This window comes from Janthinobacterium sp. FW305-128 (assembly GCF_020858135.1).
GTDB lineage: Bacteria > Pseudomonadota > Gammaproteobacteria > Burkholderiales > Burkholderiaceae_D > Janthinobacterium.
Genome location: NZ_JACYMK010000005.1, coordinates 169,159 through 226,829 on the forward strand (window position 1 = coordinate 169,159; position 57,671 = coordinate 226,829).

The 57,671-nt window shown below is 65.4% G+C and carries 48 protein-coding genes (1 of these 48 running past the window's edge); 25 read left to right on the plus strand and 23 right to left on the minus strand.

Translation table 11 applies throughout. The features are described 5' to 3' along the window. Positions 1-77 precede the first annotated feature (77 nt). Positions 78-1,493 (plus strand): CHASE3 domain-containing protein, encoded by a 1,416-nt coding sequence (locus IGS60_RS12700; RefSeq protein WP_070289321.1) that lies wholly within the window; start codon positions 78-80, stop codon positions 1,491-1,493. A gap of 65 nt (positions 1,494-1,558) precedes the next feature. Here the strand turns inward: IGS60_RS12700 and IGS60_RS12705 are convergent, their stop codons facing one another. Both IGS60_RS12705 and IGS60_RS12710 read right to left on the minus strand, forming a co-directional pair. Next, positions 1,559-2,311: a Crp/Fnr family transcriptional regulator gene (locus IGS60_RS12705; RefSeq protein WP_162995832.1), complete on the minus strand. Its 753-nt coding sequence runs from the start codon at positions 2,309-2,311 to the stop codon at positions 1,559-1,561. 282 nt (positions 2,312-2,593) lie between these two features. Further along, positions 2,594-4,651 carry a methyl-accepting chemotaxis protein gene (locus IGS60_RS12710; protein WP_230504725.1) on the minus strand — a complete coding sequence of 686 codons (2,058 nt, stop codon included), beginning with the start codon at positions 4,649-4,651 and terminating at the stop codon, positions 2,594-2,596. 174 nt (positions 4,652-4,825) lie between these two features. On the opposite strand from IGS60_RS12710, the gene IGS60_RS12715 reads away from it, so the two are divergent. Next, complete coding sequence (locus IGS60_RS12715; RefSeq protein ID WP_070218005.1) at positions 4,826-6,502, plus strand: peptide chain release factor 3; 1,677 nt, start codon at positions 4,826-4,828, stop codon at positions 6,500-6,502. A gap of 127 nt (positions 6,503-6,629) precedes the next feature. On the opposite strand, the gene IGS60_RS12720 is transcribed toward IGS60_RS12715, so the two are convergent. Further along, a complete protein-coding gene (locus IGS60_RS12720) occupies positions 6,630-8,522 on the minus strand; it encodes an EAL domain-containing protein (protein WP_230504727.1) in 1,893 nt (630 codons plus the stop codon). 276 nt (positions 8,523-8,798) lie between these two features. Continuing rightward, on the minus strand, positions 8,799-8,927 hold the full coding sequence (locus IGS60_RS28340; RefSeq protein WP_256267358.1) for a hypothetical protein: 129 nt from the start codon (positions 8,925-8,927) through the stop codon (positions 8,799-8,801). A gap of 184 nt (positions 8,928-9,111) precedes the next feature. Here IGS60_RS28340 and rnk point away from each other — a divergent pair, with 184 nt between their 5' ends. Next, on the plus strand, positions 9,112-9,519 hold the full coding sequence (gene rnk / locus IGS60_RS12725) for a nucleoside diphosphate kinase regulator (RefSeq protein ID WP_162835757.1): 408 nt from the start codon (positions 9,112-9,114) through the stop codon (positions 9,517-9,519). Between the two features lie 56 nt (positions 9,520-9,575). Here the strand turns inward: rnk and IGS60_RS12730 are convergent, their stop codons facing one another. The 3 genes from IGS60_RS12730 to IGS60_RS12740 all read right to left on the minus strand — a co-directional run bounded on the left by IGS60_RS12730 (position 9,576) and on the right by IGS60_RS12740 (position 11,843). Continuing rightward, complete coding sequence (locus IGS60_RS12730; RefSeq protein WP_175444840.1) at positions 9,576-10,604, minus strand: transporter; 1,029 nt, start codon at positions 10,602-10,604, stop codon at positions 9,576-9,578. Positions 10,605-10,719: 115 nt separating this feature from the next. After that, a complete protein-coding gene (locus IGS60_RS12735; RefSeq protein WP_230504729.1) occupies positions 10,720-11,418 on the minus strand; it encodes a YXWGXW repeat-containing protein in 699 nt (232 codons plus the stop codon). A gap of 188 nt (positions 11,419-11,606) precedes the next feature. After that, positions 11,607-11,843 (minus strand): hypothetical protein, encoded by a 237-nt coding sequence (locus IGS60_RS12740; protein ID WP_070313469.1) that lies wholly within the window; start codon positions 11,841-11,843, stop codon positions 11,607-11,609. 300 nt (positions 11,844-12,143) lie between these two features. On the opposite strand from IGS60_RS12740, the gene IGS60_RS12745 reads away from it, so the two are divergent. From IGS60_RS12745 to IGS60_RS12760, 4 genes are all read left to right on the plus strand, one after another. After that, positions 12,144-14,471 (plus strand): hypothetical protein, encoded by a 2,328-nt coding sequence (locus IGS60_RS12745; protein WP_230504731.1) that lies wholly within the window; start codon positions 12,144-12,146, stop codon positions 14,469-14,471. 19 nt (positions 14,472-14,490) lie between these two features. After that, positions 14,491-16,803, plus strand: a complete 2,313-nt coding sequence (locus IGS60_RS12750; RefSeq protein WP_230504733.1) for an SUMF1/EgtB/PvdO family nonheme iron enzyme — start codon at positions 14,491-14,493, stop codon at positions 16,801-16,803. A 159-nt stretch (positions 16,804-16,962) separates the two neighbouring features. Then, positions 16,963-17,361, plus strand: a complete 399-nt coding sequence (locus IGS60_RS12755) for an OsmC family protein (RefSeq protein ID WP_099411573.1) — start codon at positions 16,963-16,965, stop codon at positions 17,359-17,361. Next, positions 17,358-18,245 carry a pirin family protein gene (locus IGS60_RS12760; RefSeq protein ID WP_230504735.1) on the plus strand — a complete coding sequence of 296 codons (888 nt, stop codon included), beginning with the start codon at positions 17,358-17,360 and terminating at the stop codon, positions 18,243-18,245. Before IGS60_RS12755 ends, IGS60_RS12760 begins: the two co-directional genes overlap by 4 nt. A gap of 6 nt (positions 18,246-18,251) precedes the next feature. On the opposite strand, the gene IGS60_RS12765 is transcribed toward IGS60_RS12760, so the two are convergent. The 6 genes from IGS60_RS12765 to IGS60_RS12790 form a co-directional block, all read right to left on the minus strand. Then, entirely contained in the window at positions 18,252-20,735 is a 2,484-nt protein-coding gene (locus IGS60_RS12765) for a TonB-dependent receptor (protein WP_230504737.1), read from the minus strand. Between the two features lie 114 nt (positions 20,736-20,849). Continuing rightward, positions 20,850-21,818 (minus strand): FecR domain-containing protein, encoded by a 969-nt coding sequence (locus tag IGS60_RS12770; RefSeq protein ID WP_070289645.1) that lies wholly within the window; start codon positions 21,816-21,818, stop codon positions 20,850-20,852. Continuing rightward, positions 21,818-22,336, minus strand: a complete 519-nt coding sequence (locus IGS60_RS12775) for a sigma-70 family RNA polymerase sigma factor (RefSeq protein WP_230504739.1) — start codon at positions 22,334-22,336, stop codon at positions 21,818-21,820. Before IGS60_RS12775 ends, IGS60_RS12770 begins: the two co-directional genes overlap by 1 nt. Before the next feature lie 115 nt (positions 22,337-22,451). Beyond that, the gene (locus IGS60_RS12780) at positions 22,452-23,045 is read right to left on the minus strand and encodes a metal-dependent hydrolase (RefSeq protein ID WP_230504740.1); all 594 of its coding nucleotides are present in this window, start codon (positions 23,043-23,045) and stop codon (positions 22,452-22,454) included. Between the two features lie 398 nt (positions 23,046-23,443). Continuing rightward, the gene (locus tag IGS60_RS12785; RefSeq protein WP_230504742.1) at positions 23,444-25,057 is read right to left on the minus strand and encodes an FHA domain-containing protein; all 1,614 of its coding nucleotides are present in this window, start codon (positions 25,055-25,057) and stop codon (positions 23,444-23,446) included. A 227-nt stretch (positions 25,058-25,284) separates the two neighbouring features. After that, a complete protein-coding gene (locus IGS60_RS12790; RefSeq protein ID WP_230504744.1) occupies positions 25,285-26,136 on the minus strand; it encodes a class I SAM-dependent methyltransferase in 852 nt (283 codons plus the stop codon). A gap of 163 nt (positions 26,137-26,299) precedes the next feature. Here IGS60_RS12790 and IGS60_RS12795 point away from each other — a divergent pair, with 163 nt between their 5' ends. Next, on the plus strand, positions 26,300-26,719 hold the full coding sequence (locus tag IGS60_RS12795; protein ID WP_070289674.1) for a DUF2177 family protein: 420 nt from the start codon (positions 26,300-26,302) through the stop codon (positions 26,717-26,719). On the opposite strand, the gene IGS60_RS12800 is transcribed toward IGS60_RS12795, so the two are convergent. The 3 genes from IGS60_RS12800 to IGS60_RS12810 all read right to left on the minus strand — a co-directional run bounded on the left by IGS60_RS12800 (position 26,700) and on the right by IGS60_RS12810 (position 28,891). Beyond that, complete coding sequence (locus tag IGS60_RS12800; protein ID WP_070313479.1) at positions 26,700-27,650, minus strand: PP2C family serine/threonine-protein phosphatase; 951 nt, start codon at positions 27,648-27,650, stop codon at positions 26,700-26,702. The genes IGS60_RS12795 and IGS60_RS12800 overlap by 20 nt on opposite strands. Before the next feature lie 143 nt (positions 27,651-27,793). Then, complete coding sequence (locus tag IGS60_RS12805) at positions 27,794-28,240, minus strand: glycine zipper domain-containing protein (RefSeq protein ID WP_070289651.1); 447 nt, start codon at positions 28,238-28,240, stop codon at positions 27,794-27,796. A gap of 120 nt (positions 28,241-28,360) precedes the next feature. Then, complete coding sequence (locus tag IGS60_RS12810; protein ID WP_070224661.1) at positions 28,361-28,891, minus strand: GNAT family N-acetyltransferase; 531 nt, start codon at positions 28,889-28,891, stop codon at positions 28,361-28,363. A gap of 175 nt (positions 28,892-29,066) precedes the next feature. Here IGS60_RS12810 and IGS60_RS12815 point away from each other — a divergent pair, with 175 nt between their 5' ends. Continuing rightward, positions 29,067-30,515 carry a M20/M25/M40 family metallo-hydrolase gene (locus IGS60_RS12815; RefSeq protein ID WP_230504746.1) on the plus strand — a complete coding sequence of 483 codons (1,449 nt, stop codon included), beginning with the start codon at positions 29,067-29,069 and terminating at the stop codon, positions 30,513-30,515. Between the two features lie 6 nt (positions 30,516-30,521). Continuing rightward, positions 30,522-31,427 carry a LysR family transcriptional regulator gene (locus IGS60_RS12820; protein ID WP_230504748.1) on the plus strand — a complete coding sequence of 302 codons (906 nt, stop codon included), beginning with the start codon at positions 30,522-30,524 and terminating at the stop codon, positions 31,425-31,427. Here the strand turns inward: IGS60_RS12820 and IGS60_RS12825 are convergent. The 5 genes from IGS60_RS12825 to IGS60_RS12850 all read right to left on the minus strand — a co-directional run bounded on the left by IGS60_RS12825 (position 31,414) and on the right by IGS60_RS12850 (position 40,697). Further along, positions 31,414-32,877, minus strand: a complete 1,464-nt coding sequence (locus IGS60_RS12825; protein WP_230504750.1) for an efflux transporter outer membrane subunit — start codon at positions 32,875-32,877, stop codon at positions 31,414-31,416. The two genes, IGS60_RS12820 and IGS60_RS12825, sit on opposite strands and share 14 nt — an antisense overlap. After that, positions 32,874-36,014 (minus strand): efflux RND transporter permease subunit, encoded by a 3,141-nt coding sequence (locus IGS60_RS12830; RefSeq protein ID WP_230504752.1) that lies wholly within the window; start codon positions 36,012-36,014, stop codon positions 32,874-32,876. Before IGS60_RS12830 ends, IGS60_RS12825 begins: the two co-directional genes overlap by 4 nt. Before the next feature lie 9 nt (positions 36,015-36,023). Beyond that, the gene (locus IGS60_RS12835; protein WP_230504754.1) at positions 36,024-37,160 is read right to left on the minus strand and encodes an efflux RND transporter periplasmic adaptor subunit; all 1,137 of its coding nucleotides are present in this window, start codon (positions 37,158-37,160) and stop codon (positions 36,024-36,026) included. After that, a complete protein-coding gene (gene epsC, locus IGS60_RS28455; RefSeq protein WP_306798483.1) occupies positions 37,157-39,376 on the minus strand; it encodes a serine O-acetyltransferase EpsC in 2,220 nt (739 codons plus the stop codon). Before epsC ends, IGS60_RS12835 begins: the two co-directional genes overlap by 4 nt. A 463-nt stretch (positions 39,377-39,839) precedes the next feature. After that, positions 39,840-40,697 (minus strand): MBL fold metallo-hydrolase, encoded by an 858-nt coding sequence (locus IGS60_RS12850; RefSeq protein WP_230504756.1) that lies wholly within the window; start codon positions 40,695-40,697, stop codon positions 39,840-39,842. Positions 40,698-40,875: 178 nt separating this feature from the next. Here IGS60_RS12850 and IGS60_RS12855 point away from each other — a divergent pair, with 178 nt between their 5' ends. Together IGS60_RS12855 and IGS60_RS12860 are read left to right on the plus strand one after the other, a co-directional pair. Beyond that, the gene (locus tag IGS60_RS12855) at positions 40,876-41,112 is read left to right on the plus strand and encodes a hypothetical protein (protein ID WP_070257673.1); all 237 of its coding nucleotides are present in this window, start codon (positions 40,876-40,878) and stop codon (positions 41,110-41,112) included. A 121-nt stretch (positions 41,113-41,233) separates the two neighbouring features. Continuing rightward, entirely contained in the window at positions 41,234-41,482 is a 249-nt protein-coding gene (locus IGS60_RS12860; protein ID WP_034751890.1) for a hypothetical protein, read from the plus strand. 102 nt (positions 41,483-41,584) lie between these two features. On the opposite strand, the gene IGS60_RS12865 is transcribed toward IGS60_RS12860, so the two are convergent. Continuing rightward, complete coding sequence (locus IGS60_RS12865) at positions 41,585-41,776, minus strand: hypothetical protein (RefSeq protein WP_230504758.1); 192 nt, start codon at positions 41,774-41,776, stop codon at positions 41,585-41,587. Between the two features lie 50 nt (positions 41,777-41,826). On the opposite strand from IGS60_RS12865, the gene prpB reads away from it, so the two are divergent. The 7 genes from prpB (at position 41,827) to IGS60_RS12900 (ending at position 52,742) form a co-directional block, all read left to right on the plus strand. Further along, positions 41,827-42,714: a methylisocitrate lyase gene (gene prpB / locus IGS60_RS12870; RefSeq protein WP_070220951.1), complete on the plus strand. Its 888-nt coding sequence runs from the start codon at positions 41,827-41,829 to the stop codon at positions 42,712-42,714. Between the two features lie 69 nt (positions 42,715-42,783). Continuing rightward, on the plus strand, positions 42,784-43,938 hold the full coding sequence (prpC, locus tag IGS60_RS12875) for a 2-methylcitrate synthase (protein WP_070220950.1): 1,155 nt from the start codon (positions 42,784-42,786) through the stop codon (positions 43,936-43,938). A 23-nt stretch (positions 43,939-43,961) separates the two neighbouring features. Next, complete coding sequence (acnD, locus tag IGS60_RS12880) at positions 43,962-46,556, plus strand: Fe/S-dependent 2-methylisocitrate dehydratase AcnD (protein ID WP_230504956.1); 2,595 nt, start codon at positions 43,962-43,964, stop codon at positions 46,554-46,556. 120 nt (positions 46,557-46,676) lie between these two features. Then, positions 46,677-47,876: a 2-methylaconitate cis-trans isomerase PrpF gene (gene prpF / locus IGS60_RS12885; RefSeq protein ID WP_230504760.1), complete on the plus strand. Its 1,200-nt coding sequence runs from the start codon at positions 46,677-46,679 to the stop codon at positions 47,874-47,876. Between the two features lie 144 nt (positions 47,877-48,020). Further along, complete coding sequence (locus tag IGS60_RS12890; protein ID WP_230504761.1) at positions 48,021-49,556, plus strand: MBOAT family protein; 1,536 nt, start codon at positions 48,021-48,023, stop codon at positions 49,554-49,556. Positions 49,557-49,568: 12 nt separating this feature from the next. Then, positions 49,569-50,795: a hypothetical protein gene (locus IGS60_RS12895; protein ID WP_230504763.1), complete on the plus strand. Its 1,227-nt coding sequence runs from the start codon at positions 49,569-49,571 to the stop codon at positions 50,793-50,795. A gap of 60 nt (positions 50,796-50,855) precedes the next feature. Next, positions 50,856-52,742 carry a propionate--CoA ligase gene (locus IGS60_RS12900; RefSeq protein WP_230504765.1) on the plus strand — a complete coding sequence of 629 codons (1,887 nt, stop codon included), beginning with the start codon at positions 50,856-50,858 and terminating at the stop codon, positions 52,740-52,742. A 44-nt stretch (positions 52,743-52,786) separates the two neighbouring features. Here the strand turns inward: IGS60_RS12900 and IGS60_RS12905 are convergent, their stop codons facing one another. After that, entirely contained in the window at positions 52,787-53,500 is a 714-nt protein-coding gene (locus IGS60_RS12905) for a S24 family peptidase (protein WP_070220944.1), read from the minus strand. 149 nt (positions 53,501-53,649) lie between these two features. Between IGS60_RS12905 and IGS60_RS12910 the strand changes: the two genes are divergently transcribed. The 6 genes from IGS60_RS12910 to IGS60_RS12935 form a co-directional block, all read left to right on the plus strand. Next, the gene (locus IGS60_RS12910) at positions 53,650-54,063 is read left to right on the plus strand and encodes a FeoC-like transcriptional regulator (RefSeq protein ID WP_230504767.1); all 414 of its coding nucleotides are present in this window, start codon (positions 53,650-53,652) and stop codon (positions 54,061-54,063) included. 25 nt (positions 54,064-54,088) lie between these two features. Further along, a complete protein-coding gene (locus IGS60_RS12915) occupies positions 54,089-54,631 on the plus strand; it encodes a zinc finger-like domain-containing protein (protein ID WP_034783962.1) in 543 nt (180 codons plus the stop codon). A gap of 322 nt (positions 54,632-54,953) precedes the next feature. Continuing rightward, positions 54,954-56,159 (plus strand): phage tail tube protein, encoded by a 1,206-nt coding sequence (locus IGS60_RS12920; protein ID WP_230504769.1) that lies wholly within the window; start codon positions 54,954-54,956, stop codon positions 56,157-56,159. A 75-nt stretch (positions 56,160-56,234) separates the two neighbouring features. Beyond that, entirely contained in the window at positions 56,235-56,687 is a 453-nt protein-coding gene (locus tag IGS60_RS12925; RefSeq protein ID WP_230504771.1) for a hypothetical protein, read from the plus strand. 8 nt (positions 56,688-56,695) lie between these two features. Further along, positions 56,696-57,031 (plus strand): hypothetical protein, encoded by a 336-nt coding sequence (locus tag IGS60_RS12930; protein ID WP_230504772.1) that lies wholly within the window; start codon positions 56,696-56,698, stop codon positions 57,029-57,031. A 116-nt stretch (positions 57,032-57,147) separates the two neighbouring features. Next, positions 57,148-57,671 carry the 5' portion of a tape measure protein gene (locus IGS60_RS12935; RefSeq protein ID WP_230504775.1) on the plus strand. The gene runs 4,027 nt beyond the window's last position, so only the first 524 of its 4,551 coding nucleotides appear in the window; the start codon lies at positions 57,148-57,150; the stop codon falls past the right edge of the window.

Below are 57,671 nucleotides of genomic sequence, written 5' to 3' on the forward strand. Positions count from 1 at the left end.
AGTTTGTGGCGAGGACTATAATTGGCCGGCGCCGGCGCTCTCTCCCGCGCCGAACCTTGCTAAGGATGCACACCAGGATGTATTTCACCGCTCAACCGGCCCCGAATCACCGCCTGCCCCTGTACAAGACGATCCTGTGCGTGACGTGCGCCTTGTTGCTTGTATTGAATGGTTTCAGTCTTTACCATAACCTGGAGTCGCTGAAGGGCACGAATGCCTTGCTCAGCCAGAGCGCCCGCGTTGCCGACCGCCTGCAGTATCTGAACGTGCTCGTGCTCGATGCGGAAAGCAGCTTGCGCGGCTATTTCATTTCCGGCTCCGAAACCTATCTGGGGCCGTCGAAGACCGCTGCCACCGAGATCGACAACGAATTCAACGAGCTGCAAACCTTGCTCGCGGGCAGTCCCACCCAGTTGAAAAACCTGGGCCAGCTGAAAAGCCTGATCCGCCGAAAAATGTCGATGTTGCAACAGTCTATCGACGTCTACAAGCAGGGCGGGTTGGCCGAGATCGTCAACATTTCCCGCGTGACCGATGACCGCGCCACCATGGACGAGATTCGTCTGCAGGTGGTGATCATGACGCGCGAGCAGAATGAAGCGCTGTCGACCGGCAGCGCCGCCTTTTATCATGAGTACCAGAAAGCCGTGCTGCTCGGCATCGGCATCAATGCCCTGGCCATCCTCGTGCTGATCATGTTTTACCAGCTGGTGCGGCGCAGCTTCCAGAACCGGGCAGCCGTCGAGTATGCATTGCAAAATGCCAACGATACCCTGGAATCGACGGTCAGCAAGCGTACCGAGCAGTTATCCGTGCTGTCGCGTCATTTGATCAGTGTCAACGAAGTGGAAAAAGCGCGCCTGGCGCGCGAGCTGCACGATGAACTGGGTGCCAACTTGACCTCGATCAGCATGGACCTGGGCGCCGTCACGCAGCAACTGGCGCATACGCAGCCGGAACTGGCCGCGCAGCTGCGCCATGCCAAGGCGACCTTGCTGGAAACGGTGGAACTGAAGCGCCGCATCGTGGAAGACCTGCGCCCCAGCCTGCTGGACAACCTGGGCCTGTGCGCCGCCATCGAAAGCTATTGCGAGGATTTTGCGCGCATGAGCTCGGTGCGCTGCGAAACGGATGTGGCCATCAATATCGATAACCGCGAAGCGACCTTGACGATCGCTCTGTTCCGCATCGTGCAGGAATCGCTGACGAATATCCTCAAATATGCACGGGCCGGCATGGTCAGCGTGACCTTGAAACGCAACGAGCACGGCCTCGTGCTGCGCGTGATCGACGACGGCATCGGCATCACGGAAGATGCGCTGCAAAAACCGATGTCGCACGGCTTGCTGGGCATGCGCGAGCGGGCCCTGCTGCTGGGTGGCACGCTTACCGTGCGCCAGGGGCCGGAAGGCAAGGGGACGTGTGTGGAGGCCGTGATTCCCATGCCGCTGACGCCGGAGCTGGAAGATATCGATGCGGATGCCGAAGCATAATTTTCCTTGAGATAAAAAAATGGCCGGGCATGCAGCCCGGCCATTTTGCTAACTATCTTGCCCGATCAGCAGCGTGAAACGTCGCGCAGCAAGCGGTCGTATTCCGTCTTGGCGACCTTGTAGCACTCGCCCGCATAGCATTCCAGGCCGGCGCGGTCCAGCACCGTGATATTGCCGCGGCGATAGTGGATCAAGCCTTCTTCCTGCAGCTTGCCGGCGGCGGCCGTGATGCTTTCGCGGCGCACGCCCAGCATGATCGAGATCAGCTCTTGCGTCACTTTCAATTCATTCGATGGCGAACGGTCCAGGCGGTCCAGCAGCCAGCGGCACAGCTTTTGCTCGATCGAGCTGTGGCGGCCACCGACGGCGTTCTGCGCCATCTGCGCAAACAGGGCGTTGGTGTAGCGCATCAGCAGCTGGGGCAGGGCGCCACCTTGATTGAAGGCGTCGCGCAGGCTTTGCGTTTTCAGGCGGTAGCCGTAGCCGGCGCTTTGCACGACGGCCGTGCACATGGCGCGCTCGCCTGCCAGCAGCGAGGCACCGGCCACGCCTTCATGGCCGACCACGGCGATTTCCGTCGTGGCGCCGTCTTCCATGACATACAGCAGCGAAATGATGGCGGTGGTGGGGAAGTAGCTGTATTCCAGGTTGTTACCATAGGCATACAATTCCTTGCCGAACGGCAGTTCAACCAGTTCCAGGTCTTCGAACAGCGATTCGAGCGCGGCGCGCGGCAGGGCGGCCAGCAATTCATTCTGTTGGGCACTGCTGAGGCTAACCCGCGACGCAAGCTTGATTTCCCGTCCGGCCGCCGGCATGGCGCGCGGCAGCAACTGGTTCTTCTGGACCGGGGTGCTAAGTTGAGTTTGGTTCATAGTATTCCTCACAGGCTTTTTACATCGGAGTGCGACTGCCGCGTTGCTGGTCAAAGAAGCTGCCGTGCTCATGTGATAACGGCGTTTTGTTCGACCGCGCGGTGCAGATCGCGATGTAGCTACTTTAAGAGCTTATGTAAGTGGCGAACATAAGATTAGCAGTCGCCACTTTGTAGTCTCTTTTGAGGCGAAATTGTAGTCCTTGTCCTACGTGCACACTTTTGACTAGCTAGCCTTGCGCCGTTCTGCGCGATTTTGTGATATGACGCGCGGTTTGTTGGCGCTCCACAGGCCGGCCGGACGCACGCTGGGCAAGCCGTCGCGCACGGTCGCGGCGGGCGCCTGGCGCGCGTTTGGCGCCTCGTGTTCGCCCAGGCGGAAGCGGCTGACGGCCTGCGTCAGCGCTTCGCCTTCCTGGTGCAGGCGCTGCGAACCGGCGCGCGCCTCGTCGACCAGACCCGCGTTCTGGCGCGTCATGTCGTCGATCTGCGCCAACGCCTGGTTGATGCGGGTAATCTCGCCATTCTGCTCGGCGCCGGCGCTGCTGATGCGCCCGATCACCACGGCCACCTGCTGCACGGCATCGACGACCTGGCGCATGGTGCTGCCGGCTGCATTGACCAGGTCGCCGCCCGCATCCACGGTGGCGACGGAATCGCCGATCAGGCGCTTGATTTCCAGCGCCGCCTCGTTCGAGCGCTGCGCCAGGCTGCGCACCTCGGAGGCCACCACGGCAAAGCCGCGCCCTTGTTCGCCCGCGCGTGCCGCTTCCACGGCCGCGTTCAGGGCCAGGATATTCGTCTGGAACGCGATGCCGTTGATGACGCTGATGATGTCGACGATCTTGTGCGAACTGGCCTTGATCGAGGCCATGGTCTCGACCACGGCGCCGACGGTCTGTCCGCCGCGCAGGGCCACGTCGGCCGCCGTCGCCACCAGCGTGCGTCCCTGTCCTACGTGGGCTTCGTTGCGGCCCACGGTGGCCGTCAGTTCGCGCATCGAGTCCACGGTGGCGCCCAGCGCGTCCGCTTGCGTGGCCGTATGGCCAGACAGGGCGGCGTTGCCCTGGGCGATATCGGCGCCGGCCGCCGCGATGACGGCCGCGCCGCCGCGGATTTCCTGCACCAGGGCGGCCAGGCCGTGCGTCATGGCGCCGAAGTCGCGCACCAGGTCGCCGATCTCGTCGTGCGCCTGCGAGTTGATGCGCTGCGACAGGTCGCCCGCCGCCGCCGCGCCGACGGCCACGCGCAATTGCGTCACGTCGCGGGCGAACGCGGTATAAAAGCCTGCGCACAGGTAGGCGGCGGCCAGCAGCACCAGCAGCATGGCTGCCAAGATCAGGGCGCGGCGCGCCTCGTCGCGGGCGATGCGCTGCGCCAGCAGGCTGTCCAGCGCGGTGGCGGAGGCGCCGGAGAGCGCGTGCAGGGCGTCGATCGCCTGCATGCCGGCCGCGTGGAATTGCGCGCCCGACGTCTGGTCGTAGGAATTCGTCACTTCATTTTTCGTGCGTTCGAGGAAGGCCAGCGCGGCCGGCACGGCTTTCAGGGCCGGCTGCAGGCTGGCGCGCAGTTCCGGCCTGGCGGCAAGGATCTCGTCGAAACGGGAGGGCAGGCGTTCCAGTTCGTGGCGCGCGATCAGGGCGTTGGCGTTGACGAGCTGATCTTCGTTCGCCTCGAACAGGCCCGTGTCGATGTAGGCGGCGCCGCGCCCGCCGATGTCCGACAGGCTTTCGGCCAGGTCGGGCAGGGTGGCGGTGAAGACGGCGCTCAGATGGTTGGCGCCCGCGTCCGGGTCCAGGCTCAGGTGCGAACGGTCGGCCACCAGCTGGCCCAGTTTGGCCGCCTGGCGCAGCAGCGCCGTGTGCGCCGCGTAGCTGTCGCGCGCCGCCAGGCCGGCCTGGCGGCCCAGCAGGGCTTGCCACTGTTTCGTCAGTTCGGCCGCCTGGGGCAGGCCCGCGCCGGCCGGCAAACGCGCCAGGGCCGACAGAGACGCCGTGATGCGCGCGTTAAGGGCCGTGTTATCCATGCCCGCCTTGCCGCTCAGGCGCAAGTGCTCGAGGCCGCGCCGCTGCTGCAGCAGGCGCGTGCCTTCCTGCAACTGGCGCACATAGGTCACGCCCCGCTGCGCATCCTGCGCCTGGGCCAGCGACTTGCCCAGCTCCGAGATCAGCAGGGTGGTCGCCAGCGCCAGCGGCAGCAGGAAGACCAGGCAGACAAGCATGAATTTGGGCAGCAGACGCAAGCGCTGCATGAGTCGGATGGCGGGGGTGAGAAGGATTTTCATCGGGTTTCCAGGGTAGGGTGACAACATTTCTGCAGTGCAATGTTGCCTGCGGATTGTGACCCCTTGATGAAGCGGGCGATTTTGCTTTTCTCTACAGTGAAGCAGTTCACACGGAAGGCCGATCCTTCTGTAAAATCGAGGGTTTTTTGCGAGGGCCATATTATGGTCACCAATATGGCCAACGAGAACGACATCACTACCCCCGATTCCAGCGACAATGCGGATAACGCCGCAGCGCCGGCGAGCAGCAAGGCGCCGGCCGTGATCGCGCGCGAAGTGCAGCGCCGCCGCACCTTCGGCATCATTTCCCACCCGGATGCGGGTAAAACCACCTTGACGGAAAAACTGCTGCTGTTCTCGGGCGCGATCCAGATGGCCGGTACCGTCAAGGCCCGCAAGTCGGGCCGCCACGCGACGTCGGACTGGATGGAGATCGAGAAGCAGCGCGGCATTTCCGTCGCCTCCTCGGTGATGCAGTTCGAATTCCGCGACCACGTCGTCAACCTGCTCGACACCCCGGGCCACCAGGACTTCTCGGAAGATACCTACCGCGTGCTGACGGCAGTTGACTCGGCGCTGATGGTGATCGATGCGGCCAAGGGCGTGGAAGCGCAGACGATCAAGCTGCTGGCCGTCTGCCGCATGCGCAATACGCCCATCGTCACTTTCATGAACAAGATGGACCGCGAGACGCGCGATCCGCTGGACCTGCTCGACGAACTCGAATCGGTGCTGAAGATCCAGTGCGCGCCCGTCACCTGGCCTATCGGCATGGGCAAGAACTTCCGCGGCGTGTACCACCTGCTGAACGACGAGATCATGCTGTTCAAGGCCGGTGAAGAGAAGGCCGACGGCGCCTTCGAAATCATCAAGGGCATCGACAACCCGCGCCTGCAGGAGATGTTCCCGCTGGAGATGGACCAGTTGCGCATGGAAGTCGAATTGGTGCACGGCGCGTCGAACCCGTTCAACCTGGAGGAATTCCTCTCCGGCGTGCAGACGCCCGTGTTCTTCGGTTCGGCCATCAACAACTTCGGCGTGCGCGAGATTCTTTCCGCGCTGGTCGACTGGGCACCGGCGCCGCGCCCGCGCGACGCGACCGTGCGTTCCGTCGATCCGACCGAGCAGCCATTCACCGGTTTCGTCTTCAAGATCCAGGCGAACATGGACCCGGCGCACCGCGACCGCATCGCCTTCCTGCGCGTGTGTTCGGGACGTTTCGAGCGCGGCATGAAGGTCAAGCACTTGCGCCTGGGGCGCGAGATCAAGGTGTCGAACGTGGTGACCTTCATGGCCTCCTCGCGCGAACAGGTGGAAGAGGCGTACGCGGGCGACATCATCGGCTTGCCGAACCACGGCAACATGCAGATCGGCGACAGTTTTTCCGAAGGCGAGATGCTGACCTTTACCGGCATCCCGTACTTCGCGCCGGACTTCTTCCGTTCCGTGCGCATCCGTAATCCGCTGAAGATCAAGCAGTTGCACAAGGGCTTGCAGCAGCTGGGCGAAGAGGGCGCGGTGCAGGTCTTCAAGCCGGTGCAGGGCGGCGAACTGGTACTGGGCGCCGTCGGCGTGCTGCAGTTCGAAGTGGTGGCCAGCCGCCTGCTCAACGAATATGGCGTCGATGCCGTCTTCGAAGGCACCAGCATCAGCAGCGCGCGCTGGGTCAGCTGCGACGACAAGCGCGTTCTGCAGGATTTCGAAAACGCGCTGGGCCACAACGTGGCCTACGATGCGGCCGGCAACATGGCCTACCTGGCCACGTCGGGCGTCAACCTGCGTCTGACGGAAGAGCGCTGGCCGAAATTGACATTCCACGCGACGCGCGAGCATTCAGCGAAATTGGCCTGATGTAGCATAGTGGTGTCGGGTTACGCGCTTCGCGCTAACCCGACCTACACCGACCTGCCTGTGCATGGCGTAGGTCGGATTAGCACGGCAACGCCGCGCGTAATCCGACACCATCGTTAGCAGCAACTCAAGCCGGCAAAATCGTCCGCGTGCTCCAGTCGCGCCGCTCCAGCAGCAATGCCGTCAGCTGCGCCGCCGTCATCGGTCGCGCAAAGAAGTAGCCCTGCACGTTGTCGCAGCCCGCTGTTCTTAAAAATTCCACCTGCTGCAAGGTCTCCACCCCTTCGGCCACCACTTTCAGGTGCAGGCTGTGCGCCATGGCGATGATGGCCGTGACGATGGCTTCGCCCTCGCCGGGCAGGTCGTGCACGAAGCTGCGGTCGATCTTCAGCTGGTCGATCGGCAGGCGCTTCAGGTAGGACATCGACGAATAGCCGGTGCCGAAATCGTCGATCGACAGGTGGATGCCCGTCTCCTGCAGGCGCCGCATCAGTTCCACGTTGGCGTGGACGTTGTCCATCAAGACCCCTTCCGTGATTTCCAGCTCCAGCAAGCCATGCGGCAGCTGCGTTTCGTGCAGGATGGCGCGGATGTCGTCCATCAGGCCCGGGTCGCGCGCCTGACAGGCCGACAGGTTGACGGCCACGTGCTCGAGCGAGTCGAGCAGCCCCGCCTTGCACCAGACGGCGGCCTGGCGGCAGGCGCTTTGCAGCACCCAGCGTCCCAGATCGACGATGATGCCGCTTTCCTCTGCCACGGGGATGAATTCGGCAGGGCTCAGCTGGCCCATCTCGCGGCAGTTCCAGCGTACCAGCGCTTCCACGCCGACGATGCGCCCGCTGCGCAAGTCGATCTGCGGCTGGTAGTGCAGATACAGTTCCTCATTTTGCAGCGCGCGGCGCAGGTTCGCTTCCATGCGCAGGCGGCGCTGGGCGCGCAATTCCATTTCGGCCTTGAACACGGCGTAGCGGTTCTTGCCCTGGTGCTTGGCGTGGTACATGGCCGTATCGGCATTGCGCGTCAGGGTGGCCACGTCCTGCGCGTCGAACGGGTACAGGCTCACGCCGATGCTGGCGCTGACATACAACTGGTGGCCTTCGAGGTCGAACGGTTCGGCCAGCACGGCGAGGATCTTGCTCGCCACGCTGGCCATTTCCGAGGCGTCGTCGGCCGGTTCGACGATGACGACGAATTCGTCGCCGCCGATGCGGCAGATGATGTCGGTGCCGCGCAGGATGGCCACGAGGCGCTCGGCGACGAGCTTGAGCAACTGGTCGCCGCAGTGGTGGCCCAGCGTATCGTTGACGATCTTGAAGTTGTCCAGATCCAGCAGCAGCAGGCCCACGCTGCTGTCCTGGCGGTCGGCGCGCGCCAGCGCGTAGGCCAGCGCGTCGTTGAATTCATGGCGGTTCGGCAGCTGCGTAACGGAGTCGACGTGGGCCAGGTAGTGCAAGTGGCTTTCCGCATGCTGGGCGGCGGTGCGCGTGCGGCGCACCATCAGGAACGTCAGGCCGAATGCGCACAGGCAGACTAGCAGGGTGAAGGCGGCAAATTGTGCCAGGCTGGCGTACAGCGGCGCCAGGCTGGCGCGCAGGTACAGGGCGCCGCCGCCGGGCAAGGTCTTGAGGATGGCGGCGCTGCCGTCCAGGTAATCGAGGTGCACGCCGTTGCGCGGCGCCGCGGGCACGGTATCGACGCTGCTGCGCGCATAGCGGGCAAACGGCGCGCCATAGGGACTGTAGAGCAGGGCTTGCCGGATATGCGGGGCGGCGGCGAGGGGAGCGAGCAGTTGTTGCGCCGCCAGGCGATTGTCCTGGCGCATGGCCTCGGTGGTGGCGGGCGCCAGCATGTCGGCCTGGATCTGCAGGCTGCGCTGGAGGGATGCCTGGAGGGAAAACAACTGGAAGAGGATCAGCAGCAGGCTGGCCATGGCCAGCATGGCCGCCGCGGCCAGCAAGTTCAGCCGGGCTATCCGGTCGCCGCGTAATTGCACGGACGGCAGTATCAATGGCGTCATCATGACGCTTCCTCCTGCCGGCCCCGCTTGCCGCCGCCCCGTGTGATCGCGCCTCGCCCTGCCATACTTTACGTTCCAGTCTGAAGAAAACCGAAGTGAGCCGGAACTCTCAACGTGTTGCTAAGTGTTGCTAAGGCCGACATATTGTCATTTTGCAGCGTGAAAGTACAGGGCGTGCGGCAATTTAGTATCCATGCCGGGCACCGCTGGCGGCAGACAAGGCGACAAGACAGGCGGAAAAGGCGGGCGTGTCTTTCTAATAATAATACATACTGAAGTTTAATCCTTTTTTTGCCTGCCGGTTTTTTTCTCTAAAAACATGCTGAAGGTAAACAAAATACCGCCAAGAATAACTTCAATGTGCCCGGCCATTCCGGCACGGATTAACTTTTTGACTGTATCGGCCATTGCAAGTCATTGATTTTAATAAATTTTAATGAAGAATGCGCGAACGCTATGGCCTTGCTTCGCGAGTTCGTCCATAATCCGCTGATGATGGACGTTCTGATGCTGTTTGTTTTGTCTGCCGCGGCCAAGCAAGTCGCCGCCAGCAAAACCGGACGCCGCCCTAATGATCAATAGTGAGGATATCTTGGAAAAAAAACCAAAAATTATTTTGTCGTCACAAGACCTGGAACGACTGGAAGCGTTGTTGTATGCCTTGGGTAATAACTTATCGCCGGACAAGGCCGCCTTGCTCGATGAGCTGGGCCGCGCCGAGGTGCTCGAACCGCAAGAGATTCCCCCGACCGTCGTGACGATGAATTCCACCGTGCGCTTCACGGTGGAAAACAAGGAGGAATTCTGCCTCACGCTCGTCTATCCGAAGGATGTGGAAGGCCAGGCCGACCGCATTTCCGTGCTGGCGCCCGTCGGCAGCGCGCTGCTGGGCCTGTCCGTGGGCGACAGCATCGCCTGGCCCATGCCGGGCGGCGTGGTGAAGGTCAAGATCGAGGAAATCGTCTATCAGCCTGAACGGGCCGGCGAGTACCACCGATAAGCAATGACGGCGGACGGCGCCTGCCGTTCGCCTGCCAGGCCGTGCCGGGACGGAAATTAACTGTTTCGCTGCACGCGCACCACCAGCCATCCCGCCACGACCGTAAATGTGACGATGATGGCGACGATGATCCAGAAACCCTGCGGATGCTGGGCCAGCGGAATACCCCCCACATTCATGCCCAGCATGCCGGCGATGATATTGATCGGCAAGGCCAGCACGGTGACGATGGTCAGCACGAACAGGCTGCGGCTGTTTTCCTCGTTGACGCTGGCGGCGATCTCTTCCTGCAGCAGCTTGATGCGTTCCTGTAGCGAGGACATATCGCTGAGCACCACCGAAAATTCCTCCGTCGATTGGCGCAATTCCAGGCTGTCCAGTTCCGACACCCATGCGGGCGGACGCTGCAGCAGGCGGAACAGGGCGGCCGGTTCCGGCGCCAGCAGGCGCTGCAGCCGCACCAGCACGCGCCGCATGGCGCCCAGGTCTTCGCGTTTCGGCACCAGGCGCCCGGCCAGCAAGTGATCCTCGATATCGTCGACCCGCGCCACGGCATCGCGCACGATGTTGACCAGCACGTCGGCCTGGTCGCGCAGCAGGTGGATCAGCAGTTCCACCGACGAGCGGATCGGTTCGTGGTTCTTGATGACGGCCTGGCGCAGCCGTTCGATCGACTGCAGCGGCGCGCGGCGCGCCGTGATGACGAGGTTTTGCGCCACGCTGGCCCACATGGTGGAAATGTCGGATGCTTCGAACGAGAAGTTGTGCACCACATCATTGACCACGGCGATCAGGGTATTTTCCGCCTGCTCGATGCGCGTGGAACGCGAACCCTGGTGCAGGGTTTCATAGAATTCGTCGGCCAGCTGCGTGTGCGTCATCAGCCATTTTTCGCTGGCCGCATGCGACAAATTAAAATGCAGCCAGACGAATTCCTGCGCCGGCCGCGCCGCGCCATCGGCCAGCCAGGCCAGCGCGGCCGTCGAGTCGAGCGCCAGCGGCTGCGCTTCGCGGCCAAACAGGAAGCCCCAGACCAGGCCCGAGGTGTCCGAGCCGTAGGTGAAACCGGCAGTTTCCATCGCCATCGTGAATCTTTCTCGCGCAGTGTGATTGATCGTCGCGCGATGTTAATACACGGATGTGTCCGGAAAATGACAAGGCCACCGCAATGGGTGGCCTTGTCCGGACTACGGCTGCATATTAATTGCGATGGGGATTATCGGGACGGCGGTCGTCGCGGTTCGGAACGCCGTCGCCGTCGCGGTCGTGGCGGTTGCCGTTGTCGCGGTCATAGCGGTTGGGGATGCCGTCGTGGTCGCGGTCGCCGTTCGGGCCGCGTGGCGACCAGCGGCCTTGCTCCATCTGCCAGCGGCCGTCGCGCTGGTTCCAGGCGGGCGGCGCATACACGTAGCCGGGGCGTTCGGCGATCCATACGCCTGGTGTCCAGGCGTAGCGCTGGCTGCGCCATTCCCAGTGGCCGGGCACCCAGGCGTAGCCGTGGCGGGCGCGCGGGATGGCTTCGCGGCGCGGCGGCGGCGGGGCGATGCGGATGTCGTCATAGCGCACGGGCTGCACCTGTGCGGCGACCCAGCCGCCACGGTCCAGGCGCCAGCGGTTGTTCTCTTGTATCCAGGCAGCGCGGCGGTACTGGTTGCCGCCGCGTTCGCGCAGCCATTCTCCGTCGTTCCACACATGGCGCTGGCCATCCCAGTTCCAGTAGCCTGGCGCCCAGACATAGCCGGCGCGCGGTGCCGGCACGCTTTCAAACCGTGGCGGAGGCGGGGCGTTGCCGACGACATTGCTGACGCCGAGCTGAGTCTGTGCCATGGCCTGCGCGGGCAGGAAGGCTGCGGCGCTGATGGCAAGCATGGCTGCTGCGTAGAGTGTGATGGGTTTCATGATGTGCTCCATTTCGGTGATTGCGTGAAATGGACTATAGGCGCTTGCCGGCGGTTTTTCGCCTTTGATTCAACTTATTACAATTGACACAATGCTGTGTGTCCGTGTATCCGTGGCCGATACAAATGGCGGCCTGGCGCGGTCGTGTTCAAACTGGCGCCAGGCGGCGTGGGGGCAGCATCGGTGACTCACAGGGCGCTGGCGGTGGTGTTGCCCAGCAAGGCCTGGCGTTCCTCGATCAGCGAAATTTTCTTTTCCTGTTCCGTCAGGCGCTTGGCGCTGACGACGACGACGGGGATGGCGCGGGCCTGCGCCGTATTGCCGGTTTCTGCCGCCTGTGGCCTGGTGAAGCTGGCATAGCTGGCACCGCAGGCGATGGCGACGGCGACGGTGAAGATGGCTTCCATGTTTTTCAAGGCTTTCATGATCGTTCCTTTCGTGTGGCGGGTGGGTATGCATGCACTGTAGCCAAGCGCGCGCCCGCCCGCCATGCGCATGCGACCAGCCGTGGTTTTGGCGGGATGGCCTGCAAAAAAACGGCGCTGAAATGCCTGCGCGGGCGACCGCTTGAATTGAGGCCTAATTAGCCCTGTATCCGTGCATATGAATGTACTTGCCGCGTGGCATTATTTGATACTGCGCGGTGTAGCGTGCGCCGCCGGCGCTCCTGCTAGAATCGCTACGGTAGCCAGCGCGCACGCAATCATTCTCATCAGGAGTCACACATGTTCCAATTGTTTGGTTTTGGCGGCGCCCGCTGCCCGCGCTGCGAGCACAAGAACGGCGCTGCCGCCGGCTATTGCGCGCAATGCGGCTTGTCGCTGGGCGCTCCCGACAGCGACGCGGTGCTGCATGCCAATCAATGGCATCTTGCTGATGGGCAACTGGCCCTGTTCTTTGGCGTGCGCGAATTGTCCTCGCTGTTTGGCAGCGCCGCACGCCGCCTGCAGGTGCCCACCGAGTCGCGCGCCTGGATCGTGCAATCGGACGCTTTCACCTTGATACCGGCCGGCGATTACGACAGCGCCGCCTTCTTTGCGCGCCTGCCCGCGCTGCTGCCGGCACGCCCGGTCGAAGTGCTGATCGCGCGCGCCGACGCCGTGGGCCTGGAATTCGACCTGCCCGCCCTGGCCAGCACGGAACTGCTGAACATCGCCGCCTCGCTGCGCGTGGACATCGCGCTGGGCCAGCCCGATGCGTTCGCGCGCCAGTTCATGCGCGCGCCGGGCGCCGTCACGCGCGCCCACCTGCACGCCTTGCTGCTGCCGTCCGTGCGCCAGATTGCGCTGGAATTCATCGGCAGCCGCGCGCTGCGCGAGATGGACGCGAATGCCGACCTGCGGCCCGAATTGAACGAACGCCTGCAATCGGCCCTGACGCAGCGCCTGGCGCCGTCCGGCCTGGCCGTGGCGCGCGTGGAAACGCTGAGTTTGCGCCACGACAAACGCGACGGCAACGGCGATGCCGCTATCGGCACCCTGTGGCTGGGCGGCTTGCCGGCGCAGGAACTGGAACAGCACAGCCTGGAGCGCATGAAGCAGCTCGACCAGCTGTATGACGAGGAAGAATGGCAGCGCATCCGCCGCGAGGAACTGGCGGCGCGCCACGCGCACCGGCGCGCCGAACTGCGGCAGGACGCGACGCTGGAAAAGGCGGAGCTGGGCCATCAGGAAGCGGAGCGCCTGCAAGCGCTGCGCGGACGCCAGATCGACCTGTATGGCCGCATCCTGGAAGCGAAGTCGCGGCGCCAGGCGCTCGACCATGGCGCCGCGCTGGCGCTGGGCGAGCTGGAACAGGAACTGGCGCAAAAGGGCGCGCAGCGCGCCGATGAGGCGGCCAACTGGGAACATGTGCGCGCGCTGGCCGCCATCAAGATGCGCAGCGAGCTGGAATTGTCGCAGCTGCATGGACGCGAACAGATCCAGATGGCGCAGCAGCGCTTTACGCATCAGGTGCATTTGCAGTCGATCGCGCAGCAAGTGGAAAGCGCGCTGCTGATCGACGACGAGACGGGCCGCCGCACCCAGCTGGCGCGCCTGCGCCAGGCGGAAGCGGATGCGGCCCAGCGCGAGGCGCAGCTGGAGGCGGAGCAGCACCAGGCCGCCTGGCAGGGCCTGATGCTGGCCAACGCGGCGCGCAAGCGCGAGGCCGAGCGGGTGCAGGAGTGGGAAGACCAGATGCAACTGGCGCGCCAGCGCGAACTGCTGCGCGCCGAGGCGCACAAGGATGAAACGGCCCAGGTGCAGGCGGCGGAGATCGCGGAAAAGGTGGCGGCGCTGCGGCGCGGCGGCGCGCGCGAGGAGGCCGTCGCGCAGCAGGAAAAGCTGCTGCGCACCATCGAGGCCGACGGCGTGCACGCGCGCCAGCTGCAGCAGCAATCGCAGCTGGCGCAGCTCGACGCGCTGGCCATCGAGGAACAGCGCCAGCAGCTGCGCCAGCTGGAACAGGAAGCGCAGTGGCAGCGCGACTTGCTGGCCATGACGCAGCAGCGCGAAAGCGATTACGCGCGCTGGAAGGGAGAATATGAGGCGTTGCTGGCGCAGCAAGCGCATGCGGCCGAACTGGCGCGCATCGATATCGACCGCATCGAGAAAATCGGTTCGCTGAGCGATACGGGCAAGGTGGCCATGGCCGCCGGGCAGAACGCGGCCGCGCTGGCGCAAGTGCTCAAGGTGCAGCTGCAGGCCGGCATGAGCGCCGAGCAGATTCACGCGCTGGCGGCGCTGGCGGCGGCCGAGAACAGCGTCGCGCCGCTGGACGCGCTGCGCATGGCGCAGGACAGCGTGGCGCAGGAGCGCAGCTACCTGGAAGGCCAGGCGGAACGCGAACGGCGCCAGCAGCTCGACCTGATCAACCTGCAGAACGCGGCGCACGCGCACGGCCTGTCGGCACAGGCGCAGCTGGGCGTGGCCGTGGCGCAGGCGCTGCAGCCTGGTGCGGCCTCCGCCGCGCCGGCATCGGCGCCGGCCCGCTGCAAGAACGGCCATGCGCAGCGCGCGGGTCACCCGGAAGATAAATTCTGCGCCGCCTGCGGTGTCGCCCTGCAGCCTTGATGGAAGCGTTTCACCCCAGATGATGCAAAAAGCACGAGACAAACTGCGGGAACTGCGCGCCCTCCACGACGACGGGCTGCTCAGCGAGCAGGAATTTGAACGCCGCAAGAACGCCATCCTCGACGCCGAGTACGCGCCGCCCGGCGCCGCTCCCGTGGCCGCGCCGTTGCCCGTGCGCCAGGGCACGGAGCTGGGCTTCATGACGGGCCAGGAAATCGGCCCGCAGAACCGCCGCTACCGGCTCGAACGGCTGATCGGCACGGGCGGCATGGGACAGGTATGGCAAGCGACCGACCTGGCCACGCACGCGGAGCTGGGCAGCAGCGAAATGGTGGCGCTGAAGATCTTGCCGCCGCAGCTGACGCAAAGCGCCACGCATGCCAAGCTGCTGATCGAGGAAGCGACCCAGGCGAGGAAGCTCGCGCATGAAAACATCGTGCGCGTCTACGAGTGGGCGCAGGACCCGGCCACGGCCAGCTATTTCATCATCATGGAATGCCTCGATGGCGAAGACCTCGAGCATTATCTGGCGCGCGAGGGCGCACTGCCTCTGTCCACGGTGCAGCAACTGCTGCAGCCGGTGGCCGACGCCCTGTCGTATGCGTGGGAAAAGCACAAGCTGGTGCACCGCGACATCAAGCCGGGCAATGTCTTCCTGACGGCGAAAGGCGACGTCAAGCTGCTCGACTACGGCATCGCTTCGCGCGTGCGCAATGCGGACAGCAGCCTGGCGCTGGACATGCCGAATGCGGGCACGCACGGTTACCGGGCGCCCGAGGCCGGCGCCAACCAGCGCCAGCCCAGCCCGCGCCTGGACGTGTATGCGGTGGCCGTGATGATCTACCAGATGCTCGAAGGGCGCATGCCGTTCGACGACGCGCGCAGCGCCAGCCATCTGCCGTCGGCGCCGCAAGCGCTCAACGCGCAGCAGTGGCAGGTGCTGCAGAACGGGTTTTCGCTGACGCCGGAATTGCGTCCGCAATCGGTGCAAGCCTTGCTGGAAAACCTGGAGCGCGCGGCCGGGCCGTCGCCCGAAGAACTGGCGGAGCAGGCGCGCCAGCAGCAGGCGCGCGCGGCGCAGCAGCAAAAGGCGGCGGCGCTGGCCGCCGAACAGGCCCGCGAGGCGGCGCTCAAAGAGGCACGTGCGCGCCAGGAAGAACTGGACCAGCGCCGCAAGGCGGAAATCCAGGCCGCCGCGCTGGAAAAGCAGCGATTGGACAAACTGCGCCGCGAGCAGGAGGCGCAGCGCCATTTCGAGGCGGAAGAGGCGCGCAAGCTGCGCAAGGAAGCGTTGCGCGGCCAGCTGCGCGCGCGCCGCGAAGCCGATGCCGCCACCGCCTTGCAGGAACACCAGGAATTGCAGCGCAAGGCCATCGTCGCCAAGGCGGAGGCGGCCTACCGCGCCGAGCAGGAACGCGCGCGCCGCGAAGAGGCCAGCCGCGCCGCCGCGGCCGCTGTCCCGGCGCCGGCCTCCGCGCCTGTGCCGGAAGCGGACCACGTGGAACCGGTGCCCAACGCGGAAGGCGTCTTGCGCGACGATTTTCTCGATGGCTCGGGACAGGGGCCGGAACTGGTGCTCATTCCCAGCGGCCGTTTCCAGATGGGCGCGCACGAGACGGAACACAAGGCCGCCATCCAGGCCGGCTCGCAACAGGCCTGGCTCGAGCGCGAGATGCCGCAGCACTGGGTCGGCATCTCGCGCCCGTTCGCGCTGGCCCGGCATCCTGTCAGCGTGGGCGAATGGCGCGCCTTCGTCAAGGCGACCGGCTGGGCGGGCGGTTCCGAGACGGACTGGGACAATCCCGGCTTCGTGCAGAACGACCAGCACCCGGTGGTGGGCGTGAGCTGGAATGACGCGCAGCTGTATCTGGGGTGGCTGAGCGAGCGTACCGGGCGCAAATACCGCCTGCCCAGCGAAGCGGAATGGGAATACGCTTGCCGCGCCGGCACGCGCACGGCCTTCAACGTGGGCGATACGATCAGCACCGAGCAAGCCAACTACGACGGTCTGTATGTGTACAACGGCGGCCCGCGCGGCGTGTACCGGGGCGGCACCAGCCCGCTGGGCACCTTCGCGCCGAATTCCTGGGGCCTGTTCGACATGCATGGCAATGTGTGGGAATGGGTGCAGGACGTGGTGCACGACAATTACGAAGGCGCGCCCGTCGACGGCAGCGCATGGGAGGAGGGCAGCGACAGCAGCCGGCGCATCCTGCGCGGCGGCTCGTGGCTGTACCACCCGCGCTACCTGCGCTCGGCCCTGCGCAACGGTTTTTCCACCGTGCTGTCGAACGACATCGTGGGCTTCCGCGTGGCGCGCACGCTCGATTAGGCAAGTACGGCGCCTGGCGTCGTCACGCCGGACCCGGAAGAAATGGCGCTGATGGCCGACGCCGTCTTCCGTATCATATGACCAGGTAGCAGGAGAGCGGGCTGCGCCAAGCGGGCAAACGGTGTAAATTGTGGCTTTCCAAACGCACCAAGGAACGCCATGACCATCAAAGCCATCCGCGACCAGTCGCAACCCATGCGCCACATCGTGCACGTGCGCGATCACATCATTTCCGCCGACGCCTCGGTGGAGGAGGGCGGCGGCGACGCCGGCCCTTCGCCGCACGACTTGTACGATGCGGCCCTGTCGGCCTGCAAGGCGCTCACCGTCGTCTGGTACGCCAGACACAAGGGCATCCCGCTGGAACACGTGGAAGTGTCGACCGAGCGCGATGCCAGCGACGAGCGCAAGGGCGTGTACCGCCTGGCCGCCACCCTGCACCTGACGGGCGAACTGACGGATGCGCAGCGCCAGGAATTGCTGGCCGTGGCCGGCAAATGCCCGATCCACAAGCTGATGACGGCCGTCACCACGGAAATCACGACGGTGCTGGCATGAGCGCGGCCATCCTGAAAAGCCACGAGAAGGACCTGGGCGGCGGCTTCGTCGTGCGGCGCCTGCTGCCTTCCGCAGTAAAACAGGCCGTCGGCCCCTTCATCTTCTTCGACCATTTCGGCCCCATCGACGTGGCGCCCGACGCCAACCACGACGTACGCCCGCATCCGCATATCGGCCTGGCCACCGTCACCTATCTGTTCGAGGGCGCGATCGACCACCGCGACAGCATCGGCTCCTGCCAGCGCATTGAACCGGGCGCCATCAACTGGATGACGGCCGGACGCGGCATCGTGCATTCGGAACGCACGCCGCACGATCTGGCCGGCAAGCCGCACCGCACGCACGGCTTGCAGCTGTGGGCCGCGCTGCCAAAGGCGCACGAAGAGGACGCGCCGAGTTTCACGCATACGCGGCAGGCTGACATTCCCGTCGTGACGCTCGATGGCGCCGTGGTGAAAGTCCTCATTGGCACGGCGTTTGGCCAGACCTCGCCCGTGCGCACCTACATGCCGACGCTGTACCTGGACGTGGCGCTGCAGGCGGGGCGCGAGTTGCGGCTGGATGGCTTGCCGGCGGAAGCGGCGATTTATCCGATCAGCGGGGAGGTGCTGGTCGACGGCGTGGCGCTGCTGCCGCACACCATGGCCTTGCTGGAGGAGGGTAAGGCGCCTGTCGTGACGGCAGGCGGCGGGCCGGTGCAGTTCGTCGTGATCGGCGGCGAACCGCTGGACGGCCACCGCTACCTGTTCTGGAATTTCGTCTCGTCGAGCAAGGAGCGCTTGTCGCAGGCGGCCGACGACTGGAGCGCCCAGCGCATGGGACAAGTGCCGGGCGAGACGGAATTCATCCCGTTGCCGAAGGCGCCATTGCGTCCTCCGGCATAAGCTGGCTTAGAAGCGTGCGCGCAAGGTCAGTTGCGCCTTGCGCGGCTCGCCGTAGAAATTGCCCCAGGCCGGCGCGCCCACCGTCTGGTAGTAGCGCTTGTCGAGCAAGTTCGTCACGGACAGCGACGCCGTCCAGTTGCGGTCGATCTGGTACGCGGCGCGCGCGCTCCACAAGGCATACGCGCCCTGCGCCACGGTCACGTCGCGCGTGACGCGCGAGCTCTCCGTCTGGAAGTTCACGCCGCCGCCCACGCTCCACTGCTGCAAGGCGCCGGGCAGGCGGTAGTCGCTCCACGCGCGCAGCATGTGGCGCGGCGAGTAGGTGCTGGCGAACATCACGCCCGCGTTCGACGTCTGCTCCAGGTACTTGAAATTGTTCAGCGTGTAGCCGGCGAACAGCTGCCAGCCCGGCGCCACTTCGCCGCTGATTTCCGCATCGAGGCCTTCGCTGCGCACCTTGCCCGTCGAGAAATAGCACTCCGTGCCGCTGGAGCAGGTATTGGCCAGGTCGAGTTCCGCGCGGTTGCGCTGCTCGATGCGGAACAGCGCCAGCGAGGTGTTCACCTTGCCGTCGAACAGTTCACCCTTGACGCCCACTTCCAGGTTGCGGCCCTTGAGCGGGTCGAGCAGGGCGCCATCGGCCGTGCGCTGGTTTTGCGGCTGGAAGATGTCGGAGACGCTGGCGTAGCCGGACCAGCGCTTGTCGAATGCGTAGATCACGCCGCCATACGGCGTGACGACGCCGTTTTCGCGGTACGGGTCGATGTACACCTCGCCCGTGTCGCGGTACACGCTGCTCCATTTGTAGTTCGACACGCGGGCGCCCGCCACCACGGTGAGCGGATCGCTGACGCTGAAACGGGCCACGCCGTAGGCGCCCGTCTGCGTCATTTTTGTTACGCTGGGGTCGCCCCGGTAGCTGTGTTCGCGGAACCAGGCGTCGCTCGGTTCGGCCACGCTGTGATTCGGCTGCAGCGGATTGTTCGCTTGCTGCAGCAGGGCCAGACTGAAATCGCTGTCGCTTTCCAGGCGGTTCGTGCTGATGCCGGCGCTGAAGCCGTGGCGGCGGCCAAAGGCGTTGAATTTGCCGTCGAGCGACAGGTCGAGGCCCTTGTTGGTGCTGCCGTAGTCGAACACGCCGCCATACATCATCATGCCGGCCAGGGTGGCGGGGTCGATCGCGCCCTGGCTGAACATGTATTTCACGTCATGCCGCTCGCGCGTGTAGTTGGCGCTGGCCTTGAGCGACCAGTCGGCGTCGAAGCGGTGCTCGAATTCGGCGAAGACGGCCGTCTGGCGGCTAGCCCAGCGGTTCCAGTCGGCACCGAGGAAAGTCTCGCGGGGCAGTTTCGGATCGCTGCCGTCGCGGTAGCGCGGCATGCCGGAAAAGAAGGGCGTCGCGTGCAGTTTTTCGTAGCTGGCGCCCGTCGTCAGCTTGCTGCCCGGCGCCAGGTCGAATTCCAGCACGCCGTACAGCACGTCCGTGCGGCTGTCGGCCACGTCATAAAAATAATCGCGCTGGTCATGCGCGGCCACGGCGCGGCCGCGGATGCTGCCCGATTCGTTCAAGGGGCCGGTGACATCGACTTCGCCGCGCACGTCGTTCCAGCGGCCCGCGCTGAGTGCCAGCTGCACCTGCTTTTCCGCCAGCGGACGCTTGCGCACCATGTTGATGGCGGCGCCCGGCGAGCCCGTGCCCTGCAGCAGGCCCGTGGCGCCGCGCACGATCTCCACGCGATCGAGCATGGCCGTATTGCTGGTGAAGCTGTTCGCCTGCGGGTAGTACATGGCGCGGTTGACGCCGTCGAACTGGTACGTGTCGACCATGAAGCCGCGCGAATACACATAGCGTCCGCCCATGGGGCTGTCGTACATGGTGATGCCGGTGGTGTTGGCCAGCACGGCGTCGATGGTGTTGAGGTTCTGGTCATCCATCTTTTGCCGCGTGACGACGCTGACGGACTGGGGAATCTCGCGCAAGGTCTGCACGCCCTTGCCGACGGTGACGGCGCGCGCCGCATACGAGTTGCTGTGTTCACTGACGGGGTCGCGCTCCATGCTGGCGTTCACGACCACGGGCGCCATGGTCTTTTCCACGCCGGCCGCCGGCGCGGAGGGGGGCGCCGCCTGGCGCAGCACGTAGGCGCCGTTCGGCAGCTGCACCGCTTCCAGGCCGCTGCCGGCCAATACCTGGGCAAAGCCCTGCGCCACATTGTGGCTGCCGCGCACGCCGGGCGAGCGCAGGCCGCGCGTCTGCGCGGGATCGGTCGACAGGCTGACGCCGGCGGCGACGGCAAAATCGTTCAAAGCGGTGGCCAGCGGGCCGGCCACAATGGCGTAGGCTTGCGGCGCAGCGCTTGAAGCGGCGGCCTGGCCTTGCGCCAGCGCGGGCGCGGCGACAAAGGCGGCGGGGGCGGCGCACGCCATGGCGAGGACGGCCAGGCGGATGGCGCGCGCGGCGGGATGGAGGACGGGGGTGGTCAGGTGCATGCTCGGTCTTTCTGCTCAGGGTAAGGGCTATGGTGGATGAATCGGCTTCTTACCTGTCAAGCCGAAGCAGCGCAGCGAAACACCAACCCCTGGCGCAAAAAAAACTGAAAATAATTAGCTTGAACGGGCCGCCACCGTGGCCCAGTAGCGCGTGAAGTAGGTCACTTGCAGTCCGTGCGAGGCGCACAGGCTTTCCAGCACGGCGTCGATATCGTCGATCCGGTAAGTGCCCGTGACAGGGCGTTTCGCCACGCTTGCGTCACAGGCCAGGCGTCCGCGCCGGTAGCGCGACAGTTCCTGCACCAGCCGTTGCAGCGGCCAGTCTGCCGCCACCAGCATGCCGCGCAGCCAGCTGTCCTGGTGCGCGGGCATGGCCAGCACGGCTTCCAGACCGGTGCCGCCAAAGCGCAGCTGCTGCCCCGCTTCCAGGCGACGCACGGCGTCCGGGCGCGCCGCGCCGCGTACTTCCACGGCGTGTTCGAAGACGCTGACGACGCTGCCACCGTCATCGCAGCGCACGCCGAAGCGCGTGCCCAGCGCGCGGATCACGCCGTGCGGTGTGTCGACGAGGAAGGGGCGCGCATCGGGCGCCGTCGTGACCATGACTTCGCCGTGATGCAGGCGGATGCGGCGGCGCGCGGCGCTGTAATCGACGTCGACGGCGCTGTCCGTATTCATCTCCATCTGCCCGCCATCGGCCAGCGCCACGTGGCGGCGCTGGCCCGGCACCGTGCGCAAGGACGCCGTCCACGCTTGCCAGGGGGCGGACTGCAAGCCCGCCTGGCCCAGCATGATGCCGCCGCCGGCCGCCACCAGCATGGCCAGCACTTTCGCGGCGCTGCGCCGTCGCTGCTGCGCCGCCTGCAGGGCAGGAATTGCCAGCGCCGGCGGTATGATGGCCAGCTGGCCGTCCATGCGTTGCAGCAGCGCCCAGGCCCGGTCATGCTCGGCGCTGGCGTCGCGCCATGCCTGCAGGGCGGCCGGGTCGGCGCTGCCGCACTGGAGTTCCACATGCCAATGGGCGGCGGCGGCCAGCACCTTGCGGGGGATGGGCGCTGACTGCGGGGTGGAAGGGGAAAACATCAGCCGGCCACCAGCATCAGGCATTCCGTGTAGGCGCGCACCAGGTGCTTTTTCACGGTGGGCAGGGATACGCCGAGGCGCCGGCTGATGTCCACATAGCTGAGCTCTTCGATTTGCGCCAGCAGGAAGATGGCCCGCGTGCGCGTGCCCAGGCGGTCGAGCAGGCGGTCGATGGCGAGCAGGGTTTCGATGATGATGGCGTGCGTTTCGGCGCAGATCGATATCGGCTCGGCTTGCTGGGCCAGCGCTTCCAGATAGGCTTGTTCCAGCGCCTGGCGCCGGTAGCGGTCGATCAGCAAGCCGCGCGCGATGGTCGCCAGGTAGCCGCGCGGCTCGCGCAGCGGCGCCAGCGGTGCCACCTCGCGCTTGCCCAGCAGGCGTAAAAAAGTGTCCTGCGCCAGGTCGGCCGCCTCGGCGCGGTTGCCCAGCTTGCCGCGCAGCCAGCCATACAGCCAGCCATGGTGTTCGCTGTACAAGGTGCTCAGGTGGCTGGCATGGGTGGGACTGACGGTACTCACTGCGTTCTCCAGGCAAGGGATGGGCTGGGCTGACGGAACGCGGGGTGCCGGCTGGCTGGGCTGTTTGAGAATGATACTCATTATCACATTGCCGCGCCGCCGGCGTCAATCGGCGTCAGCCACCGAGGCGCCAGCGCTCCTGCCACTGTTGCAGATCCGCCCAGGCCGTCTGGAGTGCGGTGGCGGACCAGTGCAGCAGGCCGTCGAACGCCAGCACGGTGCGCTGCCAGTGGATGCCGTCGAAAAACACATGGTCGGCCACGATGGTGGCGGCCAGCCAGGCGGCGATGATGACGATGATGTCGTGGCGGCCGCTTTTCCACCAGCGCAGCGAGTGGCGGCGGAAAATCCACGGCACGCCCAGCGGATTGGGCCAGTCCGCCAGCAGATGCATGATGCCGCCGGCGGCAAAGCCGAACAGGGGCGGCGCCCACAGGTGGTGCGGCAATTGCAGATACGTGTAGACGAGCAGGGCGATCCAGGCCAGGCCCCAGTGCGTCCACGTGCGGTGCGTGATCCACAGCTTGTGCGTGCGCGCCCACCAGGCCACTTCCAGCCAGTCCGGCGCCGTGCCGCCCAGCGCCCCCATGACAAAGGCGAGCATGCTCAGCACTTGATAGGGGCCGCCGGCGCCAGCGTGCGCGACGAGGGCCGCGGCGATCACGCCGGCGGCCCAGCCAGTCGCATGATGCGCTTTGTTGGAAGCCATAGGAAATGTAAAACGCCGCGCGGGCGCTTTGTGAAGTACGGGAAATATTAACTGGATGAATATACAGTACGCAGGGGCGCCAATGGGGGCTATTTGCGCAATATCTGCTATTAAAGTGTTAAATTGTGTGTCGGGATGGACGTGATGGCGGACTCGGCGCCTGATGCCGGCCGGTCAAGTATGTTGTGCGGCTGATAATGTATTTGGCGCGCGGCGCGCTATGCTGAAAGCAGTCTTACGTTTTAAGGGGTGTCGCCATGAAAATCCCGCGCGAATTGCAGATTCCCGCCATCGTGTTTACGCTGGAAGCGGTGTTCATTCTGGGCCTGTCGATGATTTTTCTCGTACTGATACCGCGCTAGTGCCTTGCGGATAACTGCAGATTTACAACAGTGTTACTACGCAGTTTGCATGGTGCTATCGCACAGCGCCGCGCCTTCGGTGCGGATGATCCAGCATTCCGGATATGGTTCGCTGGCGAAACGGTTGTGCCGCGCAAAACCGCTGAGCTTGTCGAGCGCGGTGGCGGGGGCCAGCGCGGTTTCCTTGCCGCTGGCCGTGTCCAGGTGCCAGAAACCGCCGTTGCGGTGGAATAGCAGGGGAAGGCAGCTGGCCTGCGGCGTGGCCAGATGGCTTGCCGGCGTGGGCTGGGTGTCGGGCAGCAGCAGGTAAAAACACTCGGCGCGGGCGCCGTGGTCGATGCGGTGCAGGATCACGCCGTGCGCGAGGATGGCCGTGACGCTGAGCACGACGATGCCCTTGATGCTGGCTGACAATTCGATGCGCATGCCCAGGCGCATGGCGACGGGTTTGTGCTTGCCGGGCCATACGCCGTCGAGCAGCATGCCGTAGCGCGACACGTCTTCGATTTCAAAGCCTTGCTGGCTGCGCCGGATGATGGCGTGGCGGCCCGACAAGCGGCGCGTCAAGCCGTTGTTGTCCTGGCCGTCGGGGCTGAAATGGCTGAGCAGCACATCGGCTTCGGGGTCCACCAGCTCGAAGCGTCCCAGCATGCATTCTTCCAGCGCGAACAGGCGGATCTGGCGCTGTTCGCCCGCTTCCGGCGCCGCATTGACGAGGCAGGCAGCCTGGCTCGGGTGCGGATGGCAGTGGCTGGCGGCGGGCAGGTCGACTTCGATCAATTCCTCGTCCCAGGCGATGGTGGTAAAGCCCATGTCGATCTTGCCTTGCGGGGCAGACAAATCCACGTGGGCAATGCCGGCATTGCGCGCGGTGACGTCGAGGTTGCAGCCGTCGCCGCCCGTCACGCGGGCAATCGAGGCGTCGTCGGCCATCACGCGCACGTTCTTGTGCGTGCTGAGGAAGATCTGGTGGATTTCCGTCAGGGTGGCGTCGCGTCGCGGTACGAGGATGACAAACGTGCATACCCATTTCTGCGCCACGGCGCCGTCGACGTGGCTGTGCACTTCGACCTCGATCTGGTATTGCCCGTGCTCCTTGTTACGCGAGGAAAACTCGACAAATACGGGGCGCCAGTCGCCGCGCGTGGTGCGCACGAAATCATGCTGGACGGCGCCGCGCGGGATCAGGTCCGAGCGCAGGCGCAAGGTCAGCTGCGGCGCGCAGGCGGCGCTCATGCCGCGCAATTCCATTTTCAGGGTTTGCCGTCCGCCTGCCGCGCGGGGATCGAAGCCGCTGATGTGCAGGTGGGCATGTATCGGCTGGTAGGCGGGCGCAGTGGCCGGCTGTGCGGCGGGCACTGGGGTAAATGCCGGCAGGCTGGCGGGGGGCGAGGCTGGCATGGGGCTGGTCAGGCTGGTCACCGCTTGAGCAGCATCGCGTATCACCGCATCGCGCAGCCCGGCATCATGCGCACGGGCGTGCGGAAGCGCCGTTGCCGATGGTTCGGAACGGGCGCTGCGCAGTGCGGTCAACAGGTCGTAGCTGCTGGGGGCATTCGTCGCTTGCGGGTGGTTGCCCGCGCAGACTGTTTCCCCAGGCAAGACCCAGAACGTACAGTGCGGGTGCTCCGGGTTGCTGCATTTTTTCATGACATTCTGACTCGAATCGAGCGGGGACATTGCGCCCTCTGTTCTACATGAGAGCTTACGCGCTTTTGCGCCTGCTTGGCAACTTTCGCGGCGCTCGAATGCGCTCTTTTTGCCCAAATTCATCCCCTTGGTCACAGCTTGTCATGCTTGTTATGGAAACTATTGCTTAAAAACACATTTTATGTCTTTCCGGATATGTTATTTTGATATCGCCAGTCCAGCTGCGTTCAGCTGCGCTGTTTGCTGACGATGACTTCCAGATACTCGCCCGGCACCACCAGCGAGTGAGCGCCCGCTGTATTCAGGCGTTCGAGCAAGGCGAACAGCTCCTGCTCCAGCGCCTCGGCGCCAGGCGCGTCCAGCGCGGCAAAGGCCTTGTGGACGGGGCCGTAATAATCACGGAAGACCTGCACCCAGTGGTGGGCGGAGGCGTAGCGGAAATTGAAGACCTTGCGCTGGCTGTGCACCTGCTCGGCCGCCTGGCCGAACAGGTCGCGCACATACGCTTCCTCGCCCCAGCGGGCCGGCGACACCACGCCTGCTGGCGGCGGGACATATTTGCCGATGGTCTTGAAGAGTTGCCCGATAAAGCCGTCCGGGGTCCAGTTGGCCATGCCGATGCGTCCGCCGGCACGCAGCACGCGCAGCATTTCGCCGGCCGCGCGCCGGTGGTCGGGCGTGAACATGACGCCGAAGGTCGACAGGGCTGCGTCGAAACTGGCATCGGCGAAGGGCAGGGCTTCGGCGTCGGCCACGCGGAAGGTCACGGCCAGCCCTTCCGCCTCGGCGCGCGCGCGCCCCTTGTCCAGCAGCGCCGGCACATAATCGGTGGAGACGACGCGGGCAAAGCGGCGCGCCGCCGCCAGGGTGGCGTTGCCGTTGCCGGCGGCGATGTCGATGACGTCTTCGTGGGCGCGGATGTCGGCAGCCTCGGCCAGCGACTCGCCGACCGGCTGCAGGGTCACGCCGATGACGGCGAAGTCGCCGCTGGCCCAGCCTGCTTGCTGGCGCTGCTTGATGGCGGCGTAGTCGGGCGCGCCGGCGGCGCCGGCCTGCGGTGTAGGAAGGGTGTTGCTCATGGCATGCTCCTGTGACGTTGGAGAGATCCTTCCGTCAGACCGCGCGCCATGGGCATGGTTCACTGCCTGCTGTATTTATGCGGGCCAACGTGAGCGTGGCGGCATTTTGCATTATGCTGGCGCAACTGTTGCCCTCAACGCCGCCTGACGCCGAAAGATGACCATGCCTGCCCAACGCCCGTTCCAGCTTGCCATTGCCTATGGCGCCGCCTTGTGCGTATTTCTGGCCATCGACGCCCTGTGGCTGGCGGTGCTGATGAAACCCGTGTACGCCGCGGCGCTGGGCCCTTTGCTGGCGGACACGCCCCGCTGGGCGCCGGCCGTGTTGTTTTATCTGCTGTACGTGGCCGGACTGCTGGTCTTTGCCATCCTGCCCGGCTTGCGGGCGCGCCGCGGACGCACGGCGGCGGCGCTGGGCGCGCTGTTGGGGCTGCTTGCCTACGGCACCTATGATTTGAGCAACTATGCGACCTTGCGCGGCTGGCCGCTGGCCTTGACGGCGATCGACATGGCCTGGGGCACCGTGCTGTCGGCCGTGTCGGCCACGGCCGGCTACCTGGCCGCTAGCCGCCTGGGACGGTGAATGCCGCATCGAAGCGCAGCGCCACCACGGTAATGTTATCGCTATACAAGCCTTTTGGCGGATGCAAGAGGAAGTCGTCGAACAGGTCGCTGACGGCCTGAGCCGCAGTCTTGCCGGCACACAAGGCGGGCCAGCGGGCGGTGAGGGCGAGCGGATCCTCGCAGGCCCAGAAACCGTCGCTGGCCAACAGATAGTGGGCGCCGGGACGCACGCGCAGCACGCGGCGGTCGCCCAGGTGCGCGAGGAAGGGCGGCAAGGTGGCCGCATCGAGGCCGCGCAAGGGCTTGTCGAGCTGCAAGCTGTCGCTGATGGCGTTGCCTAAAATGAAGGCCTGCGAGATTTGCGGATGGTGCTCGCCGTGCACGGCGGCGCGCCAGCGCGTCTCGTCGAGCGCGCCGCGCATGGCGTACACGGTGGCCGGCACGTGGTCGACGGTGAGGATGCTGGCAACCCCGTCGGCAATTTCATACAGGCGCGAATCGCCCACGTGATACAGCAGCGGCGCTTCGCCGGGCGGCACTTCCAGCAAGGTCAGGGTGGTGCCCGGCGGGCGCGCCTGGGCTGGCGCCGTCCTGGCGAAGGTATCCTGCAAGCGCGTGTGCAACTGGTCGAGTTTGGCTGCCAGGCTGGCCGTGTCGAGGCAGGCGGGTACGGCCAGCAAGCCTTGCACGGCCGCTTCCGCCGCTTCGCGCCCAAGGCCGTGGCCGCCCATGCCGTCGAGCACGGCGGCACGCACGTGGCCGCGCGGCCAGCCCGGCACCTGGCAGTGGAACGGCGCCTGCCGCGACAGGCAGACGGCGTGGCCGCTGGCATCGATCAGCAGGAAGTTGTCCTGGTTTTCGCGCCGGGGCATCGGGCCGGCGCCCACGCTGGTGCCGGCGGCGGCATCGAGCCAGGGGCCAAAGTCGAGCGCGTCTTTAATTAAATGCATCGGTTGGTGCGGTCCAGGCGGCCAGCAATGTTGATCGTAGGACACAGCTTAGCCGAAATCGTGCGGGGGCGATACCTTGCCTGTTTCGCAAAAAAACCTGCGGCAGCAAGCTGGCGCAGGTTTTATATGGTGGCGGGTGTCGCTTAACGGCGATGGCCCCAGCCGTGGCCGTGACCGTGGCCACGGTCATAGTAGTCGTAGCGGCCATGGTCGCGGTAGTAGCCGCGGCCCGGCTGCACGTAGACGACAGCCGGCGGGCCGTAGTAGCGCGGTGGCGGCGCGTAGTACACGGGCTGCGGCGCCGGGGCGTAGTACACCGGTTGCGGCGCAGGCGCGTAATAGGTTTCGCGGTAGCCGCCGCGATAGCCGCCACGGTCGTAGTAGCGGTCATTCGTGCTGATGCTGTTGCCGACGGCGGCGCCCAGCACGCCACCGACGATCGCACCATTGCGTCCGCCGGTGCTGTTGCCAATGGCCGCCCCGACAACGGCGCCTGCAACGGTATTGAAGTCGCGGTCACCGGCGACTGCGGCCGAAGACACAGCCACTGCCGCTACCATTACCGCACCCAGGAGTTTCTTGTTCAACATGGCATTTCCTTCCATTCCGGCGAGATCACAATGATCTGCATGAACTGGACTATATCTGCTGCCGCAAGCTTGTTCCACGTCTAATACAACTTATTACAATCGGGGCGGGGCGGTAACAAGTCAGCGCCGGCGCGCCTGCCATTCTGGACGAAGCAGGCTGTACATTTTGGCGTCGCGCATCACGCCGTTGATAAAGAAAGCCTGGCGTATCAAGCCTTCCTGGGTAAAGCCGTTCTTTTGCGCGATGCGCTCGGAGCCGATGTTCAGCGGGTCCATCAGCAGCTCGAGCCGGTGATACGGATAGGCGCTGAACAGGTAGTCGACCACCAGGCGCGTCGCTTCGCTGATGTAGCCGCGCCCGTCCCGCTGCCGGTCGAACAGGCGGTAACCGATTTCGCGAGAGGCTGGCGTGCGGCTCTTGAAGTGCGTGATCGTGCCGATGATGTGCTGTGAGTGATCTTCGATGAGGAACAATTCGCTGTCTTCGGTGACAAAGCCCGATTGCAGGAAGTCGCGCCGCATGGCCTCGGGCGACTTGAATTGCATGGAGAAAAACTCGCCGCGCGAGGGCAGGTCGTTGACGAGGGAAATATAGGTATTCAGGTCGGCAGCCTGCAAATGCCGGATGGTGCAGAGGGTTCCCTTGAGCATGTCGGTTTCCGGTAGCGATCACGAATCTTCATGGTAATCGACTCTGGGGGCAAGAGGCAATCGGTCCCGTAAAAGTTGCTGCAATGACAGAACAAATACGCTATCGTAGACAGCCGCGCCTTGCCCATGGCCACGGCGTACCCGCTTCGACCTCGTTGACTGGAACTGACATCACATGCAAATCATCCTGACTGGCGCGCCATTGCGCCGTTCCGTTTTATCCATCGCCCTTGGCTGCATCGTCAGCGCCGGCGCCTTTGCCGCCGCACCGGGCAATACGCCGCAAGCGCTGGCGCAGGTGCGCGACACGGCGCTGCAAAGCGACTGGGCCTACGCCCGCTTGGCCGACATGACGGATTTGATCGGCCCGCGCCTGTCCGGCTCCGCAGGCGCGGCCGCCGCCGTGCAGCAGGTGGCCGACGCCATGCGCCAGCTGGGCGCCACCGTCACCCTGCAGCCCGTGAAAGTGCCGCACTGGGTGCGCGGCGTGGAAACGGCGGAAATCGTCGACTATGCGGGCCGTCCGCAGGGCGTGTCGCAGCGCGTGGTGCTCACGGCCCTGGGCGGCTCGGGCGCCACTGCGGCCGCCGGCCTGACGGCGCCCGTGATCATCGTCAAGAGCCTGGACGAACTCAAGGCACGCGCGCCGGAAGTGAAGGGCGCCATCGTGCTGATCGACACGCCGTTCGACCAGGAGATGGCCGAACGGGGCCTGGCCGGCGTTACCTACGGCCAGGGTTCGCGCGCGCGCTTCCTCGGGCCGAAGGCGGCGGCCGACCTGGGCGCGGCGGCCGCGCTGGTGCGCTCGGTCGGCGGCGCGAACTTCCGCATCCCGCATGCGGGCGCCACGGGCCTCGATGACAACAAGCGCATTCCGGCCGCCGCCGTCACCGTGGAAGACGCCTTGCTGATCGGCCGCCTGGCCGCGCGCGGGCCCTTGAAAATGCACCTGACCCTGACGCCGCAAAACCTGCCGGAAGCGGACAGCTACAACGTGATCGCCGACTGGCCCGGCACGGACAAGGCCGGCGAAGTGGTGGTGGTCTCGGGCCACCTCGATTCCTGGGATCTGGCGACGGGCGCGCACGACGACGGCGCCGGCGTCGTGGCGGCCATGGGCGTGGTGGAAACCTTGAAAAAGCTCGACTACCGCCCGCGCCGCACCATCCGCGTGATCGCCTGGATGAACGAGGAAAACGGCGGCCGTGGCGGCCAGGCCTACTTCGAGGCCCACAAGCAGGCGCTCGGCAAACAATACGCGGCCATCGAGATGGACAGCGGCGCCGGCCGCCCGTTCGGCATCCTCGCCAGCGTGGGGCCGAAGTCGGAAAAACTGTTCGCACCGCTGCGCGCTGCCTTGCTGCCGATGGGCGCGCACGCGTTCACGCGCCGCGACGCGCTGGGCACGGGCGACCTGCACCGCCTGGAAACGGGCGGTGTGCCCAGCTTCGAGCCGCTCGTCGACAGCCACAGCTACTTCCACTACCACCACACGCCGGCCGACACCCTGGACAAGGTCGACCCGGATAACCTCAAGCGCAACGTGGCGCTGATGGCGTCGCTGGCGTGGTTCCTGGCCAATATCGATGGCGAGATCGGCCGCGCGCCGGAGCAGGGCGAGTAAGCGCCAATGTCGCTACCCGATCTGAACCTGTTGATCACCCTCGATGTCCTGCTGGCCGAAGGCAGCGTCACGCGCGCGGCGCGGCGCTTGCGTCTGAGTCCATCGGCCATGAGCCGCGCCCTGGCGCGCCTGCGCGAGACGACCGGCGATCCGCTGCTGGTACGCGCCGGGCGTGAACTGGTGCCCACGCCGCGCGCGCTGGAGCTGCGCGAACGGGTGGGCCGCCTGCTGGGCGAGGCGCTGGCCGTGCTGGGACCGGTGCAAGCACTCGATCCGCGCCAGCTGGCGCAGACGTTCACGCTGCGTGCGAGCGATGGCTTCGTGGAAAATTTCGGCCCGGCCCTGCTCGCGCATATCGGCGCGCAGGCGCCTGGCGTGCGCCTGCGCTTCGTGCAAAAGCTCGACCGCGAAAGCCTGCAGCTGCGCGAGGGCAGCATCGACCTGGAAACGGGCGTGATCGGCAGTCTCACCAGCCCGGAAGTGCGCACGCGCAGGCTGTTCGGCGACCGTTTCGTGGGCGTGGTGCGCAGCGGCCATGCGCTGGCGCAAGGAGCGATCAGCGCCGAGCGCTATGCGGCCGGCCAGCACGTGCTGGTGGCGCGGCGCGACCAGGATACGGGACCGATGGACGACGCGCTGGCCGCGCTGGGATTGCAGCGCACGATCGCCAGCATCGTCGGCGGCTTCACGGCGGCGCTGGCGCTGGCCGCCGGCTCCGACCTGATCGCCACCGTGCCGGAACGGCATACGGGCAATCTGCGCGCCGGCATGTTCAGTTTCGCGCTGCCGCTGGGCATGCCGGACCTGACCGTGTCGCTGATGTGGCATCCGCGCATGGATGCCGACCCCGCCCACCGCTGGCTGCGCGGCTGCGTGGTCGACGCCTGCGCGGCCCGGATCAGCGCCGGCTGATGGCGCCGGCAGCGGCCTGCTGCACGGGCCCGTCGAAGCCGCCGGCCATGGCCGTGTAGCCGCGCGCCGTGGCGATGGCCACGTCGCGGTGCGCCGTCACCAGCTGCTCCTGCGCGGCCAGCGCAATGCGTTCCGCTTCGAGCACGCCGAGCAGGCTTTCCGCGCCTTCCTGGTAGCGCACGCGCGCCAGGCGCGCGCTTTCCTGCGCCAGCCGGTGCGCCTCGCGCAGTTCCGCTTGGCGGTTGCGCAATTGCACCCATTGCGCGATGGCGCTGTCGGTTTCCTCCAACGCCAGCGCCAGCGCCTTGTCGAAGCCGGCCTGCGCGGCCTGCACCTCGGCCCCGGCCGCGCGGGCGCGGGCGCGGCGCGTGCCGCCATCGAACAGCGGCAGGGAAAACGCGGCGCCCGCATGCCAGCGCGCCGCATCGCCGCCATTCCAGTCGCCGGCCACGCCGGAGGCGCCAAACAGCGCGCCCAGGCTGATGCGCGGGAAGCGTTCGGCGATGGCGGCGCCTTCGCGCGCGCTGGCCGCTGCCAGCGCCCGTTCGGCCGCGCGCACGTCGGGCCGGCGCAGCAGCAGGTGAGCCGGCTCATCCGTCAACAAGGTTTGCGGCAGCGTCAGCGGCATCGGCTGGTCGAGCGCCGCCAGTTCCGGCGCATCGAGACGCTGTCCGGTGAGCGTCGCCAGCCGGTTGCGCGCCAGGCGTTCTTCGGCGTTCAGGCTGGGCAGGCGGGCACTGGCCAGGCGCATCTGCGCCTCGGCGCGCATGCGCTCGGCCGGCGCGGCGCGGCCCGCGCTTTCGCGCTCGCGCACCAGTTGCAGGGTGCCGGACTGGTTCGACAGCTGCTCCTGCAGGCTGGCGCGCATCTGCTGCGCGCCGCGCAGCACCAGGTAGGCGTCCACCACCTGCGCCAGGATCAGGCGCCGCACATCGTCGCGCACGGCGGCGCGCTCGTCCGACGATGCCTCGGCAGCGGTGATGCTGTGGCGCACGCGGCCGAACAGGTCGAGCTCCCAGCTGAAGACGGCGCTCCACTGCAGCGGCGAGGCGATGTGCGGCTGGCCGCCGCGGCTCTCGATCGCCGCCAGGCGCGCGCGTCCGGCCTGGGCGTCGAGATCCACCGCCGGCAGGCGGGCGCCGCGCGCGGCCTGCGCGAACTCGCGGGCGCTGGCCAGGCGCGCGGCGGCGATGCGCACGTCGTAGTTGTCTTGCCAGGCGCGCTTGACCAGCTGCTCCAGGCTGGCATCGCCCAGTGCCTGCCACCACAGCGCCGGCGGCGCGCCGGCCTGCAGTTCCGGGCCGCCCGCCGAGGGCAGGGCAGACAGTTGCGCCGGATCGAGCGCCCGCGTCGCCGTGGGCGTGCCGGCGCTGCAGCCGGCCAGGGCCAGCATGGCCGCCGCCAGCAGCGGCGCGGCGCGGCGCGTGTTCAGGTGTGTCATGCGGCTCATGCGGCTTCTCCCAGCGCGACCGTGTGCGTGGCCGGCGCCGCGCGGCGCCTGCTCAGCAAGGTGAAAAACAAGGGTGTAAACAACAGGCCCGACAAGGTCACGCCCAGCATGCCGGCGAAGACGGCCGTGCCCATCGACTGGCGCATTTCCGCGCCCGCACCGGAAGACAGCATCAGCGGTATCGCACCCAGCAGGAAAGCCAGCGACGTCATCAGGATGGGACGCAAGCGCGTGCGGGCGGCGGCGATGGCCGCTGCGCGCGCATCGGCGCCGGCCGCCATCGCCTGGCGCGCGAATTCGACGATCAGGATGGCGTTCTTGGCGGCCAGGCCGATCAGCACCACGATGCTGATCTGCGTCAGCACGTTGTTGTCCAGGCCGCGCCACGACACGCCGATCAGCGTGGCCAGCACGCAGCTGGGCACGATCAGCACGACGGACAGGGGCAGCAGCCAGCTTTCAAACAGGGCCGCCAGCAGCAGATACACCAGCAGAACGGCCAGTCCCAGCACCATGCCGGTGCTGGCGCCCGCGTGTTTTTCCTGCAGCGCCAGTTCCGTCCACTCGTAGTCGAAGCCGGCCGGCAGGCGCGCCTTGAGCAGTTCTTCCATCGCGGCGATGGTCTGCCCCGTCGAGTAGCCGGGCCTGGTGCTGCCCTGGATTTCGGCGGCGGGATACAGGTTGTAGCGCGGCACGCGGAACGGTGCCGTGCCTTCGCTGAAGGTGGCCACGCTGCCCAGCGGCACCATGTCGCCGCTGGCGGTGCGCGTCTTGAGTGCGGCCAGGTCGGCCACGCTGCGCCGGTAGGGCGCGTCCGCCTGTGCGGTGACGCGCCAGACCCGGCCCATCAGGTTCATGTCGTTGACAAACACGGGTGCCAGGTAGCTTTGCAGGGTCTCGTTGATGCGCAGCGGCGGCACGCCCAGGTATTCGGCCCTGGTGCTGTCCAGTTCAACCTTGATCTGCGGGCTCATGGCGTTGAACGGCGTGAAGGCGCCCGTCACCGAGGGCAGTTTCCCCGCTTCCTCGGCGATGCCGCGCGCGGCCGCCTGCAAGGCTTGCGGTCCCAGGCCGCCCGTGTCGCGCAGCATCAGCTTGAAGCCGCCGCCGGTGCCGATGCCGCGCACGGAAGGCGGCGGTATGACCATCACGCGCGCCGCGCTGATGGGCGCCAGCTTGCCGCGCAGGGCGCCCAGCATGGCCGGCCCGTCCAGGCCACTGCTGGCGCGCGCGCCGAAGTCCTTGAACATGGTGAAGATGACGGCCGTGTTGGGCGCCGACGTAAACGTGGCGCCGTCGGTGCCGACGAAGGCGGCCGTGTGGGCCACGCCGGGGTGGCTCATCAGGCGTGCCGTGGCGTCCTGCACCACTGCGCTGGTGCGCGCCAGGGTCGAGCCGGCCGGCAGCTGGATCGAGACGATGGCATAGCCGCGGTCCAGCTGCGGCACGAAGCCGCGCGGCGTCGCGTCCAGGCGCCACAGGGTCAGGCCCGCCAGCACGAGGTACACGGGCAGCATCAGCCAGCGCCGCGAGAGGATGCGCCCGGTCAGTTGCACGTAGCCGCCCGTCAGGCGGGAAAAGCCGCGGTTGAAGATGGCCATCCAGCGCGCGCCCAGGCTGTTGGCATCGTGCTGCGGCTTGAGCAGCAGCGCGGCCAGGGCCGGCGACAGCGTCAGCGAGACCAGTGCCGAGATCACGGTGGAGGCGGCGATGGTGACGGCGAACTGGCGGTAGAACATGCCGGAGATGCCATCGATGAAGGCCGTTGGCACGAACACGGCCACCAGCACCAGCGCGATGGCGACCAGCGCGAAGCCCACCTCGTTCATGCTGCGCTGCGCCGCGGCGACGGGGCTCATGCCGTCCTCCATGTGGCGCTCGACGTTTTCCACCACCACGATGGCGTCATCGACGACGATGCCGATCGCCAGCACCAGGCCGAACAGCGACAGGGTATTGAGGGAATAGCCCATCGCGGCCAGCACCGTGAAGGTGCCGACCAGGGACACGGGAATGGCCAGGATGGGAATGACGGCGGCGCGCCACGAGCCGAGGAACAGCAGCATGGCCAGGCACACCAGCAGTGCCGCCTCGAAGATGGTGTCGCGCACCTTGTCGATCGAGGAACGGATGAATTCGGTCGGATTGTAATAGGCATGGTAGGCGACGTCCTGCGGGAAATCGGCTTCCATTTTGGCCAGCAGCGCCAGCACGCGGTCGCCGGTGGCCAGCGCGTTCGAGCCGGGCAGCAGGCTGATGCTCAGCGCGATGGCCGTGCGGTTGTCGACGAAGCCGCTTTCCGCGTAATCCTGCGCGCCCATCTCGACGCGCGCCACGTCGCGCAGGCGCACCACGCCGCCGTCGGCATGGGCGGCGACGATGATGGCCTCGAATTCGGCCACGTCGCGCAAGCGGCTTTGCGCCTGCACCTGCACCTGGTAGGCGCCATCGCTGCCGCCGGGCGGCTGGTTCAATACCCCGGCGGCGACCTGCGAGTTGGCTTGCCGTACCGCCGCGATCACTTCCGGCGCGCTCAGGCCCAGCGAGGCCACGCGCGCCGGATCGAGCCAGATGCGCATCGAGAAGTCGCGCGCGCCGCGCGTGTAGATGTCGCCGACGCCTTCGATGCGGGCCAGCTGGTCCTTGACGGCGGTGCCGATGAAGTTGGAGATGTACTGCTGGTCGCGCGTGCCTTTCGGCGAATCGAACAGCACCACCATCAGCTGGTCGGGCGAGGCCTTCTTGACGGCCAGACCCAGCCGGCGCACGGCGTCGGGCAGGCGCGCTTCGGCCACCGCCACGCGGTTCTGCACCAGCGACTGCGCCTGTTCGATGTTGCTGCCCGGCTTGAACACCACGCTGATGGTCAGCTTGCCGTCGCCCACCGATTGCGAGGACATGTAGAGCATGCCGTCGACGCCGTTGATTTCCTGTTCGATCGGCGCGGCGACCGTATCGGCGATTTCCTGCGCCGAGGCGCCAGGATAGCTGGCCTTCACCGTCACCGTGGGCGGCACGATCTCGGGAAACTCCGAGATCGGCAGGCGCATGGCCGACACCGCGCCCACCAGGGTGATGAGGATCGACAGCACGATGGCAAACACGGGACGGCGGATGAAAAATTGGGAAAAACGCATGCTTGCTCCTTATGCGCCGCTGGCGCGGGGAGTCGCCACCAGGACCTGGTCGCCCGGGCGCACCTTGGCCGCGCCGGAGACGATGACCCGCTCCCGCGGTCCGAGGCCGGACAGCACGATCTGCTTGTCGCCCTGCAGGCCGCCCAGTTCCAGCTTGCGCGGCGCCACCTTGCCCGCCGCGTCCACGATGAACACCATCTTTTTGTTCTGGTCGCTGAGGATGGCGGCGTCGGGCACCAGCAGGCGCTCTTGCGCCGCGCCGACGGGAATGCGCACGCGCGCAAAGCTGCCCGGCATGACGGCGTGGTCGGCGTTGGCCAGGCTGGCGCGCAGGCGCACCGTGCCCGAGCGGGCGCTGATCTCGTTGTCGACAAAATCGACGCTGGCATCCTGGGCGGGACCGCCGCCGTCGAGCGCCAGCTGCACCTTGGACGGCAGCCTGCTTTGCTGGCGCAGGCGCTGGAAATCCGCTTCCGACAGGTCGACCGTGGCGCGCACGGGGCTGTGCGCGACGATGGTGGTCAGCACGCCGCTTTGCGCGGCGCCGCCGGCCACGTAGTTGCCGACGTCGACGCGGCGGTCCGACACCGTGCCGGCGATGGGCGCGCGCATGGTGGTGAAGGACAGTTCCAGTTCGGCGCTGCGCAATTCCGCCTGGCTCAGCATGACGGCCGCCTGCGCGCCTTCCAGCTCGCCGCGCGCCCTTTCCAGCTCCTCGGTGCTGGCCGCGCCCGTCTGCTGCAGCCGGCTGCTGCGTTCGAACTGGGCCGTGGCCAGCTTGCTGCGCGCATGGGCCTGGGCCAGGCTGGCCCGGGCGCGGTCGCGCGCCGCCGCGAAGGGGCGCGGGTCGATGACGAACAGCGCATCGCCGGCCTTGACCTGCTGGCCGTCGCGAAACGCGATTTGCTGCAAGTAGCCCGATACGCGCGAGCGCACTTCCACGCGCTGCGACGGCTCGATGCGGCCCGTGTAGTCGAGGCTTGCCTGCACCATCGACGTTTCCGGCAGCGCCACGGAAACGGTCGGCTTGGGCGGCGGGTTTCCGGGCGAGGCCTGGGAGCGGCCGCAGCCGGACAAGGCGGCGCTGCAGGCCAGGGCCAGCAGCAGTGGGAAGGGCAGGGACGGGGTCGGACGGGGGCGCATCATGCGGGGTCTCCAGAAGGCGTAGGGGGCTTGGCCAGGGCGCGGCCGAGTGCGAAAATGGCCAGCGCGGCGAGTATCAGCGCGCTGGCGACGGCAAAGGTGGCGTGCATGCCACGGATCATGGCGGCAGGCCGGGCGCCAGCGATATCGCCAGCGCCGGCGGCGAAGACGGCGCCCATCACGGAGGCGCCCGTGACGAGGCCCAGATTGCGCGACAGATTGAGCATGCCGGAAATGAGGCCGCGCTGCTCGGGCACGATGTCGCCCATCACGGCGGTATTGTTGGCCGCCTGGAACAGCGCATAGCTGGCCGTGAGCAGCATGATCGGTGCGACGTAGCCGGGGATGCCCAGGCTGGCCGGCAGCAGCGACAGTGCCAGGCAGGCGGCGGCCGCGCCGCACAGGCCCGCGCCGCCCATGCGCTGCGCGCCGTAGCGGTCCACCAGCCAGCCGGACGGCACGCCGCAGAACGCCGCCACCAGCGGCCCGGCCGCCAGCACCATGCCGGTGACGGCCGTGCCCAGGCCCAGGCCGCGCGCCAGGTAGAACGGGCCGACCACCAGGGTCGACATCATGACCGTCGACACCAGCATGCTGGTCGCCAGGCCCGCGCTGAGCACGGGCGCGCGCAGCATGGCCAGGCGGATCAGCGGCGCCGGCGCCTTCAGTTCCACATACACGAACAGGGCGCCGCCCACGCAGGCGGCCAGCAGCAGCGCCACGTTGCGCATGCCGAAATGGCCGCGCCCCAGGGTCATGGCCAGCGCGTACGCGGCCAGGGTCAGCGCCAGCAGCAAGGTGCCGCGGTGGTCGAACACGGGCCGCCTGGCGTGCGCGCCGCCCCGGTCAGCCGGCAGGTAACGCCAGGCCAGCAGCAGCGCCACGCCGGCCAGCGGCACGTTGACGAGGAAGATGGCTTGCCAGCCGAAGCGCGCGATCAGCAGGCCGCCCAGCGCGGGCCCGAGCGTTGTGCCGACGGCCGACATGGTGCCGAGCAGGCCCATGGTGCTGCCCGTCCTGGCCTTGGGCACGGTGCTGCCGACAAAGGCCATGGTCAGCGCCATCATGACGGCAGCGCCCAGGCCCTGCAGGGCGCGCGCGGCGACCAGCAGCCACAGGGTGGGCGACAGGGCGCACAGGATGGAGGCGGCGGCGAACAGGGCGATGCCGGCCAGCAGCAGGCGGCGCCGGCCGAGCATGTCGCCGAGGCGGCCCACGCTGACGATCAGCGCGGTGATGGCCAGCAGGTAGGCCAGCACGATCCATTGCACGTCCTGGAACGGCGCATGCAGGGCCCTGGCCATGTCGGGCAGGGCCACGTTGGCGATGCTGGTGCCCAGCGCGGGCAGCAGCATCGACAGGGACAGGCTGGCAAGGGCGCCGCGCACGGGCATGGTGGCGGTGCCGGCCGGGGTGGCCTGCTGGCTTGGAGGTAGGGGTTTTGACGGCGAATTCATAAGGTGGCTTGTCCATCCAATAAGAGTGATTCCATGGTAACGAGGGATTTGGCATGGCGGAAGACGCATCATTTGCACTATATTGTTGCGTTTGACGCCATGTCTGGTGCGTGGGCGCCGCTGCAGCATCTGGCCCATCTCGAAGGCGGGCGGGCTGTCGGCCAGGCGGCAGCGGACGATGCGCCCGGGAATGCCGGCCACCGTGCAATGGGCGGGCACGTCCTGCAGGACCACGCTGCCGGCTGCCGCCTTGCTCATGGTGCCGATTTCGATGTTGCCGAGGATATTGGCGCCCGCGCCCAGCATCACGCCCGAGCGTATCTTCGGATGGCGGTAGCCATGCTCCTTGCCGGTGCCGCCCAGGGTGACGTTCTGCAGGATGGAGACGTTGTCGTCGACTGCGGCCGTTTCGCCGATGACGATGCCGCTGCCCTGATCGAGCATGATGCCCGCGCCGATGCGCGCGGCCGGATGGATGTCGATGCCGAAGACGCCGGCCGCATGGCTGGACAGGGCAAAGGCGGCCTCGCTGCGGCCCGCCGTCCACAGATGGTGCGCCATGCGGCAGGTTTGCAGCGCGTGAAAACCCTTCAGGTTCAGTCGCGCGTGCAGGCTGTCGGGGCAGGCGGGATCGCGCTGCGCGATGGCCGCAAGGTCGGCCGTGATGCTGGCCAGGATGGGCGGCTGCGTGCTTGGATTGTCCTCGAACAGGGGCCGCAGCACGGCCGGGCGCATATCGCGCGCGCCCAGGCGCTGTGCCAAGATGGCGGCAGCCCGGCGGGGCTGTCTTGCGGCAGTATCAGCTCGGCGAGCTGCTGCGCCATGCCGCGCACCTGCGTCCACACGCCGGGAATGTCGTCGGACTGGCTGGCTGCGGCGGCATCGATGCGGCGCAAGGGCGGCGCAGGCGGCAGGGGGCTGGCATAGGTCAAGTAAGTCATCGTGGTGCCTGTCCAGGCAAAGGAAGGGGGAAAGTGGAGCGCATGGCAACAGGGCCGGCGCCGGCTGGCAAGTGCCCGGGCTCCCGGAAGGCAGGGCCAGGCGATTGCGGATACACGATAAGCCGCCACGAAGGACGAAGCAAATTGTAAATACTGAGCGCGCGGCTCACGATTCCTGATGCTTGGGGAGGCAGGGGCGCATGCCGCGCTGGCGCGCGGGCAGGCGGCGCCAGGGGGAGGTGCGATGAGGCGGGAAGGAGGGGGCGGAGCGTGGCCCCGCGAAATTACAGCGCGTTGAGCGGAATCTTCAGGTAGCGCACGCCGTTGTCTTCCGGCTCGGGCAGCTTGCCTGCGTTGATATTGACCTGGATGGCAGGCAGGATCAGGGTCGGCATGTCGAGGGTGGCGTCGCGGCCCGTGCGCATGGCCACGAATTGCTCTTCCGTGATGCCGTCGCGCAAATGGATGTTGCTGGCGCGCTGTTCCGCCACCGTCACTTCCCAGCGCGCCTCGCGGCCGTTGGGCGGGTAATCGTGGCACATGAACAGCCGCGTTTGCGGCGGCAGCGCCAGCAAGCGCTGCACGGAGCGGTACAGCAGGGTAGCGGAACCGCCGGGGAAGTCGCAGCGGGCCGAGCCTACGTCCGGCATGAACAAGGTGTCGCCGACGAAGACGGCGTCGCCGATCTGGTACGCCAGGTCGGCCGGCGTGTGGCCGGGCACGTGCAGCGCGCGTACTTCCAGTTTGCCGATATGAAACACCTGGTCGGGCGCGAACAGCTGGTCGAACTGCGAGCCGTCGGCTTTGGCGCCGTCCTGGTGATAGACGGCCGCGAAGGCCTGCTGCACCGTCTGGATGGCGGCGCCGATGGCCACGTCGCCGCCCAGCTGCTGCTGCAGGTAGGGCGCGGCGGAAAGATGATCGGCGTGCGCGTGGGTTTCCAGCAGCCAGCGGCACTGCAAGCCGTGTTCGCGCACGAAGGCGATTACCTTGTCGGCCGAGGCGGTGGAGGTGCGGCCCGCCTTCGGGTCGTAATCGAGCACGGAATCGATGATGGCGCAGTCCCGGCCATCGGCTTCGTAGACAACGTAGGTGACGGTGGCGGTGGTCGGGTCGAAGAAGGCTTGGATTTGTGGAGTCATCACGGCGGCAAGGGACGGGCAAGGGAATGGCATTATATCGCCAGAGTTCGCTAAAAAAATGCTGCAAATTGACATTTGACATGCGAAAAACAGATAAGCGGGCATGCATGCCTCCTTCGCAGTCGTGCGCACGCTCGCGCTTGCAGCATGGTAACCTCATTCTTCCAAGGAGGAATTCATGAACGATATCACTGCACGCAGCGAACAGTACCGCGGTTTTACGATTTCCGTGACCCCGCAAAAGGATAATGACGATTTATGGGATTTTACCTACCGCCTGCAGCGCGAGGGCGAACCCGAAGCGCAGGCGATCACGCGCAGCCGCACCCTGGGCGGCTACGCGGCGCCCGAGACCGCTTGCACGGCGGGCCTGGAAGTGGCCAGGACGGAAGTGGATAATCTGCTGCGCCCTTGAGCCAGCGTAAATCGTTTAGCCCGAAAACGCGCCTGACTACGGCCGGCGCGTGAAACACGTCGCTGCCGGCAGCGCTTCGTGCTACGATTTCCAGTATTGAGTCAGTCAAAGGAGGCACCCCATGAATAGCAGTTCTAAAATTCACTATAAAGGCTGGGAAATCGTTCCCCTGGCCGTGCCCACCACCGATGGCAAATGGTCGGCCAGTTGCGACATCGAACGCGCCACGGCGGAAGGCCTGGAAGTGTTCGAAGGCTCGACCATGCAATTCGTGCGCGACGACGAGGAGGGCGCCATTGCCGCCGCCTGCGAGGAAGCCGTGCGCCAGATCGACAACATCATCGCCAACCCGCTGGTGCGGCTGGCCTAGTCCTTGAATTTCCAGCAAACCTGCAGCCGGCGCCCGCCGGCTTTTTTTATGTGCGCGTCTGGCGTCCCGCCTGCCTGGTGGCAGCCCGGCACGTTTCATGTTTCAATGTTTCAAATGGAATGATTGAAACATATTTGAAACATCGTTGGCCTGAATCGTGACATCGCTGTTGCCTGGCGTGGCAGCGCCTGCAGTGCTGCCGCGTGGCGGTTTACAATGGTTTTCACTGTGCCGTGGCGCATTTTCCGCGCGAGCGCATGGTGCTGGCACGGCATTTGCAATATCAATGTTCATAGCCACTCCGTGAAACATTCGGGACCGTCCGAAACCCATAAGGTGAACACATGACTCAATACTCCGCAGGTGCCGCATTCCGCAAGGCCGTCCAGGAAGAATCCCCGTTGCAAGTCGTCGGCGCCATCAACGCCAACCACGCCTTGCTGGCCAAGCGCGCCGGCTATAAAGCCATCTACCTGTCCGGCGGCGGCGTCGCGGCCGGCTCGCTGGGCTTGCCAGACCTGGGCATTTCCAGCCTGGACGACGTGCTGACCGACATCCGCCGCATCACCGACGTGTGCGACCTGCCGCTGCTGGTCGACGCCGACACGGGCTTCGGCGCCTCCGCCTTCAACGTGGCGCGCACGGTGAAATCGATGATCAAGTTCGGCGCGGCCGGCCTGCACATCGAAGACCAGGTGGGCGCCAAGCGCTGCGGTCACCGTCCGGGCAAGGAAATCGTCAGCAAGGAAGAGATGGTCGACCGCATCAAGGCGGCCGTCGATGCGCGCACGGACCCGAATTTCGTCATCATGGCGCGTACCGATGCGCTGGCCGTCGATGGCCTGGAAGCGGCACTGGAGCGCGCCGTCGCCTGCGTCGAAGCGGGCGCCGACATGATCTTCCCGGAAGCCATCACGGACCTGGACATGTACGCCACGTTCGCCAAGGCCGTCAACGTGCCGATCCTGGCCAACATCACGGAATTCGGTTCCACGCCACTGTTCACCCTGGACGAACTGCGCAGCGCCCACGTGGGCCTGGCCCTGTACCCGCTGTCCGCCTTCCGCGCCATGAACAAGGCGGCGGAAAACGTCTACCAGGCGCTGCGCCGCGACGGTACGCAAAAGAACGTCGTCGACACCATGCAGACGCGCATGGAACTGTATGAATCGATCAATTATCATGATTTCGAGCAAAAACTCGACGCGCTGTTCGCCGCGCAAAAGAAATAAGTAAAGAAACAGGGACCGCATGCCGGTCCCGCAGTGACGCACCCGAGACTATTCAATCTGGAGAACACAATGACCGCACCGCAAGCCGCCACTTTCAAGCCTAAAAAATCCGTCGCCCTGTCCGGCGTCACCGCCGGCAACACGGCGCTGTGCTCGGTCGGCAAGACCGGCAACGATTTGCATTACCGCGGCTACGACATCCTGGACGTGGCCGACAGCTGCGAGTTCGAGGAAATCGCCTATTTGCTGGTGCACGGCAAGCTGCCGACCTTGGCGGAACTGAAAGGCTACAAGGCCAAGCTGAAGTCCTTGCGCGGCTTGCCGTCGGCAGTGAAAGCGGCGCTGGAAGCGCTGCCGGCCGCCGCCCACCCGATGGACGTGATGCGCACGGGCGTGTCCGTGCTCGGCTGCACCCTGCCGGAAAAGGACGATCACAACGCGCCGGGCGCGCGCGACATCGCCGACCGCCTGATGGCGTCGTTCGGCTCCATGCTGCTGTACTGGTACCACTACAGCCATAACGGCAAGCGCATCGAAGTGGAAACAGACGACGACTCGATCGGCGGCCACTTCCTGCACTTGCTGCACGGCGAAAAACCGTCGGCGTCGTGGGAAAAAGCCATGCACACGTCGCTGATCCTGTATGCGGAACACGAATTCAACGCGTCGACCTTCACCAGCCGCGTGATCGCCGGCACGGGTTCGGACATCCATTCGGCCATCACGGGCGCCATCGGCGCGCTGCGCGGCCCGAAACACGGCGGCGCGAACGAAGTGGCGCTGGACATCCAGAAGCGCTACGACAATGCCGACGAAGCGGAAGCGGATATCCGCGAACGCGTCGCCAACAAGGAAGTGGTGATCGGCTTCGGCCACCCCGTCTACACGATTTCGGACCCGCGCAATAAAGTCATCAAGGAAGTGGCCCGTTCGCTGTCGCAGGAAGCGGGATCGACCAAAATGTTCGACATCGCCGAGCGCCTGGAATCGGTCATGTGGGAAATCAAGAACATGTTCCCGAACCTGGACTGGTTCTCGGCCGTGTCGTACCACATGATGGGCGTGCCGACGGCGATGTTTACGCCGCTGTTCGTCATCTCGCGCACCTCGGGCTGGGCCGCCCACATCATCGAACAGCGCATCGACAACAAGATCATCCGCCCGAGCGCCAATTACGTCGGCCCGGAAGACCTGGAATTCGTGCCGATCAAGGACCGCAAATAATGAGCACCGCAATGAGTACCCCCATGAATACCCTGTACCGCAAACCCTTGCCGGGAACAGGGCTGGACTACTTCGACACGCGCGCCGCCGTCGATGCAATCGCCCCAGGCGCCTATGCCACCTTGCCCTACACCTCGCGCGTGCTGGCCGAAAACCTCGTGCGCCGCTGCGACCCGGCCACCCTGAACGCCTCGCTGAGCCAGTTCATCGAACGCCGCCGCGACCTCGATTTCCCGTGGTTTCCCGCCCGCGTCGTCTGCCATGACATCCTGGGCCAGACGGCCCTGGTCGACCTGGCCGGCCTGCGCGATGCCATCGCGGCCCAGGGCGGCGACCCGGCCCTGGTCAATCCCGTCGTGCCGACGCAGCTGGTAGTGGACCATTCGCTGGCCGTCGAATGCGGCGGTTTCGACCCCGACGCCTTCGCCAAGAACCGGGCCATCGAAGACCGCCGCAATGAAGACCGTTTCGATTTCATCGACTGGACCAAGAAGGCCTTTAAAAACGTTGACGTGATCCCGCCCGGTAACGGTATCCTGCACCAGATTAACCTCGAGCGCATGTCGCCCGTGATCCAGGTGCAAAATGGCGTGGCCTATCCCGACACCCTGGTGGGCACGGATTCGCATACGCCGATGGTCGATGCGCTGGGCGTGATCGCCATCGGCGTAGGCGGCCTGGAAGCGGAAAGCGTGATGCTGGGCCGCGCCTCGTGGATGCGACTGCCCGACATCATCGGCGTCAAGCTGACGGGTAAACCACAGCCGGGCATCACGGCGACCGACACGGTGCTGGCGCTGACGGAATTTTTGCGCAAGCAGAAGGTCGTCTCGTCCTACCTGGAATTCTTCGGCGAAGGCGCATCGCACCTGACCCTGGGTGACCGCGCCACGATTTCCAACATGGCGCCGGAATTCGGCGCCACGGCCGCCATGTTCTACATTGACGCGCAAACCATCAAGTACCTGAAGCTGACGGGCCGCGACGACGAACTGGTGAAACTGGTGGAGCTGTACGCCAAGGAGACGGGCCTGTGGGCAGACAGCCTGGTGGACGCCCAGTACGAGCGCGTCTTGAGCTTCGACCTGTCGTCCGTCGTGCGCAATATCGCCGGGCCGTCGAATCCGCACAACCGCGTGCCGACGTCGGAACTGGCCGCGCGCGGGATTTCCGGCGTGGTGGAAAACGAACCGGGCAAGATGCCGGACGGCGCCGTCATCATCGCCGCCATCACCAGTTGCACCAATACGAACAACCCGCGCAACATGATCGCGGCCGGCCTGATCGCGCGCAATGCGAACCGCCTGGGCCTGACGCGCAAGCCGTGGGTCAAATCGTCGCTGGCGCCCGGCTCGAAAACCGTGGAGCTGTACTTGCAGGAAGCGGGCCTGATGCCGGAACTCGAAGCATTGGGCTTTGGCGTGGTGGCTTTCGCCTGCACCTCGTGCAACGGCATGTCGGGCGCGCTCGACCCTGTCATCCAGGACGAAGTAGTGTCGCGCGACCTGTACGCCACGGCCGTCCTGTCGGGCAACCGCAACTTCGACGGCCGCATCCACCCGTACGCGAAACAGGCTTTCCTCGCCTCGCCGCCGCTGGTGGTGGCCTACGCGATCGCCGGCACCATCCGCTTCGATATCGAGAAGGATGTGCTGGGCCATGACGCTGACGGCAAACCGATTCTGTTGAAAGATATCTGGCCGTCGGACGAGGAAATCGACGCCATCGTCGCGTCCAGCGTCAAGCCGGAGCAGTTCCGCAAGGTGTACATCCCGATGTTCGCCGCGCAGGCGGACGACGGCATCAAGGTCAGCCCGCTGTACGACTGGCGTCCGCAGACGACGTATATCCGCCGTCCGCCGTACTGGGAAGGCGCGCTGGCCGGCGCGCGGCCCTTGAAAGGCATGCGTCCGCTGGCCGTCCTCGGCGACAATATCACCACCGACCACTTGTCGCCATCGAACGCCATCATGCTCGATAGCGCGGCCGGCGAATACCTGGCGAAGATGGGTTTGCCCGAGGAAGACTTCAATTCCTACGCCACGCACCGGGGCGACCATTTGACGGCGCAGCGCGCCACGTTCGCCAATCCGACCTTGAAGAACGAGATGGTCATCGAGGACGGCAAGGTGAAGGCCGGTTCGCTCACGCGCATCGAGCCGGAAGGCAAAATCTCGCGCATGTGGGAAGCCATCGAGGTGTACATGGAGCGCAAGCAGCCCCTGATCATCATCGCCGGCGCCGACTATGGCCAGGGTTCCTCGCGCGACTGGGCCGCCAAGGGCGTGCGCCTGGCGGGCGTGGAAGCCATCGTGGCCGAAGGTTTTGAACGCATCCACCGCACCAACCTGGTGGGCATGGGCGTGCTGCCGCTGGAGTTTTTGCCAGGCGTGAACCGCAAGACCCTGGGCCTGGACGGCAGCGAAACCTACGACGTCGTGGGCGAGCGCACGCCGCGTTCCACCTTGACCCTCGTCATCCACCGCAAGAACGGCGACACGGTCGAAGTGCCCGTCACCTGCCGCCTCGATACGGCGGAAGAGGTGTCGATTTACGAGGCGGGCGGCGTTCTTCAACGATTCGCGCAGGATTTCCTCGAATCTTCGAAAGCCGCGTAACGGTAGGTCGGATTAGCGCTTGCGCGTAATCCGACCTTATCTGCCAAAACGCGCCAACAATGTGTCGGATTACGCGCGGCGATGCCCCGCTGATCCGACCTACCTCTTCCAGGAAAATTCATGACCCACGTACCCCAAATCAAGATCCCCGCCACCTACATGCGTGGCGGCACCAGCAAGGGCGTGTTCTTCCGTCTGCAGGATTTGCCCGCCAGCGCGCAAGTGCCGGGCGCGGCGCGCGACGCCTTGCTGCTGCGCGTGATCGGCAGTCCCGACCCTTACGGCAAGCAGATCGACGGCATGGGCGGCGCCACGTCGAGCACCAGCAAGACGGTGATTCTGGCGAAAAGCACGATGCCGGAGCACGACGTCGACTACCTGTTCGGCCAGGTCTCGATCGACAAGCCGTTCGTCGACTGGAGCGGCAACTGCGGCAACCTGTCGGCCGCCGTCGGCTCGTTCGCCATTGCCAGCGGCCTGGTGGACGCGGCCCGCGTGCCTGCCGATGGCATCGCCACGGTGCGCATCTGGCAAGCCAATATCGGCAAGACCATCATCGCCCACGTGCCCATGACGCAGGGCGAAGTACAGGAAACGGGCGACTTCGAACTCGATGGCGTGACCTTCCCGGCCGCCGAAGTGAAGCTGGAATTCCTCGACCCGGCCGCGGACGAGGAGGGCGGCGATGGTGGCAGCTCGGCCATGTTTCCTACTGGCAACCTCGTCGATGACCTCGACGTGCCCGGCATCGGCGTGTTGAAAGTCACGATGATCAACGCGGGCATCCCGACGATTTTCGTCGATGCGCACGCCATCGGCTACACGGGCACGGAACTGCAGGACGCCGTCAATGGCGATCCGGCCGCGCTGGCCCGCTTCGAGACCATCCGCGCGCATGGCGCGCTGCGCATGGGTTTGATTTCCCATCTCGATGAAGCGGCGAAGCGCCAGCACACGCCGAAGGTGGCCTTTGTCGCCAAACCGGCCGGCTATGTGTCGTCGAGCGGGAAAAAGGTGGAGGCGGGCGACATCGACCTGCTCGTGCGCGCTCTGTCGATGGGCAAGCTGCACCACGCCATGATGGGCACGGCGGCAGTTGCCATCGGCACGGCGGCGGCTATTCCCGGCACCCTGGTGAACCTGGCAGCGGGCGGCGGACCCCGCAACTCGGTGCGCTTCGGCCACCCGTCGGGCACCCTGACGGTGGGCGCGCAAGCGCAGCAGGTCGATGGCCAATGGGGCGTAACCAAGGCCATCATGAGCCGCAGCGCGCGCGTACTGATGGAAGGCAGCGTGCGCATTCCCGGCGACGCGTTTTAAGGCCAGGTAGGCCGATGCGCAGGCAGATCAGTTGATATTTCTGCTAGCAAAGAAACTGAGCGACAAGGAAAATGGGGGAGCGTCAGCCGCGATGCGTGCAGCGCAGACGCTGGCGACCTCCCATACTTCCCGACGGGTGAACTGATGTTATTTAACTCTTACGTCTTCCTGTTCGCGTATCTGCCCATCACGGTGGCCGGTTTTTTCATCCTGGGACGGCGCAGCGAATTATGGGCTGCCGCCTGGCTGGCGTCGTCGTCGCTGTTCTTCTATGCGTACTGGGATTACCGCTACCTGCCGCTGTTGCTGGGCTCCGTTGTCTTTAACTATGGCTGCGCGGCCTGGCTGGCGGCCAGCCCCCGGCCGCGCAAGAAATGGATACTGGCTGCCGCCATTGCCGCCAACCTCGGCTTGCTTGCCTACTATAAATACGCGGGATTTTTCATTGCCAGTCTGGCGCAATTGCTGGCGCAGCCAATTCCCTCTTTGCACGTGATTCTGCCGATCGGCATCTCGTTTTTCACGTTTACGCAGATCGCCTTCCTGGTCGACACCTGCAAGGGCAAGGCGCAGGAAAGCCGCTTCGTCCACTATCTGCTGTTCGTCACGTATTTCCCGCATCTGATTGCCGGTCCTGTCTTGCATCACAAGGAAATGATGCCGCAATTCGCCGACCGGCGTACCTTCCGCCTGTCGGCCAGCAATATCGCCATCGGCAGCACGATTTTTTTCATCGGCCTGGCCAAGAAGGTGCTGATTGCCGACAATATCGGCGCCTATTCGGCGCCCTTGTTCAGTGACCCCGCCGCGCCATCCTTGCTGATCGCCTGGGCTGGCGTGCTCGCGTATGCCTTCCAGTTGTACTTCGATTTCTCCGGCTATTCCGACATGGCCATCGGCTTGTCGAGATTATTTGGCGTGCGGCTGCCGCTGAATTTTGCTTCGCCCTACAAGGCGCGCAATATCGCGCAATTCTGGCGCCGCTGGCACATGACCCTGTCGCGCTTCCTGCGCGACTACCTGTATATCCCGCTGGGCGGCAACCGCTGCGGGCCCGTGCGGCGCTACCTGAACCTGATGATCACCATGGTGCTGGGCGGCCTGTGGCATGGCGCCGGCTGGAATTTCATCGTCTGGGGCGCGCTGCATGGCGCTTACCTGGCGATCCACAAGGCCTGGAGCACGGTGACGCGCAAGCTGCACCTGCCGTCAGATACGCGCGTTGGCAACATCCTGGCGACGGCCCTCACTTTCATTGCCGTCTGCGTCGCCTGGGTCTTCTTTCGCGCACCCGACATGGCCACCGCCCTGACAATCATCCAAGGCATGGCGGGCGGCTTTGGCCTGGATTTGCCCGATGCGCTGGCTCCCCATTTGCTGCCGCTTCAGCCTGTGCTGGCCGCCATGGGCATGGGCTATTACCTGGGCGGCGGCACGGTGTTCATTGAAAGCTGGACGTGGATAGCGGTGGCAGCGCTGATTACTTTTTCCATGCCGAATACGCAGCAGATCATGCGCCACTTTGATCCGGCGCTGGATTTTCCTGCTGGTGGGCGACACCTGCGCGCCTGGCTCACCTGGCGCGCCTCGCCTGCGTGGGCGGCCGCCATCGCCGTGCTCGCGCTGGCGAGCATGCTGGCCCTGAACCGGCCCGCTGAATTCCTGTATTTTCAATTCTAGAGAGGGCGCATCATGACGGCATCCCCTTTCAAATCCTATCTGGCCGTACTGGCGCTGGTGCTGGCGGGGGGCGCCGTGCTGGTGGGCGCCTTCGTTTTCGTTGTCGACCCTTATGGCCTGTATGGCGTCGTCCGGCGCGATAATTTCAATGCCGTCAAGCCGGGCCTGAGCCGCTACCAGAACCAGATCAAGCAGGAACATGCGCTGCACAGGCAGCCGCGCTTCATCATCCTCGGCAATTCGCGCGCGGAGATCGGCTTCGATCCGCGCGCCAGCGCCTTGTCGGCGCTGGGCGCCGGCTACAATCTGGCGATTCCGGGCACGGGCCTGGCGACATCCGCCAGCCAGTTTGCGCAACTGCGCCAGGCCGGCGTCAAGCCGCGCACGGTCATCGTGGGCATGGAATTCATCGATTTTCTCAATCCCGCCGTCGCACCGTCCGCACGTCCGGCGTCAGCGGCCGCCGCGCCGGCGCATGGCCGCGCCTTCTGGCGCTTCGATGCGCTCTTTTCGCTGGCCTCCGTCAAGGATGCCGTGCACACGCTGCGCATTCAGCACGACGATGAGGCGGCCACCTTGTCGGCCGATGGCTTCAATCCCTTGCTGGAGTACGGCGCCCATGCGCGCCGGGATGGCTACCACAAAATGTTCACGCAGCGGGCGCAGGAAAGCGCCGCCAGCTTGCGCCGCAAATCGACGCGGAGCCTTGCCACCGAAGACTTTCGATTGCTGCGCACCTTTTTGCTGGCGATGGCGGCCACCGAGGCCGATATCAAGCTGGTGATCTATCCGTATCACGCGCAAATGCTGGCCATGTTCGAGGCTGCCGGGCTGTGGCCCCTGTTCGAAGTATGGAAAGCACAGCTGGTGCGGGAAATGGGCGCGGTCAAGGCGCGCTACCCGGATGCGCATATTTCCCTCACGGATTTCAGCGGCTATGGCGCATACAACTGCGAGCCGATACCCGCCGCCAATGAGCGCGGCACTGCCACGCGCTGGTACTGGGAGGCCGGACATTTCAAGAAGGCGCTGGGCGATATCGTATTGCAGCGCGTGATGTCGCCGCAGGATGTTGCGCCTGGCGATGGGCAGTTTGGCATGCCGCTCGATGACGCCAGCCTCGAGGAAAACCGCGCGCGGATCGCGCAGGAACGCAACAGTTGCGCGGCGGCGCAGCCGGCATTGTTTTCAAGGCAGCTGCTCGCCACACAGCATAGCCACACTGGAGGAAGCAGATGAACAGATAAGCAGAACATGCACGAACAAAAAAACACAGATTGCACGCCTACCGGAGGAGACATGAATTTCGCAGCATTTTATCAACGCTCGATCGACACGCCTGACGTTTTCTGGCGCGAGGAAGCCGACAAGATCGACTGGCATACCCCGTTTTCGCAGGTCCTCGATTATTCACGCCCGCCGTTCGCCAAATGGTTCGTCGGCGGCACCACGAATTTGTGCCACAACGCCGTCGACCGCTGGGTGGACCGCCAGGGCGATGCCGCCGCGCTGATCGCCATTTCCACCGAAACGAACACGGAGCGCAGCTACAGCTTTCGCGAGCTGCAGCGCGAAGTGGAGCGCTGCGCCGCCATATTGCAGTCGCTGGGCGTGGTCAAGGGCGACCGCGTGTTGATCTACATGCCGATGATCGCCGAGGCGGCGTTTGCCATGCTCGCGTGCGCGCGCATCGGCGCCGTGCATTCCGTGGTGTTCGGCGGCTTTGCCGCCAACAGCCTGGCCAGCCGCATCGACGATGCGCAGCCAAAATTGGTGTTTTCCGCCGATGCCGGTTCGCGCAATGGCAAGGCGATTGCCTACAAGCCGCTGCTCGACGAAGCCATCCGCATCGCCGCGCACAAGCCGCAGCATGTGCTGCTGGTCGACCGCCATCTGGTGCCGATGGAACGGACGCCTGGCCGTGACGTCGATTACGCGGTCCTGCGCGAACAGCACCTGGACGCGCAGGTGCCAGTCGCCTGGCTCGAATCGAACGAGCCGTCGTACGTGCTGTATACCTCGGGCACGACGGGCAAACCGAAGGGCGTGCAGCGCGACGTGGGCGGCTATGCGGTGGCGCTGGCGTCGTCGATGCAGTACAACTTCTGCGGCAAGCCCGGCGAAACCTTCTTTGCCACCTCGGATATCGGCTGGGTGGTGGGACACTCCTACATCGTCTACGGCCCGCTGATCGCCGGCATGGCCACCATCCTGTACGAGGGCTTGCCCATCTGTCCCGATGCGGGCATCTGGTGGAGCATCGTTGAAAAATACAAGGTCACGCGCATGTTCTCTGCGCCGACGGCCATCCGCGTGCTGCGCAAGCACCCGGTGGAACTGATGCGCAAATACGATTTGTCTTCCCTGAAGGCCCTGTACCTGGCAGGCGAGCCGCTCGATGAAACCACGTCGCAGTGGATCGCCGACGAACTGAAGGTGGACATCATCGACAACTACTGGCAGACGGAGACGGGCTGGCCCATTCTCTCGGTGGCCAAGGGCATTGCCGACACGCCGACGCGCCTGGGCAGCCCCGGCCAGGCCATGTACGGCTACCGCGTCAAGCTGCTCAACGAGGCGACGGGCGAGGAGTGCGGCGCCAACGAGAAGGGCGTGCTGGTGCTGGAAGGCCCGCTGCCGCCCGGCTGCATGCAGACGGTCTACGGCGACGACTCTCGTTTCGTCGACACCTACTGGTCCACCTTCAGCGGTCGTCAAGTGTATTCGACCTTCGATTGGGGCGTGCGCGACGCGGACGGCTATTACTTCATTCTGGGCCGCACGGACGACGTGATCAACGTGGCCGGCCACCGCCTGGGCACGCGCGAAATCGAGGAAAGCATCACCAGCCATCCGAACGTGTCGGAAGTGGCGGTGGTGGGCGTGGAAGACAAGCTCAAAGGCCAGGTGGCGATGGCTTTCGTGATCCTCAAGGACCCGCGGGGTTTCGACAGCGTCGAGGCGAAAACGGCGCTGGAACGCGAAGTGATGGCCGTCGTCGACCGCCAGCTGGGCGCCGTGGCGCGGCCCGCGCGCGTGCTGTTCGTGGCGCAGTTGCCGAAGACGCGCTCGGGCAAGCTGCTGCGCCGTTCGATCCAGGCCATCTGCGAAGGGCGCAGCCCGGGCGACCTGACGTCGATGGATGACCCGGCATCACTGCAGCAGATCCAGGCAGCGCTGGCTTAAGCGCCATGATGAGAACGAAGTTTATCAACCGATAAACTTCGTTCTCAGATCCGGTCGCTTTCCTTGCGCACGACCCTGCCGACGATCAGGCATTCATTGCCGCGGCACAGCTTGCGGTGGTATTTGCGCTGGTCGGGGTTGTCCGACGTCAGCCACCATTCGCCGATGTCGCGCGCCATGCGCTTGACCACCGGTTCGCCTTCGTAATTGATGGCAAACACGATGCCGTCGGCCGGCCGGTTGTCGGCCGTATTGATGATCACCACATCGTCCTCGTACAGGGCCGGCTCCATGCTCTCGCCCTTGACCTTGATCGCCACCAGTTTTTCAGGGTGGTAGCCATTGCGCTCGACCCAGCTGCGCGGCACGCTGATGGTGCTGCCGTCGTGCGTTTCCGGTTCGATGGCAAAGCCCGTGATGCCGGCCGACAGGCGCAGCTTCACCTTGCGGATCGGGTAGAAGCGTTCATCTTCGCCATCTTCCACGACCACGGGCTGCACGCCGGCCAGCGCGCGCGCGGCCATGGCCGCCTGGTCGGGCGCCGCGCCCTGGTCGAAGTACATGCTGTCCAGCTGCAGATCCGCTTCCAGCTTGCGCGCGATCTTTTCGCTGAACGCGCGTCCCTCGCGGTAGGTGGGCGAGAGGATTTGCGAGATGCGCGCCTCGCTCCAGCCGCTGACGTCGGAAATTTTCTTGCGCGTGTTGTCGTAGTGCTCGCGGATCAAGGCCAGCAGGCGGTCGCGTCTGTATTGATACATATTCATCTCCACATTAAACCTGAAATTTACCGTTTGATAAATTACCAAATGCTTGACTTTAACATTAGCGATTGATAAAGTCCACTCGTTGCCTGTCGCAAACGCACTACAGCGTTTGCCGGTTGGCGACACCACGGGAGGTCAGGCAGATGTTGAACAGCAGTCAGTCGGTTGAAAGCAGGGCGGCGCCGCGGCAGGGGCGCCAGTTACAGGGACGCAGCAAGAAGTCGCAGCTGCATGTCGCCCGCATCGCGCAGTACATCCGCGAGCAGGGCCAGGCCAGCGCGGCGCAGTTGTCCGCCTTGCTGGGACTCGACGCGGGCACCATGAGCCGCTATTTGCGCCACATGTGCGGCATGGGGCAGATCCACCTGGCGCAGCGCCATTGCACGGAGCCGGGACGCCAGCGGCCCGCCCTGTACGCGCTGGGCGAGCAGGAAGACGAGGTCGACGGCTGGGCCGAACTGCCGCCGCAGGTGCGCCGCACGGCCAGCTGGCCACGCGGTGCGGCGCGCCGCGATCCGCTGGTGGCGGCCCTGTTCGGGCCGGCGCGGGAAAACTAAGACAAGAATCAACGAGGAGAAAATCATGGGGTTTGCAGAAAAATTCATCGCATCGCTGTCGTCGCAGAACCTGCGCGACGATGCCGTCCACCACGACCTGGACGTGATCGCGGCCGCGGCGCTGGCCGGCGACATGGGCGCCTTGCTGTGCCGCGTCAAATACGCGGACGGCACCGTCAGCCGCCTGTTCGAGGGCAATGCCGGCAACCTGGCGCAGCTGCTGCGCGCCTGGACGGCGGCCGTGACGCAGAAGGGCCGCGCGCGGCGCTGGGTCAAGGCGCAGACGGCCTGGGATGCGCAGGCCGCCAATACCTTGTACCGCCGCGTGGCCGAAGCGTCGCTCGCGCATTGGCTCGACAGCAAATGCAAGGTTTGCCACGGTACGGGCGTCGTCGCCGCCATGCAGGCCGGCGCGCCCGTCGTCTGCAAGGCGTGCCACGGTGCCGGTGAAGCGGCCATCAGCTGCTCCGGCGGCTTTGAGCTCGAACGCATCAAGGATATGGTCAGCGAGCTGGAAGGCATCTTCCAGTCGCACGGGGCCCGCGCCATGCGCCGCCTGGGTCACTGAAAAAATTCTGCAATATGCCTGGTGATGCAAAAAACGCCCCTACAATAGAGTCTCGATCACGCAGCAACAGCAACACCGCAGGACCACATGCTTCTCCACTCGTAATAGACGCGCTTTCGGCGCGACACCGATAGGGGAATTCAGCGCAGCGAACGGCCTTCATGGCTCCTTCGCCCATCTTTCGTCCGGCACGGCCCCGCGCCATCCGGACGCCAGCCCGCCGCCTCACCGCGCGCGGGCTTTTTATTTTCCCGATTGTTGACTGTTCTCCCCTCAAGACCACACCTGTGGTCTTTTTTTCATCCCACGAAAGGTATTACTTATGGCATCGACAGCAAACGGCATCGACAGCTTGATCGTTATCAGCAAACAAAGCGCCGAAGGCAGCAAGGCCGCCGCAGGCGGCGGCCAGATTTATCCCCGCGTCACGGCCACCTTCGACACGGAAGCGGACAAATATGCGAGCGCCGAAATCGACGCCAGCCAGCAGCAGGGCGATACCCGCCTGGGCAATTTCCGCACGACGGGCGCCATCAAGGCCGAAGCGGCGTGCGGCACCTATGCGCCGCTGATGGCGGCGCTGCTGCGCCGCGACTTCACGGCCGGCGGCGTCGCTGCCGCGCAAACCACCATCGCTGCCGCCGCCTCCGGCCTGACGCGCAGCGCCGGTTCCTGGCTGGCCGAGGGTTTCCGCGCCGGCAGCGTGGTGCGCATCACCGGCATGACGGCGCCGGCGGCCGCCAACAACGCGAAGAACTTCTTCGTCACGTCGGTGACGGCGACCAACCTGAATGGCCAGTTCATGGATGGTTCGGCCATGATCGTCAAGGCGGCCGGCGACTCGGTCGGCGTGGCGGCGGTGGGCAAGCGCAGCTTCACCCCTTTGAGCGGCCACACCACCGACTGGTTCACGGCCGAAGTGCAGGACCCGAAGATCGGCGTGCACCGCAGCTTCGTCGACCAGCTGGTCAGCAAGATGGATATCGCCGTGCAGCCGAACGGCATCACCAGCCTGGACTTCACCCTGATGGGCAAGGCGGAAGGCCCGACCACGGCCGTGCCGTACTTCCCCACGCCGCTGGCCGCGCCTGGCACCGGCAAGTTCTCGGGCGCCACGGCGATGCTGTCGGTGAACGGCATCCCGTCGCAGATCTGCACCGGCATGTCTGTCTCGCTCGACGGCCAGGTCAAGGTCGACCCGGTGATCGGCTCGAAGTACGCCACGGCCGCCTCGCGCGGCAAGGTCATGGGCTCGGGCCAGTTCACGGTGCTGCTGCAGGACGCCACCTATCTCGACTACTTCAAGTCCGAGACGGAAATCCCGCTGGCCTACGCCATGGCGTCGGGCACGGCGCCAACCGCCGACGTGCTGGCACTGGCCATGGGCCGCATCAAGATCACGTCGGCCAAGATCGACGACGGCGAGAAAAACAAAATCGTCACCTGCGCCTTCGACGTCCTGCGCTACAAGGGCGCCGATGCGCAGCATGAAGCGACCACCCTGACCATCCAGGACAGCGCGCTGTAAGCGGCTGACGCTTGACCCGGGGCCGCCGTGAGGGCGGCCTTTTTATTTTTACCTTAATCAAGAAAGAAAATACACATGAACAACGCACAAATGATCGCCTCGGCTGGTTTTGATATCTCCCTGCTGAATGACGGTAACAAGCCCGTGGACCAGGTGCACCTGGTGTCGGTCTTGTTCGACGAAGACGGTGCGCACAAGGCGGGCTTTGAAATCGTCAGCAAAAATTCCGACCAATACCGTGCCGTGATCCGCGAAACGTCGGTGGTGGCGATCAAGCGCTCGGTGCAAAAAAGCAAGCAGATCGACGCGAAGACCGACGAAGGCGCTGCGGAACTGTATGACCTGGCGGAAAACCGCAGCATGAAGATCGCCATCGCGGTGGTGGTGGGCATGCCTGGTTTCGTCGACAAGGGCGTGCCGGTACAACCGTCCCCGGCTTTGCTGAAGGCGATTTTTGAAAAAATGCCGTCCTGGCAGGAAAAAGTGCTGGCTGCGCTTGAGGCGGAAGGCAATTTTTTGACGGTCTAGCCGCCGCCTTGCTGCTCTTTGCCGACGAACAGTTTGAGCGTTCGGCGAAGGCGGCTGATGGCAATGCGAAAGGCGAGCACCTGGATGCCGCGAAGCGTCATCCACTCTACCGGGAGCCGCAGGCTCCCGTTTGCGCGCAACTGCCGTTTGAACTGGCGCACGTGTGGCAGTTTTTCGTGCAGATGAGCCGCAAGCGGCAAAACGGCATGGCGGTCAATCCCTTGAGCAGCCTCGATATCCTGGCTTGGCAGTTGCGACACCGCATACGCCTGGCGGTATGGGAAGAAGAGCTGGTCGATCAGCTTGACGCGGCCTACATGGTTCATCAAAACAGTTCTCATTAGGCTGGCCTTTACCCGGCCTATCTATAGCAGAGGTGACGCCAAAAACATAACTGTCATCGCCAGGGTGGCCTCGATTTGCATTGCCACCCTTCGGTGGCTTTTTTTATGGGTAAATTATGACCGTTGATATTGCAACACTACAGATACGCATTGATACGCTCAATGTGCGCATCGCGGCAGATGACCTGGAACGCATGCGCGAGGCCAGCGAGAAGGCCGCCAAGTCGACTCTGAAACTCGAAGATGTCACGAAAAAATACACGGAGATACTCTCCAGCCTGGGTATTTCCAACAATATCGGCCAGATCGTTAAATTAACTGATGAATATACGAAATTGACAGCGCAACTGCGCATGTCGACCAGCTCTACACAGGAATATGGCGAGGCGTACGACAATGTCAAGCGTATTGCAGCCTCGGGACAAACGGATCTCGCCGCTACGGCGGGTCTGTATACCCAAATGAACGATGCGACCAAGAAATTGGGCATCAGCCAGGCCGAAGTGGCCGGCATCACCGAGGCCCTCAATCTGGGCGTCAAGATCAGCGGCGCATCGGCGGCCGATTCCGCTACCGCCTTCAAAGGGCTGTCCGATGCCTTCGCCGATGGGGCCCTGAGCAGCCAGCAATTTAACGCCAT

Coding starts and splice junctions, on each gene's coding strand:
- IGS60_RS12895 (WP_230504763.1), top strand. CDS start 49,569: ATGACGGCATCCCCTTTCAAATCCTATCTGGCCGTACTGGCGCTGGTG.
- IGS60_RS12785 (WP_230504742.1), bottom strand. CDS start 25,057: ATGAAAAAATGCAGCAACCCGGAGCACCCGCACTGTACGTTCTGGGTC.
- IGS60_RS12860 (WP_034751890.1), top strand. CDS start 41,234: ATGAATAGCAGTTCTAAAATTCACTATAAAGGCTGGGAAATCGTTCCC.
- IGS60_RS12720 (WP_230504727.1), bottom strand. CDS start 8,522: ATGATGACGCCATTGATACTGCCGTCCGTGCAATTACGCGGCGACCGG.
- IGS60_RS12705 (WP_162995832.1), bottom strand. CDS start 2,311: ATGCCGGCGGCCGGACGGGAAATCAAGCTTGCGTCGCGGGTTAGCCTC.
- IGS60_RS12805 (WP_070289651.1), bottom strand. CDS start 28,240: ATGTTGAACAAGAAACTCCTGGGTGCGGTAATGGTAGCGGCAGTGGCT.
- IGS60_RS12760 (WP_230504735.1), top strand. CDS start 17,358: ATGAGCGCGGCCATCCTGAAAAGCCACGAGAAGGACCTGGGCGGCGGC.
- IGS60_RS12815 (WP_230504746.1), top strand. CDS start 29,067: ATGCAAATCATCCTGACTGGCGCGCCATTGCGCCGTTCCGTTTTATCC.
- IGS60_RS12825 (WP_230504750.1), bottom strand. CDS start 32,877: ATGAGCCGCATGACACACCTGAACACGCGCCGCGCCGCGCCGCTGCTG.
- prpB (WP_070220951.1), top strand. CDS start 41,827: ATGACTCAATACTCCGCAGGTGCCGCATTCCGCAAGGCCGTCCAGGAA.
- IGS60_RS12835 (WP_230504754.1), bottom strand. CDS start 37,160: ATGATGCGCCCCCGTCCGACCCCGTCCCTGCCCTTCCCACTGCTGCTG.
- IGS60_RS12850 (WP_230504756.1), bottom strand. CDS start 40,697: ATGACTCCACAAATCCAAGCCTTCTTCGACCCGACCACCGCCACCGTC.
- IGS60_RS12715 (WP_070218005.1), top strand. CDS start 4,826: ATGGCCAACGAGAACGACATCACTACCCCCGATTCCAGCGACAATGCG.
- IGS60_RS12900 (WP_230504765.1), top strand. CDS start 50,856: ATGAATTTCGCAGCATTTTATCAACGCTCGATCGACACGCCTGACGTT.
- IGS60_RS12865 (WP_230504758.1), bottom strand. CDS start 41,776: ATGAACATTGATATTGCAAATGCCGTGCCAGCACCATGCGCTCGCGCG.
- IGS60_RS12795 (WP_070289674.1), top strand. CDS start 26,300: ATGCCTGCCCAACGCCCGTTCCAGCTTGCCATTGCCTATGGCGCCGCC.
- IGS60_RS12910 (WP_230504767.1), top strand. CDS start 53,650: ATGTTGAACAGCAGTCAGTCGGTTGAAAGCAGGGCGGCGCCGCGGCAG.
- acnD (WP_230504956.1), top strand. CDS start 43,962: ATGAATACCCTGTACCGCAAACCCTTGCCGGGAACAGGGCTGGACTAC.
- IGS60_RS12800 (WP_070313479.1), bottom strand. CDS start 27,650: ATGCATTTAATTAAAGACGCGCTCGACTTTGGCCCCTGGCTCGATGCC.
- IGS60_RS12750 (WP_230504733.1), top strand. CDS start 14,491: ATGATGCAAAAAGCACGAGACAAACTGCGGGAACTGCGCGCCCTCCAC.
- IGS60_RS12920 (WP_230504769.1), top strand. CDS start 54,954: ATGGCATCGACAGCAAACGGCATCGACAGCTTGATCGTTATCAGCAAA.
- IGS60_RS12735 (WP_230504729.1), bottom strand. CDS start 11,418: ATGAAACCCATCACACTCTACGCAGCAGCCATGCTTGCCATCAGCGCC.
- IGS60_RS12710 (WP_230504725.1), bottom strand. CDS start 4,651: ATGAAAATCCTTCTCACCCCCGCCATCCGACTCATGCAGCGCTTGCGT.
- IGS60_RS12905 (WP_070220944.1), bottom strand. CDS start 53,500: ATGTATCAATACAGACGCGACCGCCTGCTGGCCTTGATCCGCGAGCAC.
- IGS60_RS12890 (WP_230504761.1), top strand. CDS start 48,021: ATGTTATTTAACTCTTACGTCTTCCTGTTCGCGTATCTGCCCATCACG.
- IGS60_RS12790 (WP_230504744.1), bottom strand. CDS start 26,136: ATGAGCAACACCCTTCCTACACCGCAGGCCGGCGCCGCCGGCGCGCCC.
- IGS60_RS28340 (WP_256267358.1), bottom strand. CDS start 8,927: ATGGCCGATACAGTCAAAAAGTTAATCCGTGCCGGAATGGCCGGGCAC.
- IGS60_RS12755 (WP_099411573.1), top strand. CDS start 16,963: ATGACCATCAAAGCCATCCGCGACCAGTCGCAACCCATGCGCCACATC.
- prpC (WP_070220950.1), top strand. CDS start 42,784: ATGACCGCACCGCAAGCCGCCACTTTCAAGCCTAAAAAATCCGTCGCC.
- IGS60_RS12780 (WP_230504740.1), bottom strand. CDS start 23,045: ATGGCTTCCAACAAAGCGCATCATGCGACTGGCTGGGCCGCCGGCGTG.
- IGS60_RS12830 (WP_230504752.1), bottom strand. CDS start 36,014: ATGCGTTTTTCCCAATTTTTCATCCGCCGTCCCGTGTTTGCCATCGTG.
- IGS60_RS12700 (WP_070289321.1), top strand. CDS start 78: ATGTATTTCACCGCTCAACCGGCCCCGAATCACCGCCTGCCCCTGTAC.
- IGS60_RS12810 (WP_070224661.1), bottom strand. CDS start 28,891: ATGCTCAAGGGAACCCTCTGCACCATCCGGCATTTGCAGGCTGCCGAC.
- IGS60_RS12745 (WP_230504731.1), top strand. CDS start 12,144: ATGTTCCAATTGTTTGGTTTTGGCGGCGCCCGCTGCCCGCGCTGCGAG.
- IGS60_RS12770 (WP_070289645.1), bottom strand. CDS start 21,818: ATGTTTTCCCCTTCCACCCCGCAGTCAGCGCCCATCCCCCGCAAGGTG.
- IGS60_RS12730 (WP_175444840.1), bottom strand. CDS start 10,604: ATGGCGATGGAAACTGCCGGTTTCACCTACGGCTCGGACACCTCGGGC.
- IGS60_RS12820 (WP_230504748.1), top strand. CDS start 30,522: ATGTCGCTACCCGATCTGAACCTGTTGATCACCCTCGATGTCCTGCTG.
- IGS60_RS12855 (WP_070257673.1), top strand. CDS start 40,876: ATGAACGATATCACTGCACGCAGCGAACAGTACCGCGGTTTTACGATT.
- IGS60_RS12925 (WP_230504771.1), top strand. CDS start 56,235: ATGAACAACGCACAAATGATCGCCTCGGCTGGTTTTGATATCTCCCTG.
- prpF (WP_230504760.1), top strand. CDS start 46,677: ATGACCCACGTACCCCAAATCAAGATCCCCGCCACCTACATGCGTGGC.
- IGS60_RS12915 (WP_034783962.1), top strand. CDS start 54,089: ATGGGGTTTGCAGAAAAATTCATCGCATCGCTGTCGTCGCAGAACCTG.
- IGS60_RS12765 (WP_230504737.1), bottom strand. CDS start 20,735: ATGCACCTGACCACCCCCGTCCTCCATCCCGCCGCGCGCGCCATCCGC.
- IGS60_RS12740 (WP_070313469.1), bottom strand. CDS start 11,843: ATGAAAGCCTTGAAAAACATGGAAGCCATCTTCACCGTCGCCGTCGCC.